The organism is Acinetobacter sp. COS3 (assembly GCF_000475335.1).
Classification (GTDB): domain Bacteria; phylum Pseudomonadota; class Gammaproteobacteria; order Pseudomonadales; family Moraxellaceae; genus Acinetobacter; species Acinetobacter venetianus.
The window spans coordinates 1-54,613 of the sequence record NZ_AXCD01000020.1; the positions used below are offsets into that span (position 1 = coordinate 1).

Sequence of the window (54,613 nt, forward strand, 5' to 3'; positions counted from 1 at the left end):
TGCAACGGGGGCTAAAGGCGACACGGGTGCAGTAGGTGCAACAGGTGCTAAAGGCGACACGGGTGCAGTAGGTGCAACAGGTGCCAAAGGGGATACAGGTTCAGTTGGTGCAACGGGAGCTAAGGGCGACACGGGTGCAGTTGGTGCAACGGGCGCTAAAGGTGACACGGGTGCTGCTGGCGTAGATGGAGCTAAGGGTAACACGGGTGCAGTAGGTGCAACAGGTCCTAAAGGTGATACTGGAGCAAGTGCCTTTGAAATTGCGGTTGAAAATGGATTTACAGGTACAGAACAAGAGTGGCTTGCAGGCCAAAATGGCGGTACAGGTGGTAGTGCAGGAGGTAATACATCTTATTTAGATGCTAAAGCCAATGAAACGAGCACAGGTGCAAAAGCAACAGGTTCTGGTGCAATTGCTTTGGGCGATGGTGCTATAGCTGATGGCAATAATAATACAGTTGTTGGTTCAGGAGCATCTGCAACAGGAGAATCGAATACTGTAGTGGGTAAAGGTAACAAAGTTGAAGGAAATCGCTCAGGGGCATTCGGCGATCCAAACGTAATTCAGGCAAACGACAGTTATGCTGTCGGCAATGACAATACCATCACAGGGGATAGAACTTTTGTTGTTGGTAATAATGTAAATACTTCAGCTAAAAATGCTGTTGTATTAGGTAATGATTCAGCTTCAGATCGTGATAACATAGTATCAGTTGGTGCATCAGGAAAAGAGCGTCAAATTATTCATGTTGCAGCAGGCGTAGCAGATACTGATGCTGTAAATGTGAAACAAATGAAAGATGCAGATGCAAAAGTTCTAGGTGATGCAAAAACTTATGCAGATGCAGGAGATGCAACGACATTAAATAATGCTAAAAGCTATACGGACACTCGTGAATCGGTGATTCGTCAGGACTATCAAACAGCGGATGCTAAAGTGCTATCAGATGCGAAAGTCCATGCGGATGCAGGAGATGCCACTACATTAAATAGTGCTAAAGGCTATACAGATAGTCGAGAAACAGTCTTGCGACAAGAGTACAAAACTGCTGATGCTAAAGTGTTATCAGATGCACAAGCTTATACCGATCATCGAATAGCTGATTTAGAGCGAAGTTTCTCAAAAGTTGATCAGTCTGCCAATGCAGGGGTTGCAAGTGCCTTGGCGATTGGCAATTTACCTCAACCTACGTTAGCTGGTAAGAATATGTTATCAATCGGAGCCGCGAATCATAATGGAGAGCAGGCGGTTGCGATTGGTATTTCTACAGTGACAGAAGACAATAAATACGTCTTGAAAGGTGGTTTCTCGACGAATACCAATAATGACATTAGTACGGCAGTATCAGTTGGTATTCAATGGTGATGTGAATGTCCCTCGTCTTGCTATAGTAAGGCGAGGGATATGAAGAAAACAGGATATTGTTGCAGCAATAAGGCTTTTCTTCACAAAATAAGCGCTTGTCAGGCATGGCGTTTTGTTAAGCCTATGCCTATAATATGCCTACTTGAAAATCAGTAGACTGTGATTGGTATGTTATATTCATTGGCTCGCCCTTTGTTGTTTACTTTAGCGCCAGAGCGTGCACATGAACTCACACTTTCTATGCTTGATAAAGCGCATAAGTTGGGTTTTATGCATCAAAAAGTTGCTGCAAAACCTGTAACTTGCATGGGTATCGAGTTTCCAAATCCTGTTGGTTTAGCTGCGGGTTTGGATAAAAATGGTGCGCATATCGATGCTTTAGCAGCATTAGGTTTCGGTTTTATCGAAATTGGTACAATCACTCCGCGTCCTCAAGCTGGCAATCCTCAGCCACGTTTATTCCGTATTCCTGAAGCAAAAGCCATTATTAACCGTATGGGTTTTAATAATGATGGTGTTGATAAACTGATTGAAAATGTTAAATCAGCAAAGTTTAAAGGGATTTTAGGAATTAATATCGGAAAAAACGCAGATACTCCTGTCGAAGAAGCCGTTTCTGATTATTTGATTTGTTTAGAAAAAGTCTATAATTACGCATCATATATTACAGTCAATATTTCCTCTCCAAACACTAAAAATCTGCGTAGCTTACAAAGTGGTGATGCACTTACAGAGTTATTACAAACTTTGAAAGATCGACAGCTAGAACTTGCTGAACAATATAATCATTATGTTCCTTTAGTGCTCAAAGTTGCACCTGATCTCACACCAGAAGATATTGCATTTATTGCAGCTCAACTCATTCAGTTCAAAATTGATGGTCTTATTGTGACGAATACGACGCTTGGTCGTGATGGTGTTGAAAACCTTCCAAATGGTAATGAGGCAGGCGGATTGTCTGGTGCACCAGTATTTGAAAAGAGTACTGAGTGTTTACGTCAATTTTCTAAAGTGCTGAACGGACAGATTCCACTCATTGGTGTTGGTGGTATTTTAAATGGTGAGCAAGCTGTAGCAAAACAGCAAGCAGGAGCGAGCTTGGTTCAAGTTTATAGTGGCCTTATTTATACAGGTCCAACGCTTATTAAAGATTGTGTTAACGCGATGACAGTGTGAAATGAACACGCTTGATATCATTATTCTGATCATTTTGCTCATTGGAGGGCTAAACGGTTTGCGTCAAGGATTTATTAAAGCCTTTGCGAACTTGGTCGGATGGATATTTGCATTGATCATTGGGGCAAAGTACGCAGTTACATTGGCACCTGCAATGAGCAGTCTCAGCCAAGACCCTGTTGTGCAAAAAATTGCAGCTTTTGCTTTCATTGTATTGATCATTGTTGTGTGTACATGGATTGTTAGCGCACTTTTAAATGGGCTCTTGAAAAGTTTAAAACTGGGCCCATTAAATCGTTTAGCAGGTGGTGCTTTTGGCTCTCTAAAAGGACTATTGATTGTTCTGATCGCCATGCAAGGTGTAGGACCTTGGGTGGATAGTTCTCCCCACTGGAAACAGTCAAAATTAATTCAGATTTTATTACCTTATGCTCCTTTGGCGACTGAAATTTCCAAAGATGCTGCAAATCAAGCTTTAGATCAAATGAGGTCTGAAGGTGCGCTTTTGCATCGCCCTTCAACTGAAATGGACGAGTCAGAACGTGCTGCTACGGATCAGCGCGCTGACCATTCGACTAAAAATCCTTTTTATTAATTGGGGTCAAACCCCGTTCCTAGCTTGTCGCGAGGTTGCTATGTGTGGAGTTGTTGGGATAGCCGGTAAATCGCCAGTGAACCAAATGTTATTTGATGCCTTGACGATGTTACAACATCGTGGACAAGATGCAGCAGGTATTGTTACTTGCCATCAAGGGCGTTTGTTCCTCCGCAAAGACAACGGTATGGTGCGCGATGTATTCCATACTCGTCATATGCGTGCTTTGCTTGGTAACTACGGTATTGGACATGTACGTTATCCAACAGCGGGTTCTTCTAGCAGTGCAGAAGCGCAACCATTTTATGTAAACTCACCTTACGGTATCACGCTTGCACATAATGGTAATTTAACCAACGCAGCTGAAATTCATGATGATCTGTTTAAAACAGATTTACGTCATATGAATACTGATTCTGACTCAGAAGTATTACTTAACGTATTTGCGCATGAGCTACAGAAAATTGGTACTTTAAATCCAACACCTGAAGATATTTTCCATACGGTTTCTCGCGTTCATGAGCGCTGCAAAGGTGCTTATGGTGTCGTTGCCATGATTACAGGTCATGGTTTAGTTGGCTTCCGTGATCCAAATGGTATCCGTCCGTTAATCTACGGTTCTAGAGAAACTGATCAAGGTACAGAATATATTATTGCTTCAGAGTCAGTTGCAATTACTGCGCTTGGTTTCAAAATTGAACGTGATATTGCACCAGGTGAAGCTATCTTTATCGACAGTGAAGGTCGCTTATTCTCTAAGCAATGTGCAGTTAATCCTGAATACCGTCCATGTATTTTTGAATACGTTTATTTTGCTCGTCCAGACGCAACAATTGATGGTATTTCAGTTTATAAAGCTCGTTTGAAAATGGGCGAAAAGCTTGCGCATAAAATCCTAAAAGAATGGGGTGAGGAGCATGACATTGATGTTGTGATTCCAATCCCTGATACAAGCCGTACATCAGCTTTAGAGTTGGCAAATATTTTAGGCGTGAAGTTCCGTGAAGGTTTCATGAAAAACCGTTATATCGGTCGTACCTTTATTATGCCAGGTCAGCAACAACGTAAAAAATCAGTTCGTCAAAAACTGAACCCAGTAGAGCTTGAATTTAAAGACAAAAATGTTCTTTTAGTCGATGACTCAATTGTACGTGGTACAACGTGTAATGAAATCATTCAGATGGCGCGTGACTCTGGTGCGAAAAAAGTATTCTTTGCCTCAGCAGCACCGATGGTGAAGTATCCGAACGTGTATGGTATTGATATGCCAGCAAAATCTGAGCTTATTGCTTCTGATCGTACAGTTGAAGAAATTCGTGAAATTATCGGTGCAGATCGTTTAATTTTCCAAGAAATTGAAGATCTGAAAAATGCTGTGCGTACAAGCAAAGTTCCTGATTTAAGAGAGTTTGATTGTTCTGTCTTTGATGGTGTTTATGTTGCTGGTGGCATTGATAACGACTATTTAATTAACCTTGAGTTAAAACGTAGCGATACGGCTAAGAAAAAAACTGATGGTTATATTGATGTAAATATTGATGCAGCTTCAGTGGATTTAACAGGTATTAAAGAAGAGTAATCATTTTAATATCCAGAAAAGCGGGAATTTCCCGCTTTTTTATTTTATGATACAGAAGGCGCTAATGCCACGGATAGAAACAATGTAATAAGGAAAATTTACATTGAAAGAAATGAGCCATTATTTAATTGAAAATAAGAATATTGCGTGGTCAGTTAGTTTCTGTATTCTCGCAATGTTATTAACCGTCTTTATTCTCAATTTAATTTTGGGTTTGGTGGTGCATTTCTTTGATTACACCCAGCTGATTTGGTGGCATGTTCTCAGTCCGTATTTCATCTTTCTGCTTTTCTTTGTCTTAGTTTGGTCTGTTTGTGCTGAGCTTTATGTGTTGCGTGAAGGTGGACATTCGCTTGCCAAGCAATTAAAAGCTCGTCGTCTCGTTTTTGACGAAAGTACCCCTGAAGAAAGCACCGCACTTAAAGTAGTAGAGCAAGTCGCGCGTAGTTTTGCAATTGATACACCAGCAGTGTATGTATTGCCCGATGAAGTCGGTGTTAATGCCTTAACAGCAGGATTTAAATCACAGGATATTGTGATTATTCTAACTTGGGGTGCTTTGCAGAACTTAGATGAACTTGAGCTGTATGGCTTACTTAGTTATGAGTTCAATCAAATTCTATCTGGTGAAGCTGTTGAAAACACTAAGCTTAAAATTTTATACAGTGGACTAACAACGTTCAGTCAATGGGGAAGTAAATTAGCTCAGGCAGGCTATAACCCTTATGCAACTTCCTATCGAAATAAGTTTGAAACGATTTTTGTGGCAATCGGTGGAGTGATTTGGCTGATTGGTAGTTTGGGTATTTTAATTACTCGTTTAATCAAATATTTGACTTTGAGTGGTCGAACTTTCCGTAATGATTTGAAAACCATGCGGTTGATGAATAACAACGCCAATATCCAAACGTTATTAAGAATTTATGTGCATCATACTGGTTCGCAAATTCATAGTGCTTATTCTGAATCAATCTCTCATATGTGCTTTGCCAATTCACTGAGTCCGCAAAGCTGGATGAATATTCATCCAAGTATTAAAGATCGTATCTACGAACTGAATCCAACACTGTTGCAAGACTTACAGTTAGAGAATTTGCGTAAACTTCGAAATCGTCCTTTATTCAGTTTGTTTCGATCATTAGAGGAAGAAATTACCGATATTACGACCCCTTGGAGTTCACCGCAGCCTTTACCTCTGTTGCGCTTGTCTCCAATAAGTTTTGCGTTGAATGATGCAATTAAGCCTTTGAATCCTGAGATGCGTAAAAATAAAAAGCGTCCAGAGTTAATCCAACGTGCCATGCAGACTGCAACGGGTTCAAGGGAAGTAATGGTGGCGATCTTGATGATTCGTCAATATCGAGAATTTATTCCTCAAGACGCACCTGTAAGTCATGCGATTGTGGATGCTTTATTGAATCTAGATGGTCGTATTCATGTGCAAATTTTCCATGATGCCTGTAAAAATATTGGTCATATGCCAACCAGTATTGCCCGTCAATTTTTAACTAAGCTTGCTTGTATCATTCAGGAAGATGGTGAAGTTGGTTTACTTGATGCTTTACTTCTTGAACGAGTTAAACATGAGTTAAACCTGATGCCTGCACATTTACCAACAGCTATTGAAGATGTTAAATCACAGATTGTGCATCTGGTTGATGCGTTATTGCATGTTCAACAAATCAATAGTCCGAATCAGTTAGAAGTGCGTGAGCGTATTTTAAGAAAGATTTTAACTGCAGTTGAAATGCAAACTTTTGCTGATATTTCAGATGAGCCTTTAGATTTAGCTGAAATCCTAAATGATGTCTCAGGCCTGTTATTACGTGATCGTCTAAATATCTTGGCGATTGCTGAACGCTGCTTGTGGAGTGATCGGATTATTACTCAAGACGAATTAGATGTTTTGGAATTGCTGTATTGGCGTTTAGGATTTGATACCAAAGATGTTGTTGAACAAATGCAAAAGAAAAACAGCTTGATGATTATCTAGAATCTACGGATAAATTTTTGCTTATTGTGCTGTCAAAATTATTACGTGACAGTCACATAAAATATTCTTATTTACATGTAAGCTTGCCATTTATTTTTATTTTTGTATTTACGCTTTTTGAGTAAGTTATGGAACATATTGAAATTTTAAAAGCCTTATTTTTAGGTTTTATCGAGGGTCTTACCGAATTCTTACCCATTTCAAGTACAGGGCATTTGATCTTATTTGGTCATATGATTGACTTCCATTCTGATGATGGTCGTGTATTTGAAGTTGTTATTCAGCTGGGTGCAATTTTGGCAGTATGTTGGTTATACCGCCAAAAGATTGTGGACTTGATTAAAGGTTTCTTTAGTGGAGATACTGAGGCAAGACACTTTACCTTTAGTGTTTTATTGGCTTTTATCCCTGCTGTCGTGATTGGTATTTTCGCTGTTGATTTCATCAAAAGCGTATTGTTTAGCCCACTTGTTGTGGCAATTGCTTTAATAGTCGGTGGTTTAATTATTTTCTGGGTTGAGTCGATTATGTTTGATCATAAAACCACTGAAGCAACAAAAATTACCTATAAACAAGCATTTTTAGTGGGTTGTGCGCAGTGTGTTGCAATGATTCCTGGAACATCTCGCTCAGGTGCAACGATTGTCGGTGGAATGTTCTCTGGCTTGTCTCGTAAGGCAGCAACCGAGTTTTCTTTCTTCTTGGCAATGCCAACCATGTTAGGTGCAGCTGTATTTGATTTAGCACGTAATGCGGATGTTCTGACTCAAGAAAACATGCTGAATATCGGTGTTGGTTTTGTGGCGGCATTTATTGCAGCGCTACTTGTGGTGAGTGCATTAGTAAAGTTTGTTGAACGTCATACTTTGCGTGTGTTTGCTTGGTATCGTATTGTGCTTGGTATCATTTTATTGTTCATTTTCCTATAAATAATTAAAAAATAAGCCTCTTTTAGAAAGATGACTAAAAGAGGCAAATTCTAAGTTAAACTGTTTCACCTTAATTTCGCTCTTTTTATTTTTAAACTGGTTCAATAGCAATATGACAATAGCAAAAATGAATGCCCGTGATTTGATCATTGATTTACTTCTAGGGCTACAAGGTCGTGAGATCTCGATTAAACAAATTATTATTGCAGGGAAACTTTTTGAGATTAGTGAAAACAGCATACGCGTCGCGGTAACTCGATTGTCTGGTGATGGAGTCATTGAGGCGATTGAACGAGGGGTTTATCAATTTACTTTGCAATCACATGAGTGGGCAGATGTGATGCTCAACCGTAAGAACGGAATTAAACAAACCAAAAAATGGAATCAGCAATATTTAGCTGTGTTTACAGGTGAGTTAGGTCGCGTCGATCGTACCGCTTTAAATCGTCGAGAACGAGCGTTGAAACATTTTGGTTTTAAAGAATTAGAACAAGGGATTTATATTCGTCCAGATAATTTGGCCATTTCATTTGATCATCTTTTTACTGAATTAAAAGCTTCAGGCTTAGAGAGTAGTGCCAAGATTTGTCAGATTTCTCATTTTGATCAAGACACAGAAGAAAAGATCTATCAGTTATGGCCAATAGAGCATCTCAATCAGCACTATAAAAAATATAGCCAAATGATTCAGGAGTGGTTGCTGACGGTAAGTCAATTAAGTTTGGAAGCAGCAGCTAGAGAATCGTTATTACTCGGTCGCCAAACGATTTCACTATTAATGAACGATCCGTTATTACCCAAAGATTTTGTTGATGTGCAATTACGTGATCAATTTGCCACAAGTGTTCAACAGCTAGATCGAACAGGTTTGGAGTTGTGGCAGAAGTTTTATGAACTCAGTTTAGAATAAAGATTGATTACAAATATTACTAAAAATTAAATTTTAATAGATTGACAGAAATATTACTTAATTTAAAATAAAATTAAGATTTGTGTATTTATAAAATTAAAACAATTGTAGGGCAGGGATATGAACACGCGTACCGCAATCAGTGATTTATTCACGAGAGATGAAATAACGGAATTAACAACTAAATCAGATTTGCACGGTGGTTGGGCTGTTTTTTCTACTTGGGCGATCATTGGCGGTACTTTTGCTACCGTGGCCGGATTTTGGGAATATTTACCGAATTGGGGAAAATTATTACTCTGTGTTGCTGCGCTAATTATTTTGGCAGGTCGTCAGCTGGCTTTGGCAATCATCATGCACGATGCTTCTCATCAAAGTTTATTCAAAACGAAATGGTTAAATGACACTTTAACGGACTGGTTATGTGCTCGTCCGATTTGGAATGATTTGCATAAGTATCGTGCCCATCATCTGCGTCATCATAGTAAGACTTCTACAGTGGATGATCCTGATTTATCGCTTGTAACAGGGTTTCCGACGACGAAGAAATCGTTAATGCGTAAATTTATACGTGATTTATCGGGCGTGACTGGATTTAAATTTGCAGTTGGTCGAGTGTTGATGGATGTTGAGAAAATGGAGTGGACGGTGTCGAATGACCGTCGTTGGATTCCTCAAGAAGGTCGTCGTTGGTTTGATTATCCCAAAACATTCTTAAAAAATAGTGGTGGTGCGATTGTAACCAATGCAGCTTTATTTTCAGCTTTATGGGCATCAGGGCATCCTAAACTGTATGCACTTTGGGTGCTGGCTTATTTGACACCATTTCCATTGTTTTTACGGGTTCGTTCGATGGCTGAACATGCTGGTATGGAGACCAGTCATAGTGCATTGACCAACACCCGAACCACAAAGGCAGGCTATATTGCTCGGGCTTTAGTTGCACCAATTCATGTGAATTTCCATAAAGAGCATCATTTGATGGCAACTGTTCCATATTTTAAATTGCCACAGATGCATCAAATGTTGCGCGATAAAGGCCATGTCGAAGAAGCGCCGACATATTGGCAAGTTTTAAATGAGCTTTCAAATCAAGCAGAATAAAATTTGAAACGGACCTCTTAAAAAACATCACATTGAAAAATTTGGAAAGCAGATGAAGATTGGAAAGAATGAACTAATTGAGTTTTTGGCTCAAGAGTTTCCACAAGCACTTAAAAAAACCAGCATTGAAGAAATCACTCATAAAGGTGCTCAGTTGTTGTATCAAATCGATGCTGATGACTTGCGTCCAGGGCAAACAGTTTCTGGTCCAACACTGATGTTAGTGGCTGATTTCGCGCTCTATGTCGCAATCATGGGTCATATTGGTTTGGTAACGATGGCCGTTACAACCAACATGACCATTAACTTCTTTCGAAAACCGAATGGGAATCAAAATATTCGGGCAGTGTGTAAACTGATTAAAGTAGGTAAAACATTAGTTACAGGTGAGGTTTGGCTCTATTCTTTAGATGATGATGAGCCTGTCGCTCATGTGATTGGAACCTATGCGATTCCACAAAAATCATAAAATCTTTAAAAATAACAATCAGCAATCCTGCAAAACATAACAACAATTCAGTATGCGAAATAGTAAGAACATGCTAAAACTAGAATGTTCAAATTTATTTGTTCTTACTATTTTCTACTTCTATGACCATACCGCTTGATTTAACTCCTTTATCACAGCTTGACATAAATCAAGAACATATCTTGGCGATTAAGCGTAATGATTTAGTCCCGTTGCTGAATGATCCGCATCGTTTAAATCATTATGCTGATCATTTGGTGCAAGCTCAAAGCGTACTCTTAAATGGTGTTGATCCTAAATTGAATCAGCAATTGAGCGAAGTTATTCATCAAATTATTCAACAGCTATCTCTTTCGAATAAGTATCTGGGCCAAAGAAAATTTAATGTATTGCAAAAATGGCTAGGGATCGACATCGAGTACGATGCTGGTCAGATCAAATACCTAAAGAATTTTGATTGTTTAATTGATGAGGCAAATTATCTCAGTCAAAAATTACAGATAGAGATTCAAAAATCTCAATCACGGTTACAGCAGGTTGTCGGTTTAAGAGAGCAAATGGCTGAGTATATTCGTGCTGCTGAAGAGTTCTTGCAAGAGTATCCTCAGTTCAGTAAGCAACAAACTTTAGATCACTTTGTAGAGCGACTGTCTAAAAAAATAAATACCTTACAAACCTTACAAACCAGTAATGATATTGCATTAAAACAAATGCAGTTATCACAACATTTATCATTTAGCTTATTAGATCGTTTTAAAGAGGCACAGCAGGTTTTGATTCCAGCATGGCGCTATCATTTGGAACAAAGTCGAGAGAGCAATTCGACAAAGACACTTGAACAGTTGGATAAAAGCAGAGAACATCTCATTCAAAATCTTAAGAAATCATTACAGAAATAAGAGGGGAATATTATGTCTAATTCAGAACTGAGCAATTCATCAAATGAACTGGTTGTTAATCAAGAGCAACGCTTTGAACAACTTAACTTGAAAGAATTGGGCTTACAGGTTCAAGACTTTGCAGAAGTAATGGATGCACATCAAGAGCTTGCTGACATTAGTACGACAGTTGTTGCTGAATATGGTAAAAATATTGCCAATAAAACATCTACATATACAGATGAGTTGCTTAATCTTGTTCAAAACAAAGACTTAGATGCAACTGGGCAAAAGTTAAATGAAGTTGTGCAAGTTGCACAGCAGTTGAATACGACAAGCATTTTAAATAAATCAAAGAGTTCAGGATTCTTTGGCGGATTGCTAAGTAAGTTTAAAGGTGCAAAGCAAAGTTTTGACCAACACTTTAATACGACAAAAGAACAGATTGATGTTCTTGTGAAAGAAATTGAAAGTTCTCAGTCTGGTTTGAAAGCACGGGTTGGAACTTTGGACAAAATGTTTGATGCCGTTCAAGATGAATATAAACAACTTGGCGTTTATATTGCTGCTGGAAAATTGAAGCAACAAGACATTCAACAACAGATTTCAACACTTACAACTCAAGAGCAAGATCAACAGACAACACAGCAGATTTATGATTTAAATCATTTGGCAAATAATCTGGAAAAGCGAGTCAGTGATTTGCAGGTTTTACAACAATCTGCAATGCAAACTTTGCCGATGATTCGGATTATTCAATCTAATAATTTAATGTTGGTTGATAAGTTCTATGCGATCAAAAACATTACGCTTCCTGCATGGAAAAACCAGATTAGCTTAGCGATTTCATTGCAGGAACAAAAAAATAGTGTGCAGTTAGCCAAAGCAATTGATGACACGACCAATGATTTATTGCGTCGAAATGCTGAATTATTGCATCAAAACTCGGTCGATACCGCAAAAGCGAATCAGCGCTCGGTGATTGATGTCGAAACCCTTGAACATGTGCAAAATACCCTCATTAAAACTGTAAATGATGTGATTCAGATTCAGAAAGAGGGGATGCAAAAACGTGCTGAAGCAACGACACGTTTACGTGCATTACAAGAGAGTTTGAATCAATTGGTTCTAGAAAATAGCCAATCTTCTCAATTATGATTTAAGCAGAGGAAAGATCATTGTCATCGATAGACGAGTTCAGTGTACAGCCAATTGATCAGCGTTTAGTGGTTTTAAAAGAACGCCAACGTCATCTGATGATTTGGTTTTTTTTAAGCAGCGCCTTGGTGTTAATGACGATCACTGCATTGTTTTTCCAAAAAGAATTTGTCTATCGTTTTTTTGATCTTTCTATGCATGTTCAAACTTTGGACTTGCCTTACCATGTTCAAGATCTAATTCCATTTAAACAGCCAGTAGATTATTTTTTTAATTTACTGTCTTGGTTTGGCTGGTTATTTATAAAAATATTCGTTGCATTCATTGGTGCATTTTTATTACTACGTTGGGCAAAAAAATTAAACTTTTTTCGACAACGTTTTCAAGCTTGGACACTGCGAGTCGTTGCTTGGATCATTGCTTTCACACTGTTATGGTCAGGTATGAGTTATATTCAGTATGACTGGCAAGATGAAACTGAAAAAGCTTATCAGCAGTGGATGAGCTATAAAAATAATATTATCGAAAGCCAAATCGTGCAGGATTTGAATCAGTCGAATGCTTCTGCAACTGAGAAAGCTTATGTGTTGGCGCAAGTCGCTTTATTGCATGATCCGATAGACCGAAAAACTGCCAATATTTATGTAAATCAGCTAATTAATGCAGAGCGAAATAATCCTACAGAGTTCCAAAAGTACGATTTCAAGCCTGAGCAATTATGGGTTATGCAACAACAGCTCTACGGCAAAAGTATTATATTAATGACACAGCCATTGGATTTACGTGCCCAACAGGCTGAGCGTATCGCTCAAATCGTAAATGTGGTGTTGTGGGGATTGCTGCTCGTCACAATAGCGATAAGTATGGTTTTATATTTTTTAGCATCTCATTTGAAAAGTCGACGTAATCGAATTGAACATCAACTTGATGCTTAGCCTTGTATTCGGTTTATCCGATCAAACTGATAAAAACATACTGTTTTACCTATTTAACGCTTTTGCGTACTATAGCCTCATTGAATGAATTTAACTGATTTTAAAGTCTTAGCATTTGGAGAAATACATGTTAGATCAAAATATTAAAACTCAATTAAAAGCTTACTTAGAACGTTTAGAAAGTCCAATCGAGTTGGTTGCTGCTTTAGATGACTCGGATAAAGCAGAAAAAATCAAAGAACTGGTAACTGAGATTGCTGAACTTTCTGATCAAGTTACGGCGCGTTTTGACGGTTCAAACGCTCGCCGTCCTAGTTTCGGTGTGGCTAAAGCAGGCGAACAACCTCGTGTGTTCTTTGCTGGCTTACCAATGGGACATGAGTTTACCTCTTTGATCTTGGCTTTATTACAAGTATCAGGTTATGCCCCAAAAGTCTCTGATGAAGTTTTAACTCAAATCAAAGGCTTAAATTTAACTGCAAACTTTGATGTGTTTGTATCTTTAAGCTGTCATAACTGTCCAGATGTGGTGCAAGCATTAAACCTAATTGCGATTAATAATCCAAATACCACGGCGACCATGATTGATGGTGCTTTCTTCCAAGATGAAGTTGAAGAACGCAAAATCTTGGCAGTGCCCATGGTATTCCAAGACAATCAGCATATCGGTCAAGGTCGTATGACTTTGGAAGAAATCGTGGCTAAGTTAGATACTAACTCTGCTGAGAAAGATGCTGCTGTAATCAATGCCAAGGATGCATTTGATGTATTGGTGATTGGTGGTGGTCCTGCAGGTGGTACAGCGGCGATCTATGCAGCACGTAAGGGCATCAAAACAGGTATCGTGGCTGAGCGCTTTGGTGGTCAGGTGATGGATACCATGGATATTGAAAACTTTACCACGGTTCAAAAAACGGTTGGTCCGAAGTTTGCGCAAGATATGGAAGCGCATGTACGTGAATATGGCGTTGACATCATGAACTTGCAACGCGTCAGCAAAATCACTGGTGCAGATCAAACAGCCAATGGTTTGGTTGAAGTTGAACTTGAGAATGGTGCTAAGCTTGAATCAAAGACCATCATTCTATCAACAGGTGCACGTTGGAGAGAAATGAATGTGCCAGGTGAAGCAGAATACCGTACTCGTGGTGTGGCGTACTGCCCACACTGTGATGGCCCATTATTCAAAGGTAAACGTGTTGCTGTGATTGGCGGTGGTAATTCTGGTGTTGAAGCAGCGATTGACCTAGCTGGGATTGTTGAGCATGTGACTTTGGTTGAGTTTGATACCAAACTTCGTGCAGACCAAGTCTTGCAAGATAAGTTAAATAGCTTACCAAACACCACTGTGATCATGAATGCATTAAGTACAGAAGTGGTGGGTGATGGTGCTCAAGTCACAGCATTGAAATATAAAGACCGTGCGACTGATGTAGAACACACTGTCGAGCTTGCTGGAATCTTTGTACAAATTGGTTTATTACCAAATACAGATTTCTTGAAGAACAGTGCGGTTGAACTCAGCAATCGTGGTGAGATCGTGATCAATGATCGTAACGAAACCAATGTTAAAGGTGTATTTGCTGCAGGTGACTGTACGACTGTACCTTACAAGCAAATTATCATCGCAACAGGTGAAGGTGCGAAGGCTTCTCTCTCTGCTTTTGATTACATGATTCGTTCAGGCGTATAAATCAACTGATATAAAAAAGCCCCAATTTATTGGGGCTTTTTTATACTTAATTTTTTGGTTTATACAAACCATGATCAACCAAGTGTTGGCGTAAAATACGACGCAATTCTAAAACTGCAGCTGGTGTTTCTTGAATTGAATGTCCACCTGGAAGTATTTTTTCTGAAACAGCACCATCTAAATGAGCGCTTTTATAAGTCACAATTCCATCTGTGATCACATTTGGATCATCACTTTTGGTAATGTTGCCCATGATAGAGTGGAACACCAAGCCTTTTTCCGGTGGAATATCAGCGGTAAGCTCCATAAATTTAGATTTTTTACTGAGATCACTTGGTCCATTTTGAATGACATCATTAGTGAGTGTTTTCACGAAATCTTTTAGATCAACATCATCACTGGTTAATGTATCTGCTAACGTAGTTAAGAAAGTTGCAGGAAGTTTAATAATTTTACGTGCTGCTAAGGTAAACCATCGATCGGCATAGTCTGTACCACGATGCGGTGCAGCGAGGAAAATCGCACGATCAAAGTTTGTAATTGGTTCCATTTTCAAGCGTTCACCAATCACAGGATGTTTTCTTAAACGTGTTTGCTGACGATTGCTCATCATTGCGAGTGCTTGTTTTGATATGTCTGCATCACTGACCAGCAATCGGCTGATGATTCCGCCCATACTATGTCCAATAAGCACAGAATCTTTAGCTGCCGGATCTTTGGGGTTTAGTGATGCAAAAGCTTGTTTGAGCAATGCATAAATTTGAAAGCGACTTTCTAAAATTGGCATATTGGTAGAATAAAAAATTTGCCAAACTTGGTAGTGCTCACGTAAAACAGGATCACCCATTATGTCATTGGTCACAGCAATCCATGCTTCAGGGCTACTGGCCAAACCGTGTACCAATACAATCACTTTTTTATTCGGATTATACGGTTCGAGCATATATAAATGAGGCATAGTTAAACGTTGATCACGATCAATCAAGGTTAAATAGGCCGCAGCACCTAAGTTATTTTCTGCAAGCCAAAGCCCATAGGGTGCTGAGAAATTTGCAGCGAGAGAGTATGTTTTTCCAGCAATATCAACTTTATCTACACTGTAGGGATCATAAACTTTAATTTCGAAATTGGGACTATTTAAAACATCGTCAACTGTTGCAGTTCTCTTTTTCGGTTGCGCAATAATGGTGGCTGCTAAATAGCGGGCTTTATGAATATTTGGATTGATTCCTTTCGGATAATGATAGGTGAGAGGATCAAGAATGTATTTATTTTCTAATTTTGATGGGTCACTCGCTGGAAATACTGCAACGAAATCTGAACCAAAACCATCTCGACGATTGATCGCACGTAAACCAGAAAAGTTCATATTATAACTAGAGATAAACTTCTCTAATTTCATATTTTGCAGTCGTTGATAAGCTTGTATATCAATGGTGTAGGTACTTTTACCAATTTTTATGGTTGGTGCAATATCTTGAGAGGGTGTTCTCAAATTATAGACATTTACCAGCTGTGTAAGTGCTTGGTTATAGAAATCTCTAATCTGAACTTGTCTGTTATCAAAAATTCGTTCTTGCGGTTGGCGCGAGGTTTTAAATAGATAAGCATAGCTATAGCGCAGACTTTTATCTAATGCTTCTAGTTCTTGATCAATACATTTTTCATAGTTTTGCTGAATAATCTTTTGTTCATCATCAGATTTATGTTTACTTAATTTACTTACCTTACATTCTGATGATTCAGATAGAAGTTTAGATTTAGCAAGATACAACTCACTCGCTGTAGAGAGCAATTGCTCATCAATAATTTCTGGAATCTTATGTAGATCAGCAATACATTGATCTGGATTCTGCATACAGACTTTTGATTCTTTACCAGACATCGAAAGAACATTCAGGCTGGCTTCACTCAGTTTTTTCTGAGTTAAGATACTATTACGTTCGTTGGCGATTGTGACATTTAATGCCTGTTGTTTGAGACTAACAACTTGGCAACCACTCATTACGATTGTGCTCAGTATTGTGAGGGCGAAGAGACGATAATTTGGCTTGAATGCAGGCATTAGAATTCTATAAATATGCACAAAGATTATGGTTATGATACGAAATTTAATCGCTTTTTCAATGTACATAAAAAATAGACCGTGAAAAAACGGTCTATTTTTACAAAAAAGGATGCAAATTAGTTCAGAACTTGCCAAACGTTCCAGCGTTTACCAGATTCAACTTCTTTGATTAAACGGTCGGTTACTTCTGCTTCATCAGGGTAATTGATCTTGTAGTTCTTTAACGTTTGAATTGCATTTTTCTTTTGCTCTAACCATAAATAGTTATTTGCAGCAGAAAGGTAAGCTTCTTGAACACCACCTTTAATTGCTTTGTCTAAGTAAGGAATGGCTTCACGTTGACCACCGCCTTCAGATAGACCGAAACCAAACCAGAAATTTGTTTCAGGATCATTTGGTTTGATCGCTAAAATACGTTGTGCATAATTCAAAGACTTCGATGTGTATGACGTACCTAAGTCTAAATTACGCGCCATAACGCTCGCTTTAAATGCACGTGTGAGAACATCCAGAGAAGCATTTGGCTTTTCCGCTAAAGCATCAAGTTTTTGAGTGATTTCTTTCAATTTTACTTCGTAGCCTTTGCGCTCTTGGCGATCAGGGAAGCGAGGTGGGTAATGACGAGCTTTACCTTCAACAAGTTGTAAGAAATCATCGATTTCAGTGACATCAACTTCATTCTCACCCGCGAGAACAGCATATTTCATGTTGCGTTCTTTGCTATCAATCGTTGGTACTATGAGTTTATTGATATCTAAAGTTGCAGATTTTGATGGATCGTTTTGTAGAGAAACTACCATTTTTGTTACAGGTTGTGCAGAGGCATCTTTGAGTGCAACTTCAAAACTTGGAGGCGCATCATAGTTGGTTGGATTTAAAGCATAAAATGGTGCAGTAGGTTCTGGCTCTTTAAAAACGAACGGTTCGGTTGCCTTGTCCTTTTTAGTGGGAGCGATACCACATGCCGTCAAAACAGAGGTTGAAAGTACAAGTAGTGCCAAAGGCTTAAAATTCATGCTTTACATCCATTAATTTTAGTTAAATGAGAGGTAGATCGTTGGTTTTACCAGTCTAGGAAAAGCAAAACCAACTTGCAATGAGAAGCATGTTACATTTTTTATAAATTGTATTATGTTGCTGAAGTTTTACTCTGTGCCTCACATTCACGACGTAGTTCATCAATGATCTTGAGTTCTTCTTTACTAAATGGTTGAGTTTTTGAGCTTTGTCCTTTAAAGGTTGGATCAAGCAAAGAAAGACGTTGGCAGAGTGTTGTCATACGCTTCTCATTTTGTTGCATACGATCGAGTAAAACACGAATACCTTCCAAAATTGGATCAGATTGGTCTTGTGTAGTGGCATAAGGTTCAAAGCCAATAGTCGCTGCATAATCACGGCGGCGTGCCTCTTGTTCTGTTTGTTCAGTTGTTGCTTGCTCTTTGAAAATATAACGTGCAGGACTACCAACAGCAGTTACACCTTCAGGGACTTCTTTGGTAACGACAGCATTTGAACCAACTTTTGCACCTTTATGCACTGTAAATGGTCCTAGTATTTTCGCACCAGCGCCTACAACCACGCCATCTTCAAGTGTTGGATGTCGTTTGCCTTTATTCCATGTTGTACCACCCAGCGTCACACCATGATAAAGCGTTACGTCATCACCAATTTCAGCAGTTTCACCAATGACGACACCCATGCCGTGGTCAATGAAGAAACGTTTTCCAATTTTTGCACCGGGATGGATTTCGATACCTGTTGCAAATCGGCTAAAAGAGGAAAGTAAACGTGCCGTACCTTTATATTCTTTTTTCCAGAGCTCATGTGCCATACGATGCATAATCAGCGCATGAATTCCTGGATAGGTTGTTAAAACTTCAAGTGTATTTCGAGCAGCAGGATCACGCGCAAATACAGCTTCGATATCTTCTTTAAGCTGTTTAATCATGAGAATGATCCTCCTTGTTAGTTTTTTTCCATGAGCCGTTGGCTAATGCTTGTGCACGACTGAAAATACCACGTAGTAAATGATATTCCATACGATCTAATTGTATTCTGCCAAATAAACGACGCAAACGTAAAGGGAGTAAGCGCGGGTTATTTGGATCTAGAAACTCGATATCAGTCAACATCTTCTCAAGATGTGGGTAAAATTCTTCCATCTGTTGTTGGGTGACTAGAGGTTCATCCCATTCCATGCTTTGCTGTTGTTTAAGCTGCATGTGGTCATTTGGAATCTCAGTATTAGATTGATTTTGTTCTAAAGCTGCCATACGCAATTCGTAGCAAACCACTTGAATTGCTTGTGCAACGTTTAATACACCATATTCAGGATTCACTGGAATAGTTAAATGATAGTTTGCCAATGCGAGTTCTTCATTGGTCAGTCCACGATCTTCGCGACCAAACACAATTGCAATATTTTGATCTTTACTTGCAGCTTGTAATGCTTCTGTTGCAGCAGGGCGCACGTCCAATAAAGGCCAAGGAATGGTACGACTGCGGGCACTTGTACCAAAAACAATGTGGCAGTCTTGGATGGCTTGCTCTAAAGTCTCAACGATCTCAATTTTTTCGATCAGATCTTGGGCACCAGCAGCAAGTGCATCAATGTCTGGATGCGGATAAGTTTTCGGTGCAACGAGAACAAGGTTTGATAAACCCATCGTTTTCATCGCACGTAATGCACTACCAATATTTGCAGGAAGTGTCGTATTGACCATCACAATACGCACATGCTCCAAATGTTTGGACACATTATTTTGGTCAAACTGATTCATATATTATCCAAAATTAAGAGTATTGAGAGACTTCGGCTTGATAAAGATCTAAAGCTTCATCCATTGACATATTTGCAGGCGGTGGGGCAACAACACTGACTTTGGGTGTTTCAACCGCTTTAGCCGCTTTTGATTTGACTTGGTATTCGATGTGAATTGCTTCTTTACCAAAATAATCACGTAATTTACCCAGTAATTCATCTAGTGGTGCAACTTTCCATTGAGGGCCTAGATGTAATTCAGCCGTTGCAAAACTTTGCTCTACTTGTATATGTATGCCGATATGTTGGCACATATCGACATTGCAATAAGGTAGCAGCATATTTTGTAAATCTTTGGCTAATGTCTTGGTCATTAAATCATTTGGCAAACGAATTTGAATGCTTTGCGCACGCTTTTGGCGAATTTCATTTAAGTTAAAGGCTTTGCTTAATCTAGCCATCGGGCGATCAAAGCCTTCACGCTCGTAGATTTCACCTTCAATGACCACAACCTGCTCTAAGCGAACAATATCTTTGTAACGTTGGAAGCGTTCATGATTACAACTGACTTCAATACGCGCTGTACCATCATCAAGCGTGATCATGATGCGATTTGGGAAGTTTGCGACATCTAGTACTAAACCAGCAAATACTGTCGTTACACCTCGGCGTGTCGGTGTGACTTCATTGAGTTTTGCAGGAATAAATGATTTTAATTCAGAACGATAAACATCAATTGGATGACCTGTTAAATACAAACCGAGTGTATCTTTTTCACCTTTTAAGCGAACTTCATCTGACCATGGTTTTACGGGTTTAGCATGTTTACGTTGGACTTCTTCAACTTCACCAAACAGGTCCATGATACCTGTTTCACGATTGCTCCGTGCTTGTTCAGCTGCTTGAACAGCTTCAGGAAGTTGCGCCATTAAACTTGAGCGTTCGATACCAAGACAATCCAATGCACCTGCTCGAATAAGTGCTTCAAGGGTACGTTTATTGATTTTTTTAAGGTCAATACGATGGCAGAAATCAAATAGATCTTTATAAGGTCCGTCATTAATCCGTGAATCAATCACAGATTGCATAGCTTGCTCACCAACGCCTTTGATCGCGCCTAAACCATAAACAATCGTTTGTTCATCACTTGCATGGAAATGATAGAGCGACATATTCACAGAGGGTGGAAGCACTTCTAATTTGTTATTACGGCAGTCATCAATCAAGAACACGACACTATCAGTGTTTTGCATTTCCGATGACATCACCGCAGCCATAAATTCAGCTGGATAATGCGCTTTTAACCAAGCTGTATGGTAGGCAACCAGTGCATACGCGGCGGCATGGGATTTGTTAAAGCCATAACCTGCAAACTTTTCCATGTAGTCGAAAATATGGTTGGCAGTGGCTTCGTCAATCTCTTTTTCAGCAGCACCTTTAATAAAGATTTGGCGTTGTTTCACCATTTCTTCAGGTTTTTTCTTACCCATTGCACGACGAAGTAAATCCGCACCACCAAGCGTGTAACCCGCGCAGAACTGAGCTGCCTGCATTACCTGCTCTTGGTAAACCATGATCCCGTAAGTAGGTTCAAGAACACCTTCTAGTAAAGGGTGTAGGTATTCAAACTCTCCACCATGCATACGATGGATGAAGTCGGGGATTAGATCCATCGGACCCGGACGGTATAAGGATACGAATGCAATAATTTCTTCGAATTTGCTTGGCCTTGCTTCTTTCAGCATTTTTTTCATACCGACGGATTCAAACTGGAATACCGCGGTTGTATTGGCTTCAGCAAAGACTAAGTATGCATCTTTATCATCTAAAGGTACATTGGAAATATTGAGTGGTACTTCGGATTTGATGCGCTTATTGATATTTTGAACCGCATCTTCAATTACAGTTAAGTTACGCAAACCCAAGAAGTCGAACTTAACTAGACCCGCAGCTTCAACGTCATCTTTATCGTATTGTGCAACACGGTTAGTACCATCTGCATCACACAGCACGGCAGAGTAATCGGTAATTTTACCCGGCGCAATGACCACACCACCCGCATGCTTACCTGTATTACGTGTAATACCTTCGAGTTTGAGTGCCATTTCCCAAATTTCACTGGCATCATCATTGTCTGGGTTGGCAGGGTTGGTGACAATATCTTTGAGTTGAGGTTCAAGTTCAATGGCTTGTTTTAAGTCAACTCCTAGCGGTTTAGTCGGAACCATTTTCGAGATGCGATCTGCTAAACCATAAGATTTACCCAAGACACGTGCAACGTCTCGAATCGCACCTTTTGCGGCCATCGTACCAAAGGTTGCAATCTGTGAAACAGCCTGACGACCATAGTTTTGTGCCACATATTCAATAACACGGTCACGACCTGCGATACAGAAATCGACATCGAAGTCGGGCATCGAAACACGTTCTGGATTCAAGAAACGTTCGAAGAGTAGATCGTAACGAAGTGGATCAAGGTCGGTAATTTTTAAGCTATAAGCAACTAAAGAGCCTGCACCAGAACCACGACCCGGTCCAACAGGCACACCATTATTTTTTGCCCACTGAATGAAGTCCATGACAATTAAGAAGTAGCCAGGAAAGCCCATTTTCAAGATAATGTCGACTTCATACTTAATTCGTTCATCGTAAGGCTTACGAATGTCAGCCCAGTCTTCATCACGTTCAGCGATTGGATAAAGATGATTTAAGCGTTCTTCCAGACCTTCACGGGATAAATGTTCGAAATAAGTATCGATGGTATAACCATCGGGAATAGGAAAGTCTGGTAAGAAATAAGTACCTAACTGTAACTCAACGTTGCATCGTTTTGCAATTTGATAGGTGTTTTCGATTGCACTAGGAATATCTGAAAATAGTTCAGACATTTGCTCAGCTGTTTTGAAATATTGTTCAGTACTATAGTTTTTAGGTCGTTTATCATCGCCTAATACATAACCATCAGCAATACATACACGTGCTTCATGTGCTTCAAAGTCATCTTGTTCAACAAAGTGAACGTCATTATGCGCAACGACGCCAATTTGATATTTTGCTGCAAGTTTTACTGCTTGCTGAATAAAATCCTCTTCACCACTACGATTGGTACGGGTGAGTGCGAGGTAGACACGATTACCAAATTTTTCAATCCACGCTTCTAATAATGGTTCTGCCTTTTGCGGATTTGATGAGCATAGCATTCGGCCAACATCACTGTGTTGGCCTAAAAGAATGATTAAATCTTCTGATTGCTCAAGTACCCATTCTTTTTGAATGCATGGAATACTCAGTTGTTGACCTTCAATAAATCCACGAGAAACGATTTCTGTGAGATTTCGCCAACCAGTATTGCTCATTGCTAATAGGGTTGCTTTATGCTCAGCATCATTTAAGCGAATGACACTTCCCATAATCGGTTTAATACCTTTGCCAAGGCAAGCACCATAAAATTTGACTGCTGCATGTAGGTTCGATAGGTCAGTAATGGCTAAAGCAGGCATTTCTTCTGCGACTGCAACTTTGACCAAATCTGGTATGCGAACAATCGATTCGGTGATCGAAAATTCTGTATGAATACCGAGATGAACAAACTGCATAGAAGGAATATCCTGTTTTCAAACCAACGCATAGTTTAGCACGCAAACCCAAAATGACATGCCTAATATTTTGGCAAACCGTAGTTCGCCGTAAATGATTTTAAAAAAAGTTAAAATTTAACGTATGAATTTTCAGTGTTTATAAATAATGATGTACTAAGATTGATTTGTAGATAGAATGTATTCGTATAAAAATGTAGCAAAGTGAGTCACATAATGAAATTAAAGAATATCGTCCTTTCAATATTATTAACGAGCAGTTTATTGGGTTTTGCTCATGCTGAAGAAGTTGCATTTAGTCAGGAGTTAGTACAACAAGCTAAATCAGGGGATGCTGTTGCTCAAAATAATTTAGGGGATGCTTATTACTATGGCTATGACGTTGAGAAAGACTTTGATAAAGCTTTAGAGTGGTTTAAAAAATCTGCTGCAAAAGGTAATGCAGATGCGCTTTTCTCAGTTGGCTACATGTATGACTATGGTGAAGGCGTTAAGGAAGATAATCTGACTGCTGTGAAATGGTATACGCAAGCGGCTCAGAAAGGTCAGCTCTATGCGCAATACTATCTCGGTTTCCTTTACCTGTATGGCGATGATGGTGTTACTGTAAATACTAGAAAAGGTTTGGAGTGGATGACAAAGTCAGCGGATGCTGGTCTAGATATTGCTCAAGCAGAACTTGGTCATTTATATAATGATGGTATTGAAGGTGTTCCACAAGATTTGAAGAAAGCCCTTGTGTATTACCGTTTGGCGGTAAAACAAGGCGAACCTGCTGCTATCAATAACTTGGGTATTTACTATTTAGAAGGTAAAGGTGGAATTAAACAAGATTATAAAGAAGCACTTAGATTATTTACTTTAGCATCAGAAGCTGAGAATGGTTTAGGCTCATCTAATATTGCTTATATTTATGAAGAGGGTAAAGGCGTAGCAAAAAACTATAAGAAAGCAGCTGCATATTACGAGCTTGCAGTTGAGCAAGGTGAAAATGATTGCTTATTAGATCTGGCTAGATTGTTTGGAAAAGGCGGTTTTGGTTTAACCAAGAACACAGAGATTTCTCAACAATATGAAGATCAGTGGGATGAGTTGCAATAAGCAAAGTGATTTAGAGTTATAAAAAAGAGGAAGCATTTAAGCTTCCTCTTTTTGTTTTAACGCATCTTTGATAAGAAACGACTTAGACGGTTAATTGCTTCACGTAATTCGTTCTCCGCAGGTAAGAATACTACGCGGAAATGATCTGGTGTTGGCCAGTTAAAACCTGTACCTTGAACCAATAAGACTTTTTCAGCAGTTAATAAATCGAGCATTAACTTCTCGTCGTCTTCTACTGGATAAATCTCAGGATCAAGTCGAGGGAAGCAGTACATTGCGCCTTCAGGTTTTACACAGCTTACACCTGGAATTTCATTTAACATTTCCCAAGCAATATTTCGTTGTTCATAGAGGCGACCGCCTGGACGAATCAAATCATTAATAGACTGATAGCCACCTAGAGCTGTTTGAATTGCATATTGTGCTTGATGGTTGGCACAAAGGCGCATTGAAGCCAACATATCTAAACCTTCGATATAGTCAGCTGCACGTTTCTTGTCACCCGTAATCGCCATCCAGCCCGCACGATAACCTGCAATACGGTAAGCTTTAGACAAACCATTAAATGAGATGCAAAGTTGATCACCAGCCAATGCTGCTAAAGCAACATGCTCGATACCGTCATAAATGATTTTGTCGTAAATTTCATCTGCAAATAAAATCAAATCATGTTTTTTAGCTAAAGCAACGATTTGTTCTAATACATGCCGTGGGTAAACAGCACCAGTTGGGTTATTTGGATTGATAACAACGATACCACGGGTATTTGGCGTGATTTTACTTTCGATATCTGCAATATCAGGATACCAGTAGTTTTCTTCATCACATTTATAATGAATTGCTGTACCACCAGAAAGATTGACTGCTGCTGTCCATAATGGATAGTCAGGCATTGGAACGAGCATTTCATCGCCATCGTCCAACAACCCTTGCATTGCCATCACGATGAGTTCAGATACACCATTGCCAACGTATACATCATTGACATGCATATCGAAAATGCCTTTTTGCTGATAATACTGGCAAATCGCTTTACGCGCAGGGAAGATACCTTTTGAATCTGTATAACCAATTGCATTCGGCAGGTTTAAAGCAACGTCATTAATAATTTCTTGTGGTGCTTCAAAACCAAATGGAGCAGGGTTGCCGATATTGAGCTTGATGATTTTATGCCCTTGCTCTTCCATTTCATTGGCGGCGCGCAATACTGGTCCACGAATGTCGTAACAAACATGCTCAAGTTTAGATGATTTTTTAATTTCTCTCGTAGTTTGAGCTGAGTGGGATGTAGCAGTATTCTTAGACATAGAAGGGCTCACCTTTGCATATCGGTATAAGTAACTCTTAAAGGTTTCGACTGTAACCAAATTCAGGTTGTGTTGATCTCTCAGTAATTCAACAATCTTTTCATGGGTAAAGCCTGATTGTTGATATTGCCTGATGGTTGGTAAAAGATTTTTAAAAACCACACTTTTTTTCTGTGACATTTTTTGTCCTATACAACCGAGCTGAACAAGAATAACACTATCTTTGCTTACTTGAAAGATGAAGTAAATAAATTTTGCTTACTTTTATTTTTTTAATTTGCTTACTATTTGCTATCTAATATTAAGCATTCAAAATATAAGAAATTGTACGATCTGAGACTAGAGTTTTTGTTTTGAATGGCGTAAATATAAAACCTGAACTTTAACAACAGAATAAAAGGTGCAGGTTATGGGTAAAGTAAATAAGACGGATCGCGAGTGGCAAAGAGAATTATCAGCAGAAGAATATCGTATTACTCGTCAAAAAGGCACAGAACCAGCATTTACAGGACAATATTGGAATAGTAAGCAACAGGGTATATATGTATGTCGTTGTTGTGGTGCTGAGTTATTTACGTCAGAAACGAAATACGACAGTGGATGTGGTTGGCCAAGCTTTTTTAGACCAATCGATGGCACAGCAATTGATGAACATGAAGATTTATCGCATGGTATGGTCAGAACAGAAATAGTCTGCCATGATTGCGAGGCACATTTGGGTCATGTGTTTGAGGATGGCCCACAGCCGACAGGACTGCGTTATTGCGTGAATTCGGCATCATTACAACTTAAAACACAAGAAAAGAATGACGAGGAAACTTATCCATGAGTAACATTTATCAGTTTGAAGCTGAATTGTTAGAGGGAGAAACAAAGGCACTTGCTGATTATAAAGGCAAGGTCATGCTGATTGTAAATACTGCAAGTAAATGTGGGTTTACACCACAATTTGCAGGGCTTGAGAAACTCTATGAAAAATATAAATCTCAAGGTTTAGAGGTATTAGGTTTTCCTTGCAATCAATTCGGGGGACAAGACCCGGGAACAAATAAAGAGATCGGTTCATTTTGCCAGCGTAATTATGGGGTGAATTTCCCAATGTTCGCAAAAGTGGATGTAAAAGGGCCTGAGGCGCATGTTATTTTTCGTTATTTAACACGAGAGGCAAAGGGAATTTTAGGTAGCCGTAATATTAAGTGGAATTTCACTAAGTTTTTAGTTGGACGCAATGGTGAGGTTCTAGGGCGTTATGCACCAACAACTAAACCAGAAGCATTAGAAGCTGATATTGAAAAGGCTTTATCAAAGTAAGTGTTGCTATCTCAGAATTAATTGAGGTTTCTGTTTGGACTCAACGGTTGAATTTTGGACTCATCCAGCCATGCCTTATGTTGAAACACGTAGGGCATGTCAAAGTCGCATATGTTATCAATCACACAGCCATCCCACATTTTCAATTGGTGCTGTTGATGAGGGGCAAAGTTGTTTTTCAAGTACTTTTGCCAAAAATGAAATAATCAAAGCTAAAAGTATCGTTGTTATTCCTGCACATGTTGAACACTCATGTAATCCATTCTCCAATCAAGCATGGAGCTACCAAATGATGCATCTTGATGCAGCATGGTTAATGAGGCTGTTAAACGAGTTAGAGATGGAAATTGGCAAAACATGTACTCAGCAGATGACACCTTTTCCAAAACTAAGACCAAAGATTATTCATCATGTTAAAGTTTATGAAGCTTTTACTGAATTAAATCAAATCTTGTTTGATAAGAAAATTTCACTATTCGAAAAAGAACAATCTCTCATTCAGGTTTTAACCGATATTCTTATACCGAATTTTGAGTGGGAAAGCATAAGTTCTTCTGGTTATTTTCAGCAATATTTACCAGATTTAATTCTCCATCTTCAGTCAGATGTTGAGGATTTATCTTTAACGCATTTAGCTGAAAAAATGAAAATCAGCCGCTATGCGTTGATTCGCTTATTTAAACATTATTTTGGTTTCACACCGCATGCCTATCAACTGAATCACAAGATCAATCAAGCGCGTGAACGATTGAAAGTTGGTGCTGATATTGCTCAAGTGGCCTATGAGCTTGAGTTTGTTGATCAGAGTCATTTTCATCGTGTTTTTAAAAAGCTGACTGGTGTAACTCCTAAGCAATATTCTAAAAAAGCGTAATCCTCGCAATTTTATACAAGAACATAATTCAGCACTTTTTTACTCTAGCTCCTGATTTTTTAGGAGTAGATCTATGGAGCTTTTTCTGACCATTGCAGTAACACATTTCATTGCATTACTGATGCCCGGGGCAGACTTCTTTTTAGTTTTAAAAACTCTTTTGCAAAGTCAGAAAGTTGCAGCACGAGCGACTTGTTTTGGTATTGCGTTAGGTAATGCCATTATTTTAGTGGTTGTTTATTGCAGTTTATTTATTATTGGTGCAATAAAAACTGAATTATTGATAGGGATGAAATGGTTAGGGGCATTTTATTTTATATATCTTGCTGTTCAATGCTTTCGATCGGCTCGCTTTAGTCAGATTATTCGAGGTCAATCGGAAAGTACTTCTTCTGTTCAGCAGAATGAAAATCTATTCAAGTCTTTTCTGTTAGGACTACTTTCGAGTTTATTAAATCCTAAAAATCTGATGTTTTATAGCGTTTTGGTGATCTTGATTTATCCTCAATATAATTTTGTTCAAAACTTTTTGATTTGTTCATGGATGGTCCTTTTGGTACTGATTTGGAATCTAAGTATTGTGCAATTCATGAGTTCGAATATTTATTTATCATGGTTAAATCAGCATATTCATCATTTGTACTATCTCGCTGGTACGAGCTTTCTCTTTTTCATATTTGTGCTGGTATTTTCCTAAATAAAAAAGACGGTGATTAAACCGTCTTTTTGAAGTAAATAATTACGATGACTCAATCGGTTGCTGCTTGGTTTTTCTAAAACTATGCAATTTTCGATTGATATCATCAATGAATGTATATACCACAGGAATTACCAGCAAAGATAAGAATGTACTGGTAATTAATCCACCTATAACTGAGATTGCCATTGGCGCACGGAAACTTGGGTCTGTACCAATCCCAAGTGCAATCGGTAACATGCCAGCGCCCATTGCTAGCGTTGTCATGATGATCGGACGTGCACGCTTATGGCAGGCATCTAATAGGGCATTTATCCTCGAATATTCTTTTTCCTTTCTTGCAATAATCGCGTAGTCCACGAGCAGAATCGAGTTCTTACTTGCGATACCCATCAGCATAATCAGGCCAATTAAACTTGGCATAGAGAAACTGCTTTTTGCTAAAAGGAGTAGAACAAATGCACCGCCGAGTGATAAAGGCAATGCAACCAAAATCGTAATTGGCTGTAAAAAGTCTTTAAATAGAAGAACTAAAACGACATAGATACAGAGTACACCAGTTAACATTGCCAAACCAAAGCTTGAGAATAATTCTTGCATGACTTCTGCATCACCGATGTTGGTGCGTTTTACTGTTGGTGGTAGATTTTTCATCGTTGGCAATTGATCAACTTTGGCAGCAACATCACCTAAAGGTTGATTGTTGAGTTCAATGTTGAAGTTAATGTTACGCAAACGATTGAAGCGATCAATTTGAGAAGGCCCACTTTCGATATTCACCTCAGCAATCGTACCGAGCATAATTGGACCACGACTACCTTTAACCATGAGCCGTTTCATGAGTTCCTGATCTTGACGTGCTTGTAACGGTAGTTTGATTACGATAGGAACTTGGCGTTGAGAAAGGTTGAGTTTTGCTAAGTTTTGGTCAAAATCTCCCGCCGTCGCGATACGTAAAGTTTCAGCAATGTCATAAGTCGTTACACCTAAATCAGCGGCTTTCGCAAAATCAGGTCGAATCACCAACTCAGGTCGAATCAATGCAGCACTTGAAGTAATGCTACCGATATTAGGAATCGTGCGTAATTCACGTTCTAACTTACGTGCGGTTGACATTAAAGTTTCAGGATCATCACCTGAAAGTGAAAGTTGGTATTGGCTATTATTTCCAGCTAAACCAACTTGAATACGCGCTCCGGGCACAGGGGCAAGTCGTTGACGTATTTCATTTTCAATATCTTGTAAACTTGCGCTTCGATCTGATCGTTCTGTGGTTTGGATCGTTAGCGTTGCTTTACGAGGTTCTGTTGATGCACCACCCGCAAACGGATCAGTTCCCGCCGCACCACCCCCAATCGTAGTGTAAATGCTTTTTATTTCAGGATGATCTTTAATTAAATCACGCGCATATTCCGCCGTTTTTAACGTATCTGCAAATTGTGAGCCTGGTGTTAGCTCAAGACGGACTTGTGTTTGACCTGTATCTGGCGGTGGCACAAAGCCTGTTGGGAGTAATGGAATCAGCATCACTGAGCCAATAAAAAAGGCAATCGCGCCGAACAGGGTAACCCAACGATGATTTAGACACCATGTCACTAAACTCATATAGCCACGCATAACACGTCCATCTTTAGAGCGGTCATGGGCTAATCGAGTTGTTCCTTGGTCATTTAAAGCAACTTGATTTTCTTCAGTTGTGTCTATTTTGCCCACCCAAGGCTTGAGAATATATGCAGACATCATTGGAGTCAGTAGACGAGCAACGAGTAATGATGCAAAGATCGCAAGCGCAGCAGTCCAACCAAATTGAACAAAGAATTTACCTGCTATACCGCTCATAAATGCAGTTGGTAAGAACACTGCAATCAAGGTGAATGTCGTTGCAATGACAGCGAGACCAATTTCATCAGCAGCTTCCATTGCCGCTTCATAAGGTGTTTTACCCATCCTCAAATGTCGAATGATATTTTCAATTTCAACAATTGCATCATCAACCAAGATGCCGACAACCAAGGACATTGCAAGTAGGGTTACGGTATTTAGTGTAAATCCAAAGTAATACATACCAATCATGGCAGGTAGGATTGAAAGTGGTAGAGCGGTTGCAGCAATAATTGTTGCTCGCCAATCACGTAAGAATAACCAAACCACTAAAATCGCTAAAATTGCACCTTCATATAACAGTGACATTGAGCCTTTGTAGTTATCAGCTACAGGTTTTACGAAGTTAAATGCTTCCGTAATTTTTATATCAGGGTGTGCGGCTTTGAGTTTATCCAGTGCTTCGATTACGCCTTTTTCAACATCGACTTCACTTGCACCTTTACTGCGAGTAATTTCAAAACCAATAACAGGTTTGCCATTTAACAGTGCTGCGGAGCGTCTTTCAGCAATGCCATCATGAATTTTTGCAACTTGATCTAATCGAATATGGCGCCCATCACTTAGTGCAATATCCATTGCACTAATTTCAGCAGCAGTTTTTACCGTTGCAATGGTACGAATGGATTGTTCGCTCCCCCCAATCTTGGTTTGACCACCAGAAGCATCTTGCTGTGTTAGTCTAAGTTGGCGTGTAATATCTGTTGCCGTTGCATTCAGTGCTAACAGTTTTTCTGGATCAAGTTCTACTTCAACTTGGCGGGTAACACCGCCAACGCGAGAAACAGCTCCAACACCTTTAACTTGAAGCATCGCACGCGAGATATCATAGTCTACAAACCATGACAGGGCTTCTTCATCCATCTTCGGAGATTGGATGGTATATGTGAGAATAGGAGAGCCGGATAGATTAATTTTACTAACAATTGGATCTCTTAAATCAGCAGGAAGATCAGAGCGAACTTGTGAAACAGCGTTGCGCACATCATCAACGGCTTCTTGTAAGGGTTTCTCTAATTGAAATTCGGCTGTGACAGTTACTACACCATCTTGAATTTTAGTGTATTGATTTCTTAATCCTTGTAAGGTTGCTATTGAGTTTTCTATTTTTCGGGCAACTTCTGTCTCAAGTTGTGGTGGTGCTGCACCGGGAAGTGCTGCCGTGACAGTCACCATCGGTAATTCAATGTCTGGAAACTGTTGGATTTTCATCCAGTGAAAACAAAGTAGACCTGCCAAACCTAACATAATGAAGAGCAGAATGCCGGGAATCGGATTTCGGATTGACCAAGCGGAGAAATTCATTTTAATTCTCCTATTCGGTTACAAGCTGTTTGGTCAATGGTGTTTCAGGAATATCTTTAGCGATCGTCACCAAATCACCATCGGTTAAGAAGCCTGTGCCTGATGAAACGAGTTTGACATTACTATTTGCCAAATCTAAGATTTCAACCCGATCACCAACGCGACGTCCAACAGAAACTTTCTGTTGGCTGACACGGTTTTGCTGATCGACGATAAATATATAAGAAAAGCCATCGCGTAACAGCAACGCAGTCTGTGGAATCGTGAGCGCCGATTTTTGGCCTAAATCAAATTCGCCTTTTACAAACATGCCCATCCGAACAGCTTGTGTTGTTGGTAGGTCAACATAAACCAAGCCATAACGAGTCTGCGGATCAATCACAGGAGCAATCATACGCACCTTACCTGAAACTGCTGGTTGAGCTGGATCAGGAGAGAAGACACGAGCATTCATGCCTTCTTTTAACTTGTATAAATCTTCAGAAGTGACTTCAGCACGCCACTCCAAGCGCTGATCTCTGATCAGGCGGAATAGCTCTTGACCTGTTTGAGCAAGTGATCCAACAGTAGCGGTACGTGCGGAGATTACACCATTGTCTGGTGCGACAATCTGAGTCTGAGCTAAACGAAGCTGATTACTTTCTATTTGTGCTTTTGCAGCATCAAGACGAGCTTGAGCAGTCGCTTGCGAGGTTTGATATTGAGTGGATTCTTGTGCAGAAATCGCACCTGTATTTTTAAGTTGCTGGATGCGTTTATTATTGGTAATTGCATCGGCTAAAACTGCCTGTGCTTCTGCATAGCTTGCTTTTGCAGCCGCTAAATCGGCTCGAATCGTATCGCTATTGATTTCCGCCAGAACTTGCCCATGACGAACTTTATCGCCTACATTGACATTAACTTTTGTTAGTCGTTGTCCCGAAAGCTCACTACTAATAACAACTTCTTGCCAAGCTGCGATATTTCCATTGGCTGTAAAGGTTTGCTTCCAGTTCTGAACTTCTGGTTGAATTACCGTTACTGTTAATGCGGCCTTAGGCGATAAATTGCTATCGTTTTGATCTTTGTTTTTGGCTGTATTTTTATCAGCCTTAACTTGCCAAATCACGACACCGATCATTAAAAGTACGATGATGATTGCTAATATAAACCAAACTTTTTTCTTAGTTTTCTGAGGAGTTTGAGAAGCCATCTTTCCATAGTTAACTTAATATTGATGGCTAAGTATAGACGAAGATTTCAACAGATGGTCAATCACGGATGGATGGATGCAAAAATTAATCAATGCGTACCATCCGTTTTAGTTAGAGCGGTAACAGGCGATTGGTCACTACATTTTTCATCACAATGGTTGAGGTTAATCGTTGAACATTAGGCAGTGCAGATAAGCTATCATCATAAAGTTTTTGGAAGCTGGCTAAGTCTTTAGCTACGACATGTAATAAATAGTCTGGATTGCCAAATAAGCGTTGAGCTTGAATCACATTAGCAATATCACTGACTTTCTCTTCAAAATTTGATAAGGCTTTCTTATCACCATCTTTTAACGTCACGAAAATAATCGCGGAAAAATTAAAGCCAATTTGCGAAGCATCCAGATCAGCATGATAGCCTTTAATAATTCCCAGTTCTTCTAATGCCTTCACTCGACGGTGACAAGGGGATAGGCTTAAGCCAACCCTTTCAGCGAGTTCTGTAACAGATAATCGCCCATTGGCTTGAAGTTCAGCAAGAATTTTCTTATCAGTGCGATCCATATAGAAGAATTTACCCTATAGCTTTTAAAATGTAGAAACATTTGAAAGAACATTTCCATCATTAAAGCATATTCTCTCAAACCAGTCTTCACCATTTGGTGAAAAATAAATTCTGATTTCAAAAGTAATTTGCTTTGCTGCTCTAGGTGATATTATGGAAATGAATGTTGTTCTTGCTTTTTGGTGTGTCTCCATTTTATTCGTTTTAACACCTGGGGCGGATTGGGCTTATGCGATTTTGGCAGGTATAAAGGGTAAATTTATCGTCACTGCTGTTACAGGTTTGGTGCTGGGGCATTTTATTGCCATTCTCTGTGTTGCTGCTGGAGTGGGGGCTTTGCTCAGCCATTATCCTGTCTTGTTAACAGGGCTGACCATTGCAGGTGCATGCTATTTGTTGTGGATGGGGATAAATTTACTGATTAAACCTGCTGTTATTTCAAATCATTCAGATCAAAATGTTGCATTAGATTCTGCTAAATTATGGTTGATTAAAGGTGTTGGAATTAGTGGCTTAAATCCAAAGGTTTTATTACTTTTCTTTGCTTTACTACCACCATTTATTCATCCGCAAATGGCATTGTCTCCAACCGCGCAAATCATGTCACTTGGTGTCATTCATTTAATTAGTTGTGCGATTGTCTACGTTTTAGTTGGGTTTGCCGCAAAGAAACTATTAAGTACCCGACCTTATGCGGTCAAAATTGTTAGTCGAATTTCAGGAGGGCTTATGGTGATGATTGGATTGATTTTAATTGTAGGTCAGAGTTAGTCCGTGATAAAAGAATCCACGTTGTTACGTGGATTCTTAATAGTAGGCTATAAAATATTTTTCAAGCGTTTAACAACTTCTTCACATTGCGCTAGATCTGCGACCAATGCCATACGGACATGACCTTCACCCGGATTACCTTGTTCTGTATCACGAGATAAATAACGCCCAGGTAAAACTTTAATATTGGCTTTTTCTAGGAGTAATTTTGCAAAAGTTTCGTCATTATCCACTTTCAGCCAATAGTAGAAGCCCGCATCAGGTTTTTGCAATGGAAGTAAATGTCCAAGTTCAGATTGGAATAACTCAAACTTTGCACGGTATTGCTTACGATTTTCTTCAACATGTGTTTCATCATCCCAAGCAGCAATAGATGCTAATTGATGCTGCACAGGCATTGCCGCGCCATGATAAGTACGATATTGCAAATATGGTTTTAACAAAGCCGCATCACCTGCAACAAAACCAGAACGCATACCCGGCAAATTTGAGCGTTTAGAAAGTGAGTGGAATACAATACAGTTTTTATAATCGTCGCGTCCCATTTCTGCACACACTTCTAGTAGACCAATAGGTGCTTGATCAAACCAAAGCTCTGAATAACATTCATCAGATGCAATTACAAAGTTGTATTGATCTGAAAGTGCAATCAGCTTTTTAAATTGTTCTTTTGATAACACTGCACCCGTTGGATTGCCCGGTGTACATACAAATAATAATGCTGTTTTTTCCCAAACTTCAGCAGGAACAGCATCAAAATCACCTAGATATCCATTTTCTTCTGTACAGTTAATGAAGTAAGGTTTTGCGCCTGAGAGCAATGCCGCACCTTCATAAATCTGATAGAAAGGATTTGGCATAACGATATAAGGTGCATCTTCGCGCTTAATTAATGCCTGAACAAAAGAAAAAATACCTTCGCGTGTACCAGAAACAGGCAAGATATGATCTTCTGCACTAATTTGATTCAATTTGAAGCGCTGAGTGAGCCATTTTGCAATACTTTGACGCAGTTCAGGTAAGCCTTTGCTATTTGGGTAGGTCGATAAATGCTCAAAATTTGCAATAATCGCTTGTTTAACGAACTCAGGCGCAGGATGTTTTGGCTCACCAATTGATAGTGGAATCAAAGGCAGATTTGCAGGTTGCACATCTTTGAAAAGTTGGTTTAACTTTTCAAATGGATAAGGATGCAATAGAGACAAGCTGGAGTTCATTTAAACAATTACCCAAGATAAGTGTGGAGAATCCTTCTTTTGAAAAGAAGGATTCAGTAGGATTCTAAGATGGATTACAAATTTGATTAGATGCTTCATCTAAAGCAGCTTTCAAGGTTTCCGCAAAAAGTTTAACTTCTTCGTCATTTAGCAGTACACCATTTTTCTTGGTGACAAAGAAAATATCTTCCGCGCGCTCGCCCAATGTTGCAATTTTGGCTGAGTGAATATCGAGACCTTGCAACATAAATAACGCACCAATACGCGCTAACAAACCCGGTTGATCGAGTGTAGAAATTTCTACCATGTGTTGTTGTAAGGCTGGGTTAAGTACGATATCAACTGTATTTTGAATATCAAAATGACGTAAATGACGAGGAATTCGACGTTGCATAATCCCTGGATACTGATCTGAATGACTCAATGCATCGACCAGTGCAGATTTAACTTTGCGTTCACGTTCAGGGTCTGTCAATAATGTGCCGAAACGATCGAGTACCAAGTAGGTATCTAAACTGAAATCTGTACTTGCCGTGATAATTTTTGCGTCTTGAACATCGAGATTCATGCGATCCAATACAGCAACGGTTGTTGCAAAGAGATTTGCTTGATCGCGAGTGTAGATAAAGATTTGTACTGCATCTTGTGCTGCATTTCGATGTGCACGTAATAAAACTAACGGCTCTGGGTTATCACCGTGTTGTAAAATAGCTTGCGTGTGCCATGCAATTTCATTGGCAGATTCTTTTACGAAATATTCATCACCAAGTTCTTGCCAAACTTTTTCGACTTCTGCTAATGAAAAATCATTTACGAGCAATTCACTGGCAGCGAATTTAGTATCTTCAATGAGCATTTGATAATCAACAGGACGGCCTAAGCCAGAACGAATGACATCACGTGCATAGGTGTAGAGTTGACGCATCAATGAAGCACGCCATGTATTCCAAAGCTTAGGATTTGTGGCATTAATATCTGCAACAGTCAATGTGTATAAGTAGTCTAAGTGCTCCATGTCACCGACTTTTTCAGCGAACTCTTTGACTTCATCAGGGTCGGAAATATCTTTTTTCTGTGCAGTAAGTGACATCAGTAGGTGATTGTTGATCAACCACGCAACCAGTTTACATTCACGCTCAGTAAAGCCATGTGTGCGACAGAATTCAATTGCATCAATCGCACCGAGTTCACTGTGATCACCACCGCGACCTTTGGCAATATCATGGAAAATTGCTGCTAAATAAACAATGTCATGTCGAGCAATACGTTGGAATACTGAACTGACGACAGGGAAATCTTTAGCAAACTCAGGTTCTTTAAAACGACTGAGGTTACGCAGTAAAAGTAGGGTATGGGCATCGACGGTATAGATATGGAAAAGATCGTATTGCATCAATCCCATAATTTGCCCGAAAGCGGGAATATAATTGCCTAGCACACCATATCGTTTCATCGCGACCATGGTATCGTACAAACGATGTGGAGAACGAATAATCGACATAAACAAGGCTTGGTGTTCAGGATTGTCACGGAAACGTTGATCAATACGTTTTGCAGCTAAAACCAACAAGCGTAAGGTACGGGCACGAATACCTGTAATTTCTGGGCGATTTGCAAGTAGATAAAAGATTTCTAAAATTGCACTTGGTTCTTCAGAGAAAACCTTATGGTGTTGAACAGCAAGTTTGCCATCTACAATTTTGAAACGATCATTAATGTCTTCAATTTCACGTTCATAATCGGTCAAACGTGGAGTAATCACTGATTCATTGAAGTAGGCGAGTAGCATTTCGTTTAAAGTAGAAATTTGCTGAGCAGTCCGATAATAACGCTTCATGAACTGTTCAACAGCGAAATTGACAGGCTGACCTTCTTCACGCACATAGCCAAATTTTGCAGCAATATCACGTTGATATTCAAACAATAATCGATTTTCATCACGCTTAGCTAAACGATGCAAATGGGTGCGAATTTCCCATAAAAAGCTTTCAGCTTCTTCGAGAACTCCCAGTTCAAACTCAGTAATAAAACCGAGATGTACAAGGTCATAGATACGATTGACACGGAAATGGCGCTTAGCAATCCAACCGATCTGATTAATATCTCGGATCCCGCCGGGTGCATTTTTAATATCAGGTTCTAAATTGCTTTCAGTATTGTTGTGCTGCGCATATCTTTTTGCTTGCTCTTGCATTTTTGCATCATAGAAGGTTTTATCCGTCCATGTTTGCGCAACGATACGACGTGGCCATTTAGCAAGTTGTTCATTACCTGTAATCAGACGAGCTTCAATCAATGTGGTTGCAACAGTTAGATCATTTGCAGCTTGATCTACACAGTTTTGAATGGTACGAACACTGGTACCCGGCTTAAAATTTCCAACATCCCAAAGAGATGAAATAAAAGCAGAAATGAGTTTGCCTTGCTCCTCACTAATTTCATCTTCAGATAAAATCATAATGTCGGTATCTGAATAAGGCAGCATTTCACGGCGGCCATAACCGCCGACAGCAAATAAGCCTAATTCAGTTTGATCTAAACCTGCGTGATTCCATAAAAAAATCAGAGCTTCATCAATAGAGTTTGATCGAGCTTTGATGACTTCACGAATAGGTTGCCCATTTTCATAACTCTCTTGTAATTGTTTCTCTACTTCTGTTCGCCATTGATTAATGGCTTGAATATCATGATGACTGGTGACGTAGTTCAACAATGGAGATGTATTGATCATGAAAATGTTCTTCTATCAAAGTCTTTCTTTATCCTGAAACCACTTGATTGTGGCTCAGGATTCAGGTGGTTTAAGCGTTTGTTTGAACACTCACTTGGTCAGCGGAATGTTGTGCTAACTCACGCGCTAAATCTGTATTTTCGGCACGCGCTGTTGCAACACCCATACGACGGCGTTTGAAGCCTTCTGGTTTTCCAAATAAGCGTAAATCTGTATTCGGATTTGCCAAAGCAAGATCTAAGCCAGTAAAGCTAAGATTTTTCGCATCAACGCCAGCGTAGATCACTGCACTTGCAGCAACACTATGGCGCTCTGTATTTACAGGTAAACCTAAAATTGCACGCGCATGTAATTCAAATTCGCTTTGGAATTGAGAAGCTAAAGTCACTAATCCTGTGTCATGTGGGCGAGGCGATACTTCGCTAAACCAAACTTTATCACCTTTTACGAATAACTCTACACCAAAAATACCGCAACCGCCTAAAGCAGTTGTTACTTTATTTGCAATACGTTTTGCTTCATCTAAAGCCGCAGCTGTCATTGGTTGAGGTTGCCAACTTTCAACATAATCGCCCGCATCCTGGCGATGACCAATTGGATCACAGTAATGGGTTTCGATTTCAGTAGTTTCAGGATTTTTGGCGCGAACAGTTAAAAGCGTAATTTCAAAATCGAAGTCAATCTGAGACTCGATAATCACAGTCCCTTGATTTACGCGGCCACCTTGCATCGCATAATCCCAAGCAGCATCGACTTCATCAAAGCTTTTTACGCGAGATTGACCTTTACCTGATGAAGACATAACAGGTTTAACGAAATTTGGATAACCAATATCATCACAAGCCGCGCGGAAGCTTTCTAAAGTACTTGCAAAACGGTAAGCAGATGTTGGCAGTCCTAACTCTTCTGCAGCTAAGCGACGAATACCTTCACGGTTCATGGTGAGGTTGACAGCTTTTGCTGATGGAATGACTGTAGCTGTTTGACTCTGTTCAATTTCAACTAAAACCTCAGTTGCAATCGCTTCGATTTCAGGGACAATTAAATTGGGTTTTATTTCTTCGATAAGTTTTTTTAATTCAACAGGATCAGCCATATTCAATGTATAAGAATAATGTGCTACTTGCATTGCGGGTGCGTGATCATAGCGATCAGCTGCATGAACTTCGACACCTAAGCGTTGTAAAGAAATAACAACTTCTTTCCCAAGCTCTCCAGAACCTAACAGTAAAACCTTAAATGCAGAAGATTGAAGTGGAGTTCCAAGAGTGACGCTCATGCGAATAATCCTATCCTGAGTAATTTGTGTTTAAGCATAGCAGAACTTGTTGCTGAGTTAAGCTTGTGTGATACAAAAAAAGTTGTTTTTGTTAGACAAAAAAGATGATCTAAATCTGTTTTTTCAGAATTAGACATTGACTTGGTAATTCAGCAGAAGTTCATTAGCATTTTGACCTCGAATTCCCCAATTACTTCTAGGTGTTTCAAATATTGTAATTTCAATGTCTTGTGCTGAAATACCACAGTGTTGATAAATATTAGAAAATAGAGTTTGGATCAGTTTTTTCTTGGCTTCGATTGTCCGACCTTCGAACATTGATATCTCAATAATGGTGTAGTGATCACTACGATCTGTAGGATAAATAAAGTCATCTGTTTCAAGACGGATAAAGCGCTGAAACCTCTTTTCAATTGGATAATTTAAGCTTTCGACCAAGGCATCATGAATAGCTTCAGAAAGTAAGTTTCGGTATTGATCAATCGTTTTGCTCAATGCATAAATTTTGATTTGTGACATGAATATATGATTCCAAGTGATTTAATTATTTTGAAGACAATTATGGGTCTAACCTTAGCATAAAATTGATAAATCTCAGGTTGATCAGACTTCGATGATAAAAAGGTAACAATGATTGAGTATTGCAACTGAATTGACTAGGATTATGGGCAAATGTTTCATCGACGATTTGGTTAGATATGTTGAACAGAAAAACTCATCTTGTGGCTTTGATGCTATGCAGTACAGTTCTAATGACTGCATGCGGGAACTCAAATAATGAAGCTGAAAAAAAGGTTGAAATTAAACCAGCACCAAAATTGAGTAATGATGCGACAACATATGCAAATGCAGCATGGGATTTAATCAATCAAATTGATCCAATTGTTTATCAGAAACAAACAACAGAAATCGAAGATAAAGTAAGAAAACCATTGCGTCAGCTTAGTACAGATTGGCGTATTAACGTCAAAATGACTGATTCGGTGACGGAAGGGAAATATGCCTTATGTCGTAAGGCTTTAACAAGTTTGGATACTTGGGCGAGAGAAGTAAAAGACAATCCAACCGCTTCGAGCCAAAAACAAGCTGACTACGAGCGTGATAAGGCACAGTGTAAAGATGCAATTGATAATCCAGCTTTAGGCAATACTTCTCCGAAGTAAAACTAAAACTGACTACGATAAATATTGCTATTTTTTAAGTAAAAGATAGTAATATTTTTAGAATAGATACAAAATATATCCAAAGAATTGACTTGGTTATGGGTAAACCGTAGGATGAATTTCCTAAGTTATATAAGGAATCTGTGGTTAAAAACCAAGTTCGCATATGGATACTCCCAGTTTAATTTCTGAAACCGTTCATCAATTTTCATTCGCTTCCATTTTTCATGGCGATCTTTTGCTTTTACTGCTGTATGTCGTTTTAGCATTACTTTTTTCTTTTTTGTGTTCGATTGCAGAAGCAACATTATTAAGTATCACACCAAGCTACATTGCGAGGCTTAAAGAGACCAAGCCTAAAAAGGCTGAGCAATTAAGACGCTTGAAAGAAGACAATATTGACCAATCATTGGCTGCTATTTTAACTGTCAATACCATTGCACATACAGTCGGTGCGATTGGTGCAGGCGCAAAAGCAACGTCTGTTTTTGGTGAGGTTTGGTTTGGTGTTTTCTCCGCAGTAATGACCTTACTCATCCTTTTTGTTTCGGAAATTGTTCCAAAAACATTAGGTGCGGTGTATTGGCGTCAACTTGCTGGACCCACTGGCGTTTATGTTAATTTCTTAATTAAAGCCATGTATCCTTTAATCGTGATCTCTGAAAAGTTAACTAAGTTGATTTCTGGCGGTACCAAAGCAAATCAATTTAGTCGTGATGAATTTGTTGCGATGGCTGGGATTGGTAAAGAAGAAGGCATGTTGAATGATCGAGAGTCTAAAATCATTCGAAATCTTTTTCTCTTTAAATCTTTGGATGCGAGCACTGTCATGACGCCTCGTGTTGTGGTGTCGGCATTACAAAAAGATTTAACAGTTGATGAAGTTTTATCTGCTCCAAAAAGCTCAAATTTTTCAAGACTGCCGATTTATGATCAAGACTTGGATAGCGTTGTCGGCTTTGTTTTGCGTGAAGATTTATTGGTTGCAAAGAACCAAGGTCAGGGTAGTCGAATAATTAGCGACTTCAAAAGAGAAATTGTTACGGTTATGGCAAAAACACCATTATCAAAATTAATGGAAGTTTTGTTAGAACAAAGACAACATATTGCATTGGTCGTGGGTGAGTTTGGAGATACTAAAGGCGTCGTAACTTTAGAAGATGTCGTTGAAACATTGCTAGGTATCGAGATTCTCGATGAGGGCGACAAAGTAGAAGATATGCAGAAACTTGCTCGACAACTATGGGTGAAAAGGGCTGAAAAAATTGGCATTTATTTAGAACCGCCAACACAATAATCAATAAAAGTGTGCCAGCCTAATTGGTTGGCATGCTTATTCCGTAAAAAATCCTGAGGATGCGAGCATTCTCAACCCCTCTAAATTCAGTACTTCTATTTTTTTAAATCCAAGCTGAATTACACCTTGTTTTTCAAATACATTGAGTTCTTGATTTACCGTTTGTCTTGATACAGTCAGCATATTGGCAAGCTGGTCTTGAGAAATATGGATGTTCAAATCTTGAATACTGGATCGATTGCCATAACCCTCTAAAATAAAGAGTAATCGTTGTGCTAAGCGCTGGGTTATGCTTTGGGTCTGAATCGCAATTTGCTCTAAAAATACATAGCGGAGTTTTTGGCTAGTCAGCAAAGCAAAGTAATACCAATAATACGGATGTTGATCTAAGAGTTGTTTCAGGGGGGCGGCAGGAATTTGAAGAACAACACTTCTTTTTAAGGCAATTGCATCATGCGAGCGAGGTTGTTTGTCGATCAAGGAGATTTCGCCAAACCACATGATTGGTTCTGCGATTGCAGCAATTGCTTCATTACCATTGACATCAATATATCCCAAGCTGATAGAGCCTTCTAAAACACCATAGACACCATCAAACTTGTCTTGGGCATTAAATACAGCAGTATTTTTTTCTACAGATTGCTTTTTACTGTGCTCAATAATGAACTCTTGAAACGGCTTGTCTAAGCGACTAAACCAAGAGTTTTGCTGTAAATGCTGGATATATGCATGTTCTAACACAATCATTCCTTTGTAAATATGAATCCATTTGTCAGCTACATGACAACTTCACTTTGATTTTTCTAATAGATTAATAGCATAACTGAATTGATCTGAGGAAAATAAAATGACAAATTTGGAACGTCTATTGAGTCAGTATGCAGCTTATCATTTAGACAGAAATAATATTGTGACCCATTTTGTGGGTATTCCATTAATTGTTTTTTCTATTCTATGCTTAAGCGCTCGGGCTGCAGTTGATATATCTGGCTTTTCGGTCACTTTAGCTATGGTACTCATAGTTTTAAGTAGCGTTTACTATCTTTCATTAGATAAGTTATTTGGCATTTTGATGCTTATTCTATTTGTCTTGGTTTATCCATTGGCTATCAAAATTGCTGAATTGTCGATGTGGAGTTGGTTGGGCGCAAGCATTGGTATTTTTGTGGTGGGATGGGTATTCCAATTCATCGGGCATTATTTTGAGAAGAAAAAGCCAGCTTTTGTTGATGATCTGATTGGTCTAGCAATCGGGCCATTATTCGTCTTGGCAGAGTTTGTTTTCTTACTGGGCTTCCGTAAATCATTACATCAACGTATTTTAAAAGAAGCACAAATGAAACGTGCTGAAATGGATATGAAACCGCAAATCGTGTCTTAAATCGAAGTCTATAAATATCGATCAAATAAAACCCGCCAATAAGATCATTATTGGCGGGTTTTAAGATTAGAAAATCGATTTATACGTTAAAACGGAAGTGTAAAACATCACCATCTTGAACAACATAAGTTTTACCTTCTAAACGCCATTTACCAGCTTCTTTAGCGCCGTTTTCACCGTTATATTGGATAAAGTCGTCATAAGCCACACATTCAGCACGGATGAAGCCTTTTTCGAAGTCAGTATGAATGACACCAGCCGCTTGTGGTGCAGTTGCGCCTACTTTAACAGTCCAAGCACGAACTTCTTGTACACCCGCAGTGAAATAGGTTTGTAGGCCAAGCAATTTATAGCCTGCACGAATCACAACATTTAAGCCTGGTTCTTCCATACCCATCGCTTCCAAGAATTCAGCACGATCTTCATCTTCTAATAATGAAATTTCAGCTTCGATTTGGTTGCAAAGTGGTACAACAATGGCATTTTCTTCAGCAGCGAGTTTTTGTACTGCTTCAAGATGTGGGTTGTTTTCAAAACCGTCTTCTGCGACGTTAGCAATATACATAGTTGGTTTAAGGGTCATTAAACCGAAACCACGTACAGCTTTACGTTCGTCATCAGAAAGATCAGCGGCACGTGCTGGTTTACCTTCATCAAGTAAAGGCTGAATTTTTTCTAAAACTGCTTTAGTTGCAAGTGCTTCTTTATCGCCACCTTTTGCTGCTTTAGTTAAGCGTAGTAATGCTTTTGCAACGGTATCAAGGTCAGCAAGTGCAAGTTCAGTATTGATGGTTGCAATGTCATCTAATGGGTCAATTTTACCATTTACGTGAATCACGTTTTCATCTTCAAAACAACGCACCACATGCGCAATTGCATCAGTTTCACGGATGTTGGCAAGGAATTGGTTACCCAAACCTTCACCTTTTGAGGCACCAGCAACCAAACCTGCGATGTCAACGAATTCCATTGTTGTCGGTAAGATGCGCTGTGGTTTTACAATTGCAGCAAGTTTATCTAAGCGTGAATCTGGAACAGGAACAATGCCTGTGTTTGGTTCAATGGTACAAAACGGAAAGTTTTCAGCTGCAATCGCTGCCTTTGTTAATGCATTAAATAATGTAGATTTACCTACGTTTGGCAGACCAACAATACCGCAATTAAAACCCATGAAACCACTCACAAATGTGTTATATAAAAATTGCTGCTGATTTTACATGAAAGCCATGACAAAGTCATGGCTAGAGCAGATTATCAATTCGACATTAAACTTTGCGTTTATCCAGCTGTTTGGCAATATGATCACCTGTACTTTGCACCAAGATCACTAAAACAATAAGAACTAAAATCACGGCTAACATCACTTGCATATCAAAACGCTGATAGCCATAGCGATAGGCAATATCACCGAGTCCACCCGCACCAATCGCACCTGCAATAGCAGAAGAACTGATTATGGTGACAATGGTCACAGTAAAGCCTGCGATGATGCCTGATAATGCTTCGGGAAGTAGTACGTGCCAAAGAATCTGTTTGCGGTTACAGCCCATGGCTTGTGCGGCTTCAATTAGACCTTGATCGACTTCACGTAAGCTGACTTCTGCAATACGTGCAAAGAAGGGAATGGCAGCAATGGTTAAGGGTACAATCGCGGCTAATACGCCATAGCTAGTGCCGACAATCCAGCGGGTAAATGGAATCAATGCCACCATTAAAATCAGGAAAGGGACAGAACGGGTAATGTTAATGATCCAGCCTAAGGACTGATTTATTTTCTTAGATGGATAGATACCAAAATCTGCAGTACTCACCAAAATTAAGGCTATTGGCAGACCAATTAAAAAGGCAATAAAGGCAGAAACCCCTACCATCACTAAGGTGTCGATTGTGCCTGTCAGTAATAGATCAATGAGTTGATTGTACATAACCGATCACCTCAAGTTGTGTAATGGCAGGGTGTTTTTCAAATTGTGCATCATTTAAGTCAAATTCGAGATTGCGAATCCCGATGATCAATGAGCCGATAGTACGCTGCTGAATGCTATCAATTTGACTGTAATACACTTGAACTGGACTATTAAAACTGCCCAGCAATTCATACAGATCAGGAACCGATTTCGATTCACTTACATATTTGAGTTTTAAAATCTGCTGTGTGGTGTGCTGATCAGCAGATTGGCTCAGCTCAAAGGGTAAATTCACTTGTTCAAAATTGAGTAATTCCTGCGTGATTTGTTGTTGCGGATTGGAAAATACCGACCAGACTTGCCCAGCTTCAACAATTTCACCCTGATCAATTACGATGACTTGATCGCAAATCTCTTGGATGACCTGCATTTCATGGGTGATCAAGACAATGGTTAAACCAAGGTCTCGGTTGATTTGTTTTAATAAGGACAGAATATTGGCGGTACTCTCAGGGTCGAGTGCCGAGGTAGCTTCGTCACAGAGCAGGATTTCAGGCTGAGAAACCAAGGCACGGGCAATACCAACGCGTTGTTTTTGCCCACCAGACAGTTGAGCAGGGTAATCATTTCGCTTTGCCTCTAATCCCACCAGCGTCAGTACCTCACTGACCTGTTGTTCTATTTCAGCCTTTTCATAACCCGCAATACGTAGCGGTAAAGCCACATTTTCCCACACGGTTTTGGCTGACATTAAATTAAAGTGCTGAAAAATCATGCCAATTTTTTGTCGTGTTTTGATCAGTTCAGCATGACCCAATTCAGCAATATTCTGCTGGTGAATCAAAATACTGCCTGTATCAATCGCTTCCAGCCCATTTAAGGTACGGATCAGTGATGATTTACCTGCACCACTTTTACCGATAATGCCAACAATTTGTGCTTTGGGAATATCCACATTAATGTCTTTTAATGCATGTAAGCGTTGGCCCTGTACATCATAAAACTTATTTAAACCGCGTATTTTCAGATGCGGGACTGAAAAATTGACCTGTGAACCAAAACTCACCATGATTGTTCTCCTTATTTCCAACCTGGGAACCACAACGTTGGACCGAAATCGCTATCCAATGCAGCTTTGACCTTTGGTGAGTTTTGATAAATCTCGACAAATTTCTGTAGTTTATTATCCTTGTCCTGATAGTCATCACGAACCACAAATAAAATCGCATAACGTTTATTGGTGTTGTCATCAAACAATAAGGCACTTTCAGGATCAGCCGTCTTAGCTAAACGTAAGTAATGTGGATAGCCAAAAGCGAGATCAACATCATCAATGGCTCGTGCAGTTTGCGGGCCTTCAACTTCGGTAAATTTCAGGTTCTTCGGATTCGCTGTAATATCTTTAAGTGCAGAAAGATGATTGTTGCTGTCTTTCAGCTCAATCAACTTGGCTTGTTGCAATAGCAATAAAGCACGCCCTTGATTAACTGGATCATTGGGAATGGCAACCGTTGCACCATTCGGGAGTTCATCGAAACTTTTATATTTTTTCGAATACAATCCAACATGTGAAGCCGCACCCGCAGCAAAGGATTTTAGCTTGAAGCCAGTTTCCTTAATCGCATTATCCAAGAAGGGTTGATGCTGGAAAAAATTCGCATCAATGTCACCATGATTTAAGGTAATATTTGGTGTATTCCAATCGGAAAATTCCACCAATTTCACATTGAGACCTTGTTGTTTGGCTTCATCCGCAGCAACTTGTAGGGGATGTGCGAAAGAAGGGCTAATCCCAATCACCAGTTCACTGCTATGATTCTGTCTCTGTTTATTCCAAATCAATAAGGCAATAATCGCAACAACAACGACAAGGCCAATACCGAGCCATTTCTTAGAGGCTGTTTGAGCCATATATTTCTCCAAATTTTTACTTAAGCACTAATTTCTTCAATTATTTTTAGGTCATCTGTGTTGTTATGCGGTCTACATCGGAACTGATCAGCAGGATGGCTTACAGCTAAATGATCGCCTTGTTGAAACAGCTTGTTACGCAGTGAACCTGCTGCATATTCAGTTTTATAACGTCCACGTTGCTGTAACTCTGGGATCACTAGTCGAATGAAATCATGGTGTGATTCAGGTGCAACCGTACGAGTCAGGTTAAAACCATCAATACCAGTTTGATCGAGTAGCTCAATGAGATATTCCGCAACTTCAGCACCACTCCCTACAATCAGAGGATAACGTCCACCCAGCACATGCTGTGCTTTTAGGTCATTTTTGCTGATGCGCTGTTCTTTAAACTTTTCATTGACGGAAGCAATGCTATTACTCTTTTGATAAGGAATCGCTTCATCATCTGCAAACTTGGCAAGATCAATACCGACTGAACTGGCATAATGTGCTAAACCTGCTTCAGGGCTTGCATATTGACGATATTCAGCCAGTTTTTGCTGGGCAAGTTCATGTGTTTCCGCGACGACAACGGTAATACCGACAAAGATTTTAATCGCATCTTCATCACGACCTTGTTGCGTAGCCTGCTGACGTATTTTATTAACTTGCTGACGAATCTTCTCAGGTTGATCACCGCCAATAAAAATACATTCTGCATGACGCGTGGCGAACTGTAGTCCTTTCGGTGAAGCACCTGCCTGAAATAAGGTTGGGGTGCGTTGTACCGACGGCGCCACCTGAAATACACCTTGGCTTTGGTAATATTGACCGTGATGATTGATCGAGTGGACTTTGTTTGGATCAGTAAAAATACGCTGTTGCTTGTCTTTCTTTAAAGCATCATTTTCCCAAGAACCTTCCCAATATTGATAGCAAAGTTGTAAAAATTCCTCGGCTTGATCATAACGGGCATCATGGTCTTTTAAACCTTTTTGCCCAATTAAGCGTTCGGCACTGTCCAGATAACCTGTGACAATATTCCAGCCGAGACGACCTCGGGTTAAATGATCAAGACTGGCAAAACGGCGTGCAAATTGGTAGGGCTGTTCATAGCTGAGATTGACAGTCACGCCAAAGCTTAAATTCTGTGTCACCAAAGCCATTGCCGAAATCAGGGTCGAAGGATCATGACTAGGCAACTGGATCGACTCTTTTAAGGTCAGATCGATCCCATTTTGATAGACATCATAAACGCCAGTAATATCAGCTAAAAATAAACCATCAAACAAACCTTGCTCTAAGGTTTGTGCCAATTCAGTCCAATAATTCAGCTCATTAAAACGGTGTGATTGATCGCGTGGATGGGTCCACAAGCCATGATTGATATGGCCAACACAGTTCATATCAAAAGCATTCAGTAAAATTTTCTTCGGGAGATTTTGACTCATCACAGCGTCCCTCGGCGTGGTGGTAAGATACCGTTCAGGACATAATTGCCAATAAAGTAATATTTCCAGCGCGCAGCATCATGTAAGGTATGAACCCGCGCATTACGCCAATGCCGATCCAGACCATCAGCACGTTGACTGCCACGACTGCCAGCTAATTCAATCAATTTCGATGATGCCTTTAATGCAGTTTCTGTACTGTGCGCACGAACTTTGGCCACATCAATTGAAGCTTTGGCTAAGTTTTCAGCATTCAGATCATGTTTAGCAGTATCCACGGATCGCGCTGCCTGTTTGAGTAATAACTCGCTGGCTTTGACATCAGTTGCTACACGACCGAGTTCAGATAGGGTTAATGGATCTTGAGTGGCGGATTCAATATTGGCATCAATCCAAGGGCGGGCGACACGCACACGCGCTAGGGTTTCTTCAAACACCGCACGGGCAATGCCGACTTCAATTGCAGCATGCATGATTTGAGCAAATGGCCCCACCAAAGACAGTTGTTTAAAGGCAGCATCAAAAGGAATCACATCCTCTTTGGCGACAAAAACTTGATTAAACTTTACTGTGCCGCTGCCTGTGGTGCGTTGCCCAAAGCCTGACCAATCATCAATCACTTCTAAACCTTGGCTGTCTCTTTGTACAAAAGCCAAAAATTCATTGCCTGCTTCATCAACGACTAGTGTTGGAATACGATGTGCAAACAGGCTACCCGTGCAATAAAACTTTTCTCCTTGAATCAGATAACCATTTTCGCTTGGAATTAATGTTGTTTGCTTATGTGCAGATGTGCGAGTTTTAAATTCAGCCAGTGCATTACCAAAACGAGCACCTTGTAAAACTTCTTGATAAAGACGTTTCTTTTGCGCTTCCGTACCAGTATTGCGTAATACTTCCAATGCATAGAAGTGATTTTGTGGAATTTGCCCAATTGAACCATCCGCACCACTAAATAAAGCGATGACTTTGGCAACGGTTAGACTTGAAACCTCTGCACCGCCATACTGTTTAGGTACGGCAATCGCCCATAAACCTGATTGGCTATAGGCTTCTATTTCTGTGAAAGGTAAGTTCCGATTGGCATCGCGTTCAACCGCTGCTTGTTTAAACTGTTCACTTAGTTGAATAGCAATGTCCAGTGCTTCTGCATCGCTTTGAATGATATGCGCTGCTTTAAAATTGGTTTTGGCAAAGCCTTGTAATTCTTGGTATGAGGTCATAATGATTTGCTCCTTAAATCCAAGCATGGCGGGCAGGGTGGGTATCATTGAGGTAATAGTCACCAATAGCATGGAATTTCCAACGCACAGGATCGTGTAAGGTATGTACGCGAGCATTGCGCCAATGTTGATCAAGATTGTGTTGGCTCAGGCTGGCACGGCTTCCGCCAAGTTCGAGTAGCTTTTCGGAGATATGCAGGGCAGCATCATTGGCATAGATCTTTGCTTCTGCCACTAAAATAGAGGCGCGCGCGGCTTGCTCAGCAGAAATTGCAGCGATTTGATCAAGTTCATCTAGATATTCAGCAGCATCGTCCAGTAATAAAATCGCAGCATCGAGCAAGATATTGAGCTTACCAACTTCTTGTAATGTGTAATGTTCTTCACTGGCTTTTTCTATGCCTGCATCAATAATGGGGCGTGCTTTACGAATGCTGGATAAGGTGTCATCAAAAGCCGCTTCGGCAATGCCGACATCAATCGCAACTTGTAATAGCTGAGAATATGCACCGCGCACATTTGGGGTGTCAGCAATAATGCGCTCATCAAAAAATAGTGCAGGATCAACGACAACATTGTGGAGTTTTACCGTTCCACTGGCTGTAGTACGTTGACCGAAGCCATTCCAGTCATTAATCACTTCGACACCAGTAGCATAGCGATCAACGATCACCAATACTGTATAGCCATCGGGGTGTAAGGCACGAATCGCTAACCAATCTGCAAAGCTAGTGCCTGTAGAGTAAAATTTTTCCCCATTTAAAAGGTATTGACCATTTTCCAACGTTAACTTGGTTTGAATGGTTTTGGTATCTTTAGAATTTTTTTCAGGCCCACCATTGGCAATGCGTTTACCTGCAAGAATTTCAGCGTAGATAAACTGCTTTTGTGCATCTGAACCGGTGATATTAATAAAATTTAAAAGACCGAATTGGTTTTGTGGAATTTGTCCAACATTGGCATCGGCTTTACTTAGAATACGAAACACATGAGCTAAGGTTTTATTAGAAACAAATGCGCCACCATAGTCTTTAGGTACACGGATTCCACCTAGACCTTTTTGACTAAACTGAATAATCTGTTCACTGGGCAAGATACGCTGTTGATCTCGGATATTTCGTTCTTCTAATGCAAAGTCAGCAACTTGATAGGCAGCATTGATGGCCTGCTGATCATTTGAAATCAGTTGTGTTTGAACTTGAATCACTGATTGATTACTGGACATGTGAGCACCTCTAATAGATAAGAGATACTTTACAAAAGTTTTACTTTTCCACTAAACCATCAGTTATGGCTTGAATATCACAATAAGTATTAAGCATTTTTTATGAGAAAAGTAACAAAAAAATAGATAATGAATAGCTATTTAAAACAGTTGCTTAGAGTTTTTAAAATTGCATTGATCAACACAAAAAGGCTATTTCTATGAAATAAATGAATAATCTCACCAAGAATATTGATAAAGGCTTTTAGCCAAAATTAGAAAAGATCAAGCAAAAATGACATTGTCTTGAAGGACTTTTACTTCTAAAGTATGAAAAACCTTATGTTTCATGAGTAGAAAAATAAATTTGGAGAGTCTATGCGGGTTTTATACCAATTTCCTTTGTCTCACTATTGTGAAAAAGCTCGCTGGTTGTTAGATCATAAGGAGTTGGACTATGTTGCACATAATTTAATTCCTGGTTTTCACCGTGCGTTTACCTATCTTAAGTCGGGGCAATATCTGTTGCCGATGCTAAAAGATGATAAACAATGGATTGCTGATTCAACACAAATCGCGCTGTATTTAGATACAACTTATCCTGAGCATGCCTTATTAAGACGTGATGAACAATTACGTGAACATGCACTTGAAATTGATCAACTTGCAAATGAGCTAGGTATTCATGTGCGCCGTTGGTCATTAGCTCAAGCACTCTCAGTTGGCGATCATCCTTTAGAAATTATGATGGGTGAGCAAGGCTATTTACGCCAGTTTGAAAAAATTTCTAAACCGATTTTAAAAAGTTTGGTCTCGACTAATTATAAGTTGAATCCTGAAAAAGTTGCGCAGTCCAAACTACGTATGACAGAGCTGATCACTGATTTAAACCTCAAATTGATCGAAAATCAGGGACGTTATTTGGTCGGTGATCGTTTAGGTTTGGCCGATATCGCAGTATGTTCAATTCTTGCACCTTTATTATTAATCAAAGGTACGCCTTGGGAATTGGAAAGTGATGATATTGAACAGTTTTCAGGTGAGCTAAAAGAATATCATGACTATTTGCTTGATTTGCCATTAGGGCAATATGTCCAACGTATTTATGCAACAGAGCGCAATGCGAGAGTTGATTGGCGTGGCATGTAATTCAAAGTGATCAACAAGCCCTAAATTTTAAATTAGGGCTTTTTTATGAGAAAAAAATAAGATTTTCCTTAAAAATGTAAGAAATAAATGACTAATTATTTTCTAATTTAAAAGATAATTCGTTTTATATGGGAAATATTAGAATTTATTTCCAAAATTACTTTAAAAAAACTGAAAAGAGGGAAATAATTGTAAAAGTGCTTTGCTATCTTATGTTTCAGGGTGTGATGGGGATCGAAACAAGTTGTTCAACTATTGGGAGATGAGTTGAACATTTGCTCAAAAGGTCTTGTTTCGGCTTTGGGACAAAGATAAATCACAAATTTATCGGAATCATGTTTGCGTTATCTATGCAACATCGTCAAAAGTTAAACGAATGTTTTCCCTTGACCCTTAAAAATTCACGAACATATAAACAGTTCCGATAAAAACTGAATTTGATAATGAGGACTGTGAAATGGAATTAGATCGTTTTGATAAGCAAATTTTAGAAATTTTGACTCATGAAGACGTAAATCTGAATGAATTGTCAGAGCGTATTAATCTATCTGTAAGTTCGGTGCATCGTCGTATTAAAAATTTAATTGAATCCCAAGTCATGGGGCAGCTCAAGCGAGAAATTAATTTTAATAAACTTGGTTTTAGCCTACATATTCTTTTGCAGGTTTCGTTGAGTAAACATGATAGTGAAACTTTTGATAAGTTCTTACAAGAAATTGAAGATATTCCAGAAGTGACCAATGCATTTCTCGTGACGGGGCAAAGCGCTGATTTTATTTTAGAATTAGTGGCGCGAAATATGGATGATTATAGTGAAATCTTATTACGTCGTATTGGTAAGATCGATAGTGTCGTTGCGCTTCATTCCAGCTTCGTGATCAAAGAATACAATGTCTTTAACTGCTATAAGCTTTTAAATAAGTTATAAAAAATGCATCTAAAAAGATGCATTTTTTACTGATCTCAATGAATTAAGCATCAAGTTGCGTTAACACATCTTCAGAGAATTCAACGTTGGTATAAACGTTTTGAACATCATCAAGATCTTCAAGCATATCAATCATTTTCATGATTTGTTTGGCTTGATCAATATCATTGATTTCAGCTTTAGTCGATGGGCTCATCACAACTTCAGCATTGTCCGATTTTAAACCTGCTGCTGTAAGGGCATCTTGTACATCACCAAAGTTTTCTGGGCTAGTGATGACGAGAATACTATCTTCATCAATCTCGATGTCATCAGCACCTGCTTCTAAAGCAACTTCCATGACTTTGTCTTCTAAAGAAACATCTTCAAAAGAAATTTCACCACGTTTAGTAAACAGGTAGGCTACCGAACCGTTGGTTCCCAAGTTACCATTGGTTTTAGAGAAGCAGTGACGTACGTCAGGTACAGTACGGTTTAGGTTATCTGTCATTGTTTCAACAATAACTGCAACACCGCCCACACCATAACCTTCATAGGTTACTTCTTTTAAATCATCATTGTCTTCACCGCCAGCACCACGTTGAATTGCACGATTGATCGTGTCGCGTGTCATATTGACTGAAAGTGCTTTTTCAACAACAGCACGCAAACGAGGGTTGCTCGCTGCGTCTGGACCGCCTAATCTTGCTGCGGTTACGATTTCACGGATGTACTTAGTAAAAACTTTACCGCGACTTGCATCTTGTTTAGCTTTACGATGCTTAATATTGGCCCATTTAGAATGACCCGCCATGGAAGTAACTCCAAAAAATTAAAACTTAAAAAAGTGCACGAATATTAGCATAGCGATGGTTTTGTTGAAAACAGCCATACTTCATATTCAAAACTTAAAATCACCGTCACTTTACAAAGATTGATCGAAAGAATGAGCTTAGCTAATTTTTACATCAATTCCATATTCGGCATAAAGTGATTTAATTTTTTCTAAGTCTTGTTGAAGATCCGTAGGGTAGATTTTCCCTAAAATACCACCTTTCTTTGTACGAGCATTTGCATACATTAGAATGATAGGCACATTCGCTGCCTTAGCTATATGCCAAAAACCTGTACGGATTGGCTTTCGAGTTTCACCATCTTTGGCACGCGTTGCTTCCGGGGCAATTACAAGGTTGAAATTTTCATTTTGATTAAATAAGTCAACCATTTGCGTAACAATATCTTTATTTGCTTTACGATCAACAGGGATGCCACCAAGCTTTTCTAGAATTGGTTTAAGTGGACCTTTAAAAAGCTCTTTTTTAATGAGTGTATGAATTTTAAGCTCTAAAATTTCGAATAAAGCTAAAGATAAGATCGTATCTAAGTTAGATGTGTGTTCAAATCCAATAATAACTTGCTTTTTTTCCAAGATAGTTGGATCGACTTTGTACTCCCAACCTGTTGCTTTAAAAATAGATTTTCCTAAAAACTTTTTCATATTCTTTATCATTACAAATGAATTTCAGTAGTTTAATCTGAGTTCTATATAAAATATATGGCTGAAAATTTAAGATCTGAACCGTACTGGGTTTTTCG

General features: G+C 39.3%; 47 protein-coding genes. 24 read left to right on the forward strand and 23 right to left on the reverse strand.

What is annotated here, in order from left to right:
* The 13 genes from IO68_RS0116950 to ahpF all read left to right on the forward strand — a co-directional run.
* The coding region (locus IO68_RS0116950) for a YadA-like family protein (RefSeq protein WP_023013441.1) at positions 1-1,366 on the forward strand (1,366 nt) is incomplete at its 5' end.
* 168 nt (positions 1,367-1,534) lie between these two features.
* Positions 1,535-2,542: a quinone-dependent dihydroorotate dehydrogenase gene (locus tag IO68_RS25870; protein ID WP_031234809.1), complete on the forward strand. Its 1,008-nt coding sequence runs from the start codon at positions 1,535-1,537 to the stop codon at positions 2,540-2,542.
* Position 2,543: 1 nt separating this feature from the next.
* Entirely contained in the window at positions 2,544-3,137 is a 594-nt protein-coding gene (locus tag IO68_RS25875) for a CvpA family protein (protein WP_023013443.1), read from the forward strand.
* A 40-nt stretch (positions 3,138-3,177) separates the two neighbouring features.
* Positions 3,178-4,716 carry an amidophosphoribosyltransferase gene (gene purF / locus IO68_RS25880; protein ID WP_004878808.1) on the forward strand — a complete coding sequence of 513 codons (1,539 nt, stop codon included), beginning with the start codon at positions 3,178-3,180 and terminating at the stop codon, positions 4,714-4,716.
* Positions 4,717-4,819: 103 nt separating this feature from the next.
* On the forward strand, positions 4,820-6,709 hold the full coding sequence (locus tag IO68_RS25885) for a M48 family metalloprotease (protein ID WP_019384191.1): 1,890 nt from the start codon (positions 4,820-4,822) through the stop codon (positions 6,707-6,709).
* 128 nt (positions 6,710-6,837) lie between these two features.
* Positions 6,838-7,638: an undecaprenyl-diphosphate phosphatase gene (locus IO68_RS25890; RefSeq protein WP_023013445.1), complete on the forward strand. Its 801-nt coding sequence runs from the start codon at positions 6,838-6,840 to the stop codon at positions 7,636-7,638.
* 112 nt (positions 7,639-7,750) lie between these two features.
* Positions 7,751-8,548: a PaaX family transcriptional regulator C-terminal domain-containing protein gene (locus tag IO68_RS25895; protein WP_023013446.1), complete on the forward strand. Its 798-nt coding sequence runs from the start codon at positions 7,751-7,753 to the stop codon at positions 8,546-8,548.
* Between the two features lie 120 nt (positions 8,549-8,668).
* Positions 8,669-9,652, forward strand: a complete 984-nt coding sequence (locus tag IO68_RS25900; RefSeq protein ID WP_023013447.1) for a fatty acid desaturase family protein — start codon at positions 8,669-8,671, stop codon at positions 9,650-9,652.
* Positions 9,653-9,704: 52 nt separating this feature from the next.
* Entirely contained in the window at positions 9,705-10,121 is a 417-nt protein-coding gene (locus IO68_RS25905) for a PaaI family thioesterase (RefSeq protein WP_023013448.1), read from the forward strand.
* A 122-nt stretch (positions 10,122-10,243) separates the two neighbouring features.
* The gene (locus tag IO68_RS25910) at positions 10,244-11,020 is read left to right on the forward strand and encodes a hypothetical protein (protein ID WP_023013449.1); all 777 of its coding nucleotides are present in this window, start codon (positions 10,244-10,246) and stop codon (positions 11,018-11,020) included.
* Positions 11,021-11,032: 12 nt separating this feature from the next.
* Positions 11,033-12,157, forward strand: a complete 1,125-nt coding sequence (locus IO68_RS25915) for a toxic anion resistance protein (RefSeq protein WP_023013450.1) — start codon at positions 11,033-11,035, stop codon at positions 12,155-12,157.
* A 20-nt stretch (positions 12,158-12,177) separates the two neighbouring features.
* Entirely contained in the window at positions 12,178-13,092 is a 915-nt protein-coding gene (locus IO68_RS25920; protein WP_023013451.1) for a hypothetical protein, read from the forward strand.
* Between the two features lie 127 nt (positions 13,093-13,219).
* Complete coding sequence (gene ahpF / locus IO68_RS25925; protein ID WP_023013452.1) at positions 13,220-14,785, forward strand: alkyl hydroperoxide reductase subunit F; 1,566 nt, start codon at positions 13,220-13,222, stop codon at positions 14,783-14,785.
* A 46-nt stretch (positions 14,786-14,831) separates the two neighbouring features.
* Here the strand turns inward: ahpF and IO68_RS25930 are convergent, their stop codons facing one another.
* The 5 genes from IO68_RS25930 to dnaE all read right to left on the reverse strand — a co-directional run bounded on the left by IO68_RS25930 (position 14,832) and on the right by dnaE (position 23,210).
* The gene (locus IO68_RS25930; protein ID WP_031234810.1) at positions 14,832-16,850 is read right to left on the reverse strand and encodes an esterase/lipase family protein; all 2,019 of its coding nucleotides are present in this window, start codon (positions 16,848-16,850) and stop codon (positions 14,832-14,834) included.
* Positions 16,851-16,969: 119 nt separating this feature from the next.
* On the reverse strand, positions 16,970-17,869 hold the full coding sequence (locus IO68_RS25935) for an ABUW_2363 family tetratricopeptide repeat lipoprotein (protein WP_004878819.1): 900 nt from the start codon (positions 17,867-17,869) through the stop codon (positions 16,970-16,972).
* Positions 17,870-17,982: 113 nt separating this feature from the next.
* Positions 17,983-18,801 carry a serine O-acetyltransferase gene (cysE, locus tag IO68_RS25940; protein ID WP_004878820.1) on the reverse strand — a complete coding sequence of 273 codons (819 nt, stop codon included), beginning with the start codon at positions 18,799-18,801 and terminating at the stop codon, positions 17,983-17,985.
* Entirely contained in the window at positions 18,794-19,633 is an 840-nt protein-coding gene (locus IO68_RS25945) for an RNA methyltransferase (protein ID WP_007483540.1), read from the reverse strand. The genes cysE and IO68_RS25945 overlap by 8 nt, the downstream gene beginning before the upstream one ends.
* 13 nt (positions 19,634-19,646) lie before the next feature.
* Entirely contained in the window at positions 19,647-23,210 is a 3,564-nt protein-coding gene (dnaE, locus tag IO68_RS25950) for a DNA polymerase III subunit alpha (RefSeq protein WP_023013454.1), read from the reverse strand.
* A 216-nt stretch (positions 23,211-23,426) separates the two neighbouring features.
* On the opposite strand from dnaE, the gene IO68_RS25955 reads away from it, so the two are divergent.
* Positions 23,427-24,311, forward strand: coding sequence for an SEL1-like repeat protein (locus IO68_RS25955; RefSeq protein ID WP_023013455.1), 885 nt, complete (start codon positions 23,427-23,429; stop codon positions 24,309-24,311).
* Positions 24,312-24,367: 56 nt separating this feature from the next.
* Here IO68_RS25955 and IO68_RS25960 read toward each other — a convergent pair whose 3' ends face one another.
* A complete protein-coding gene (locus IO68_RS25960; RefSeq protein ID WP_023013456.1) occupies positions 24,368-25,798 on the reverse strand; it encodes a pyridoxal phosphate-dependent aminotransferase in 1,431 nt (476 codons plus the stop codon).
* Between the two features lie 229 nt (positions 25,799-26,027).
* Between IO68_RS25960 and msrB the strand changes: the two genes are divergently transcribed.
* The 4 genes from msrB (at position 26,028) to IO68_RS25980 (ending at position 28,500) form a co-directional block, all read left to right on the forward strand.
* Complete coding sequence (msrB, locus tag IO68_RS25965) at positions 26,028-26,447, forward strand: peptide-methionine (R)-S-oxide reductase MsrB (RefSeq protein WP_004878830.1); 420 nt, start codon at positions 26,028-26,030, stop codon at positions 26,445-26,447.
* On the forward strand, positions 26,444-26,929 hold the full coding sequence (locus IO68_RS25970; protein WP_019384204.1) for a glutathione peroxidase: 486 nt from the start codon (positions 26,444-26,446) through the stop codon (positions 26,927-26,929). The genes msrB and IO68_RS25970 overlap by 4 nt, the downstream gene beginning before the upstream one ends.
* A gap of 34 nt (positions 26,930-26,963) precedes the next feature.
* Positions 26,964-27,803, forward strand: coding sequence for an AraC family transcriptional regulator (locus tag IO68_RS25975; protein ID WP_023013457.1), 840 nt, complete (start codon positions 26,964-26,966; stop codon positions 27,801-27,803).
* A 73-nt stretch (positions 27,804-27,876) separates the two neighbouring features.
* On the forward strand, positions 27,877-28,500 hold the full coding sequence (locus IO68_RS25980; RefSeq protein ID WP_023013458.1) for a LysE family translocator: 624 nt from the start codon (positions 27,877-27,879) through the stop codon (positions 28,498-28,500).
* Positions 28,501-28,542: 42 nt separating this feature from the next.
* On the opposite strand, the gene IO68_RS25985 is transcribed toward IO68_RS25980, so the two are convergent.
* The 3 genes from IO68_RS25985 to IO68_RS25995 all read right to left on the reverse strand — a co-directional run bounded on the left by IO68_RS25985 (position 28,543) and on the right by IO68_RS25995 (position 33,443).
* A complete protein-coding gene (locus tag IO68_RS25985; protein ID WP_023013459.1) occupies positions 28,543-31,686 on the reverse strand; it encodes an efflux RND transporter permease subunit in 3,144 nt (1,047 codons plus the stop codon).
* A 10-nt stretch (positions 31,687-31,696) separates the two neighbouring features.
* Positions 31,697-32,878, reverse strand: coding sequence for an efflux RND transporter periplasmic adaptor subunit (locus IO68_RS25990; RefSeq protein ID WP_023013460.1), 1,182 nt, complete (start codon positions 32,876-32,878; stop codon positions 31,697-31,699).
* A 112-nt stretch (positions 32,879-32,990) separates the two neighbouring features.
* A complete protein-coding gene (locus tag IO68_RS25995) occupies positions 32,991-33,443 on the reverse strand; it encodes an Lrp/AsnC family transcriptional regulator (RefSeq protein WP_004878842.1) in 453 nt (150 codons plus the stop codon).
* A gap of 154 nt (positions 33,444-33,597) precedes the next feature.
* Between IO68_RS25995 and IO68_RS26000 the strand changes: the two genes are divergently transcribed.
* Entirely contained in the window at positions 33,598-34,215 is a 618-nt protein-coding gene (locus IO68_RS26000) for a LysE family translocator (RefSeq protein WP_019384209.1), read from the forward strand.
* A gap of 47 nt (positions 34,216-34,262) precedes the next feature.
* Here the strand turns inward: IO68_RS26000 and dapC are convergent, their stop codons facing one another.
* The 4 genes from dapC to IO68_RS26020 form a co-directional block, all read right to left on the reverse strand.
* Entirely contained in the window at positions 34,263-35,432 is a 1,170-nt protein-coding gene (gene dapC / locus IO68_RS26005; protein ID WP_019384210.1) for a succinyldiaminopimelate transaminase, read from the reverse strand.
* Positions 35,433-35,496: 64 nt separating this feature from the next.
* Positions 35,497-38,163, reverse strand: a complete 2,667-nt coding sequence (glnD, locus tag IO68_RS26010) for a [protein-PII] uridylyltransferase (protein ID WP_004878848.1) — start codon at positions 38,161-38,163, stop codon at positions 35,497-35,499.
* Between the two features lie 70 nt (positions 38,164-38,233).
* On the reverse strand, positions 38,234-39,451 hold the full coding sequence (gene purT, locus IO68_RS26015) for a formate-dependent phosphoribosylglycinamide formyltransferase (protein WP_171068573.1): 1,218 nt from the start codon (positions 39,449-39,451) through the stop codon (positions 38,234-38,236).
* 120 nt (positions 39,452-39,571) lie between these two features.
* The gene (locus IO68_RS26020; protein ID WP_004878852.1) at positions 39,572-39,961 is read right to left on the reverse strand and encodes a tautomerase family protein; all 390 of its coding nucleotides are present in this window, start codon (positions 39,959-39,961) and stop codon (positions 39,572-39,574) included.
* Between the two features lie 179 nt (positions 39,962-40,140).
* On the opposite strand from IO68_RS26020, the gene IO68_RS26025 reads away from it, so the two are divergent.
* Both IO68_RS26025 and IO68_RS26030 read left to right on the forward strand, forming a co-directional pair.
* Positions 40,141-40,605 carry a hypothetical protein gene (locus IO68_RS26025; protein ID WP_029424882.1) on the forward strand — a complete coding sequence of 155 codons (465 nt, stop codon included), beginning with the start codon at positions 40,141-40,143 and terminating at the stop codon, positions 40,603-40,605.
* Positions 40,606-40,771: 166 nt separating this feature from the next.
* Entirely contained in the window at positions 40,772-41,902 is a 1,131-nt protein-coding gene (locus tag IO68_RS26030) for a CNNM domain-containing protein (RefSeq protein ID WP_004878856.1), read from the forward strand.
* 36 nt (positions 41,903-41,938) lie between these two features.
* Here the strand turns inward: IO68_RS26030 and IO68_RS26035 are convergent, their stop codons facing one another.
* Positions 41,939-42,643 (reverse strand): Crp/Fnr family transcriptional regulator, encoded by a 705-nt coding sequence (locus IO68_RS26035; RefSeq protein ID WP_007483516.1) that lies wholly within the window; start codon positions 42,641-42,643, stop codon positions 41,939-41,941.
* A gap of 106 nt (positions 42,644-42,749) precedes the next feature.
* Here IO68_RS26035 and IO68_RS26040 point away from each other — a divergent pair, with 106 nt between their 5' ends.
* Complete coding sequence (locus IO68_RS26040) at positions 42,750-43,283, forward strand: DUF962 domain-containing protein (RefSeq protein WP_023013463.1); 534 nt, start codon at positions 42,750-42,752, stop codon at positions 43,281-43,283.
* A 79-nt stretch (positions 43,284-43,362) separates the two neighbouring features.
* On the opposite strand, the gene ychF is transcribed toward IO68_RS26040, so the two are convergent.
* The 7 genes from ychF to IO68_RS26075 form a co-directional block, all read right to left on the reverse strand.
* A complete protein-coding gene (ychF, locus tag IO68_RS26045; protein ID WP_019384218.1) occupies positions 43,363-44,454 on the reverse strand; it encodes a redox-regulated ATPase YchF in 1,092 nt (363 codons plus the stop codon).
* Positions 44,455-44,548: 94 nt separating this feature from the next.
* Entirely contained in the window at positions 44,549-45,208 is a 660-nt protein-coding gene (locus tag IO68_RS26050) for a methionine ABC transporter permease (protein ID WP_023013464.1), read from the reverse strand.
* Complete coding sequence (locus tag IO68_RS26055; protein WP_004878864.1) at positions 45,189-46,259, reverse strand: methionine ABC transporter ATP-binding protein; 1,071 nt, start codon at positions 46,257-46,259, stop codon at positions 45,189-45,191. Before IO68_RS26055 ends, IO68_RS26050 begins: the two co-directional genes overlap by 20 nt.
* Before the next feature lie 11 nt (positions 46,260-46,270).
* Entirely contained in the window at positions 46,271-47,101 is an 831-nt protein-coding gene (locus tag IO68_RS26060; protein ID WP_019384221.1) for a MetQ/NlpA family ABC transporter substrate-binding protein, read from the reverse strand.
* Between the two features lie 20 nt (positions 47,102-47,121).
* Positions 47,122-48,534 carry an LLM class flavin-dependent oxidoreductase gene (locus IO68_RS26065; RefSeq protein ID WP_023013465.1) on the reverse strand — a complete coding sequence of 471 codons (1,413 nt, stop codon included), beginning with the start codon at positions 48,532-48,534 and terminating at the stop codon, positions 47,122-47,124.
* Complete coding sequence (locus IO68_RS26070; protein WP_023013466.1) at positions 48,534-49,757, reverse strand: SfnB family sulfur acquisition oxidoreductase; 1,224 nt, start codon at positions 49,755-49,757, stop codon at positions 48,534-48,536. The genes IO68_RS26065 and IO68_RS26070 overlap by 1 nt, the downstream gene beginning before the upstream one ends.
* Before the next feature lie 13 nt (positions 49,758-49,770).
* Complete coding sequence (locus IO68_RS26075) at positions 49,771-50,982, reverse strand: SfnB family sulfur acquisition oxidoreductase (RefSeq protein WP_023013467.1); 1,212 nt, start codon at positions 50,980-50,982, stop codon at positions 49,771-49,773.
* Between the two features lie 357 nt (positions 50,983-51,339).
* Between IO68_RS26075 and IO68_RS26080 the strand changes: the two genes are divergently transcribed.
* Both IO68_RS26080 and IO68_RS26085 read left to right on the forward strand, forming a co-directional pair.
* Entirely contained in the window at positions 51,340-52,110 is a 771-nt protein-coding gene (locus IO68_RS26080; RefSeq protein ID WP_023013468.1) for a glutathione S-transferase family protein, read from the forward strand.
* Positions 52,111-52,567: 457 nt separating this feature from the next.
* Positions 52,568-53,038 carry an Lrp/AsnC family transcriptional regulator gene (locus IO68_RS26085; RefSeq protein ID WP_004661600.1) on the forward strand — a complete coding sequence of 157 codons (471 nt, stop codon included), beginning with the start codon at positions 52,568-52,570 and terminating at the stop codon, positions 53,036-53,038.
* A gap of 43 nt (positions 53,039-53,081) precedes the next feature.
* On the opposite strand, the gene IO68_RS26090 is transcribed toward IO68_RS26085, so the two are convergent.
* Together IO68_RS26090 and IO68_RS26095 are read right to left on the reverse strand one after the other, a co-directional pair.
* Positions 53,082-53,831: a YebC/PmpR family DNA-binding transcriptional regulator gene (locus IO68_RS26090; protein ID WP_023013469.1), complete on the reverse strand. Its 750-nt coding sequence runs from the start codon at positions 53,829-53,831 to the stop codon at positions 53,082-53,084.
* A 138-nt stretch (positions 53,832-53,969) separates the two neighbouring features.
* Positions 53,970-54,515: a 1-acyl-sn-glycerol-3-phosphate acyltransferase gene (locus IO68_RS26095; protein ID WP_019384226.1), complete on the reverse strand. Its 546-nt coding sequence runs from the start codon at positions 54,513-54,515 to the stop codon at positions 53,970-53,972.
* Positions 54,516-54,613 lie beyond the last annotated feature (98 nt).

Excerpts from the sequence above, each read along its gene's own strand:
- IO68_RS26020 (WP_004878852.1), bottom strand. The coding sequence starts at position 39,961 with ATGTCACAAATCAAAATTTATGCATTGAGCAAAACGATTGATCAATAC.
- IO68_RS25890 (WP_023013445.1), top strand. The coding sequence starts at position 6,838 with ATGGAACATATTGAAATTTTAAAAGCCTTATTTTTAGGTTTTATCGAG.
- glnD (WP_004878848.1), bottom strand. The coding sequence starts at position 38,163 with ATGATCAATACATCTCCATTGTTGAACTACGTCACCAGTCATCATGAT.
- IO68_RS26065 (WP_023013465.1), bottom strand. The coding sequence starts at position 48,534 with ATGAGTCAAAATCTCCCGAAGAAAATTTTACTGAATGCTTTTGATATG.
- IO68_RS25970 (WP_019384204.1), top strand. The coding sequence starts at position 26,444 with ATGAGTAACATTTATCAGTTTGAAGCTGAATTGTTAGAGGGAGAAACA.
- purF (WP_004878808.1), top strand. The coding sequence starts at position 3,178 with ATGTGTGGAGTTGTTGGGATAGCCGGTAAATCGCCAGTGAACCAAATG.
- IO68_RS25945 (WP_007483540.1), bottom strand. The coding sequence starts at position 19,633 with ATGAATCAGTTTGACCAAAATAATGTGTCCAAACATTTGGAGCATGTG.
- IO68_RS25915 (WP_023013450.1), top strand. The coding sequence starts at position 11,033 with ATGTCTAATTCAGAACTGAGCAATTCATCAAATGAACTGGTTGTTAAT.
- cysE (WP_004878820.1), bottom strand. The coding sequence starts at position 18,801 with ATGATTAAACAGCTTAAAGAAGATATCGAAGCTGTATTTGCGCGTGAT.
- IO68_RS26070 (WP_023013466.1), bottom strand. The coding sequence starts at position 49,757 with ATGACCTCATACCAAGAATTACAAGGCTTTGCCAAAACCAATTTTAAA.
- IO68_RS25990 (WP_023013460.1), bottom strand. The coding sequence starts at position 32,878 with ATGGCTTCTCAAACTCCTCAGAAAACTAAGAAAAAAGTTTGGTTTATA.
- dapC (WP_019384210.1), bottom strand. The coding sequence starts at position 35,432 with ATGAACTCCAGCTTGTCTCTATTGCATCCTTATCCATTTGAAAAGTTA.
- IO68_RS26090 (WP_023013469.1), bottom strand. The coding sequence starts at position 53,831 with ATGGCGGGTCATTCTAAATGGGCCAATATTAAGCATCGTAAAGCTAAA.
- IO68_RS26030 (WP_004878856.1), top strand. The coding sequence starts at position 40,772 with ATGGATACTCCCAGTTTAATTTCTGAAACCGTTCATCAATTTTCATTC.
- IO68_RS26095 (WP_019384226.1), bottom strand. The coding sequence starts at position 54,515 with ATGAAAAAGTTTTTAGGAAAATCTATTTTTAAAGCAACAGGTTGGGAG.
- ahpF (WP_023013452.1), top strand. The coding sequence starts at position 13,220 with ATGTTAGATCAAAATATTAAAACTCAATTAAAAGCTTACTTAGAACGT.
- IO68_RS25955 (WP_023013455.1), top strand. The coding sequence starts at position 23,427 with ATGAAATTAAAGAATATCGTCCTTTCAATATTATTAACGAGCAGTTTA.
- IO68_RS25985 (WP_023013459.1), bottom strand. The coding sequence starts at position 31,686 with ATGAATTTCTCCGCTTGGTCAATCCGAAATCCGATTCCCGGCATTCTG.
- IO68_RS26080 (WP_023013468.1), top strand. The coding sequence starts at position 51,340 with ATGCGGGTTTTATACCAATTTCCTTTGTCTCACTATTGTGAAAAAGCT.
- IO68_RS25910 (WP_023013449.1), top strand. The coding sequence starts at position 10,244 with ATGACCATACCGCTTGATTTAACTCCTTTATCACAGCTTGACATAAAT.
- IO68_RS26040 (WP_023013463.1), top strand. The coding sequence starts at position 42,750 with ATGACAAATTTGGAACGTCTATTGAGTCAGTATGCAGCTTATCATTTA.
- IO68_RS25980 (WP_023013458.1), top strand. The coding sequence starts at position 27,877 with ATGGAGCTTTTTCTGACCATTGCAGTAACACATTTCATTGCATTACTG.
- IO68_RS25870 (WP_031234809.1), top strand. The coding sequence starts at position 1,535 with ATGTTATATTCATTGGCTCGCCCTTTGTTGTTTACTTTAGCGCCAGAG.
- IO68_RS26075 (WP_023013467.1), bottom strand. The coding sequence starts at position 50,982 with ATGTCCAGTAATCAATCAGTGATTCAAGTTCAAACACAACTGATTTCA.
- IO68_RS25875 (WP_023013443.1), top strand. The coding sequence starts at position 2,544 with ATGAACACGCTTGATATCATTATTCTGATCATTTTGCTCATTGGAGGG.
- dnaE (WP_023013454.1), bottom strand. The coding sequence starts at position 23,210 with ATGCAGTTTGTTCATCTCGGTATTCATACAGAATTTTCGATCACCGAA.
- msrB (WP_004878830.1), top strand. The coding sequence starts at position 26,028 with ATGGGTAAAGTAAATAAGACGGATCGCGAGTGGCAAAGAGAATTATCA.
- ychF (WP_019384218.1), bottom strand. The coding sequence starts at position 44,454 with ATGGGTTTTAATTGCGGTATTGTTGGTCTGCCAAACGTAGGTAAATCT.
- IO68_RS26000 (WP_019384209.1), top strand. The coding sequence starts at position 33,598 with ATGGAAATGAATGTTGTTCTTGCTTTTTGGTGTGTCTCCATTTTATTC.
- IO68_RS26085 (WP_004661600.1), top strand. The coding sequence starts at position 52,568 with ATGGAATTAGATCGTTTTGATAAGCAAATTTTAGAAATTTTGACTCAT.
- IO68_RS26050 (WP_023013464.1), bottom strand. The coding sequence starts at position 45,208 with ATGTACAATCAACTCATTGATCTATTACTGACAGGCACAATCGACACC.
- IO68_RS25935 (WP_004878819.1), bottom strand. The coding sequence starts at position 17,869 with ATGAATTTTAAGCCTTTGGCACTACTTGTACTTTCAACCTCTGTTTTG.
- IO68_RS25960 (WP_023013456.1), bottom strand. The coding sequence starts at position 25,798 with ATGTCACAGAAAAAAAGTGTGGTTTTTAAAAATCTTTTACCAACCATC.
- IO68_RS25905 (WP_023013448.1), top strand. The coding sequence starts at position 9,705 with ATGAAGATTGGAAAGAATGAACTAATTGAGTTTTTGGCTCAAGAGTTT.
- IO68_RS25900 (WP_023013447.1), top strand. The coding sequence starts at position 8,669 with ATGAACACGCGTACCGCAATCAGTGATTTATTCACGAGAGATGAAATA.
- IO68_RS26060 (WP_019384221.1), bottom strand. The coding sequence starts at position 47,101 with ATGGCTCAAACAGCCTCTAAGAAATGGCTCGGTATTGGCCTTGTCGTT.
- IO68_RS26055 (WP_004878864.1), bottom strand. The coding sequence starts at position 46,259 with ATGGTGAGTTTTGGTTCACAGGTCAATTTTTCAGTCCCGCATCTGAAA.
- IO68_RS25895 (WP_023013446.1), top strand. The coding sequence starts at position 7,751 with ATGACAATAGCAAAAATGAATGCCCGTGATTTGATCATTGATTTACTT.
- IO68_RS25930 (WP_031234810.1), bottom strand. The coding sequence starts at position 16,850 with ATGCCTGCATTCAAGCCAAATTATCGTCTCTTCGCCCTCACAATACTG.
- IO68_RS25995 (WP_004878842.1), bottom strand. The coding sequence starts at position 33,443 with ATGGATCGCACTGATAAGAAAATTCTTGCTGAACTTCAAGCCAATGGG.
- IO68_RS26025 (WP_029424882.1), top strand. The coding sequence starts at position 40,141 with ATGTTGAACAGAAAAACTCATCTTGTGGCTTTGATGCTATGCAGTACA.